At 69.9% G+C, this 57,671-nt stretch carries 45 protein-coding genes, 2 tRNA genes and 3 pseudogenes (2 of these 50 cut by a window edge); 19 read left to right on the plus strand and 31 right to left on the minus strand.

Annotation, left to right across the window (positions count from 1 at the left end):
- Positions 1 to 1,939 carry the 3' portion of a Stk1 family PASTA domain-containing Ser/Thr kinase gene (pknB, locus tag C1729_RS09685; RefSeq protein ID WP_129590722.1) on the plus strand. Its footprint begins 173 nt before the window's first position, so only the last 1,939 of its 2,112 coding nucleotides appear in the window; its start codon lies off the left edge, out of view; it ends in the stop codon at positions 1,937 to 1,939.
- 71 nt (positions 1,940 to 2,010) lie between these two features.
- Here pknB and C1729_RS09690 read toward each other — a convergent pair whose 3' ends face one another.
- Both C1729_RS09690 and C1729_RS09695 read right to left on the minus strand, forming a co-directional pair.
- Positions 2,011 to 2,634: an aminodeoxychorismate/anthranilate synthase component II gene (locus C1729_RS09690; protein ID WP_102509760.1), complete on the minus strand. Its 624-nt coding sequence runs from the start codon at positions 2,632 to 2,634 to the stop codon at positions 2,011 to 2,013.
- A gap of 84 nt (positions 2,635 to 2,718) precedes the next feature.
- The gene (locus C1729_RS09695; protein WP_102509761.1) at positions 2,719 to 3,456 is read right to left on the minus strand and encodes a DUF881 domain-containing protein; all 738 of its coding nucleotides are present in this window, start codon (positions 3,454 to 3,456) and stop codon (positions 2,719 to 2,721) included.
- Between the two features lie 112 nt (positions 3,457 to 3,568).
- Between C1729_RS09695 and C1729_RS09700 the strand changes: the two genes are divergently transcribed.
- Complete coding sequence (locus C1729_RS09700) at positions 3,569 to 3,913, plus strand: cell division protein CrgA (protein WP_242493779.1); 345 nt, start codon at positions 3,569 to 3,571, stop codon at positions 3,911 to 3,913.
- Positions 3,914 to 4,107: 194 nt separating this feature from the next.
- On the opposite strand, the gene C1729_RS09705 is transcribed toward C1729_RS09700, so the two are convergent.
- Together C1729_RS09705 and C1729_RS09710 are read right to left on the minus strand one after the other, a co-directional pair.
- Positions 4,108 to 5,121, minus strand: coding sequence for a rhomboid family intramembrane serine protease (locus tag C1729_RS09705; RefSeq protein WP_102509763.1), 1,014 nt, complete (start codon positions 5,119 to 5,121; stop codon positions 4,108 to 4,110).
- 47 nt (positions 5,122 to 5,168) lie between these two features.
- The gene (locus C1729_RS09710; protein ID WP_102509764.1) at positions 5,169 to 5,708 is read right to left on the minus strand and encodes a peptidylprolyl isomerase; all 540 of its coding nucleotides are present in this window, start codon (positions 5,706 to 5,708) and stop codon (positions 5,169 to 5,171) included.
- 116 nt (positions 5,709 to 5,824) lie between these two features.
- Here C1729_RS09710 and C1729_RS14630 point away from each other — a divergent pair, with 116 nt between their 5' ends.
- On the plus strand, positions 5,825 to 6,856 hold the full coding sequence (locus tag C1729_RS14630; protein WP_165375474.1) for a hypothetical protein: 1,032 nt from the start codon (positions 5,825 to 5,827) through the stop codon (positions 6,854 to 6,856).
- Positions 6,857 to 6,924: 68 nt separating this feature from the next.
- On the opposite strand, the gene C1729_RS09720 is transcribed toward C1729_RS14630, so the two are convergent.
- The 15 genes and pseudogenes from C1729_RS09720 to dnaA all read right to left on the minus strand — a co-directional run bounded on the left by C1729_RS09720 (position 6,925) and on the right by dnaA (position 22,418).
- Positions 6,925 to 7,746 carry an ABC-2 family transporter protein gene (locus C1729_RS09720; RefSeq protein WP_165375475.1) on the minus strand — a complete coding sequence of 274 codons (822 nt, stop codon included), beginning with the start codon at positions 7,744 to 7,746 and terminating at the stop codon, positions 6,925 to 6,927.
- The gene (locus C1729_RS09725; protein ID WP_102509766.1) at positions 7,743 to 8,585 is read right to left on the minus strand and encodes an ABC-2 family transporter protein; all 843 of its coding nucleotides are present in this window, start codon (positions 8,583 to 8,585) and stop codon (positions 7,743 to 7,745) included. Before C1729_RS09725 ends, C1729_RS09720 begins: the two co-directional genes overlap by 4 nt.
- 362 nt (positions 8,586 to 8,947) lie before the next feature.
- Positions 8,948 to 9,574: pseudogene (locus C1729_RS15385) on the minus strand (ATP-binding cassette domain-containing protein); the annotation flags it as partial.
- A gap of 173 nt (positions 9,575 to 9,747) precedes the next feature.
- Positions 9,748 to 10,656 carry a carbohydrate kinase family protein gene (locus tag C1729_RS09735; RefSeq protein WP_165375476.1) on the minus strand — a complete coding sequence of 303 codons (909 nt, stop codon included), beginning with the start codon at positions 10,654 to 10,656 and terminating at the stop codon, positions 9,748 to 9,750.
- A gap of 18 nt (positions 10,657 to 10,674) precedes the next feature.
- Entirely contained in the window at positions 10,675 to 11,430 is a 756-nt protein-coding gene (locus tag C1729_RS09740; RefSeq protein ID WP_165375477.1) for an HAD-IIB family hydrolase, read from the minus strand.
- A gap of 118 nt (positions 11,431 to 11,548) precedes the next feature.
- Positions 11,549 to 11,624, minus strand: a tRNA-Ala gene (locus C1729_RS09745).
- 16 nt (positions 11,625 to 11,640) lie between these two features.
- Positions 11,641 to 11,760, minus strand: coding sequence for a DLW-39 family protein (locus tag C1729_RS15065; protein ID WP_242493780.1), 120 nt, complete (start codon positions 11,758 to 11,760; stop codon positions 11,641 to 11,643).
- A gap of 28 nt (positions 11,761 to 11,788) precedes the next feature.
- Positions 11,789 to 11,862: transfer RNA gene (locus C1729_RS09750), tRNA-Ile, on the minus strand.
- Positions 11,863 to 11,966: 104 nt separating this feature from the next.
- Positions 11,967 to 12,488, minus strand: coding sequence for a DUF3566 domain-containing protein (locus tag C1729_RS09755; protein WP_207204598.1), 522 nt, complete (start codon positions 12,486 to 12,488; stop codon positions 11,967 to 11,969).
- Entirely contained in the window at positions 12,485 to 15,157 is a 2,673-nt protein-coding gene (gene gyrA, locus C1729_RS09760) for a DNA gyrase subunit A (protein WP_422917646.1), read from the minus strand. The genes C1729_RS09755 and gyrA overlap by 4 nt, the downstream gene beginning before the upstream one ends.
- Before the next feature lie 70 nt (positions 15,158 to 15,227).
- Positions 15,228 to 17,255 (minus strand): DNA topoisomerase (ATP-hydrolyzing) subunit B, encoded by a 2,028-nt coding sequence (gene gyrB / locus C1729_RS09765; RefSeq protein WP_102509770.1) that lies wholly within the window; start codon positions 17,253 to 17,255, stop codon positions 15,228 to 15,230.
- 328 nt (positions 17,256 to 17,583) lie between these two features.
- Complete coding sequence (locus tag C1729_RS09770) at positions 17,584 to 18,168, minus strand: DciA family protein (RefSeq protein ID WP_242493781.1); 585 nt, start codon at positions 18,166 to 18,168, stop codon at positions 17,584 to 17,586.
- Positions 18,155 to 19,372 carry a DNA replication/repair protein RecF gene (recF, locus tag C1729_RS09775; protein WP_102509771.1) on the minus strand — a complete coding sequence of 406 codons (1,218 nt, stop codon included), beginning with the start codon at positions 19,370 to 19,372 and terminating at the stop codon, positions 18,155 to 18,157. Before recF ends, C1729_RS09770 begins: the two co-directional genes overlap by 14 nt.
- Positions 19,373 to 19,386: 14 nt before the next feature.
- A complete protein-coding gene (gene dnaN / locus C1729_RS09780) occupies positions 19,387 to 20,517 on the minus strand; it encodes a DNA polymerase III subunit beta (RefSeq protein WP_102509772.1) in 1,131 nt (376 codons plus the stop codon).
- A 458-nt stretch (positions 20,518 to 20,975) separates the two neighbouring features.
- On the minus strand, positions 20,976 to 22,418 hold the full coding sequence (gene dnaA, locus C1729_RS09785; protein ID WP_102510628.1) for a chromosomal replication initiator protein DnaA: 1,443 nt from the start codon (positions 22,416 to 22,418) through the stop codon (positions 20,976 to 20,978).
- A gap of 412 nt (positions 22,419 to 22,830) precedes the next feature.
- Between dnaA and rpmH the strand changes: the two genes are divergently transcribed.
- From rpmH to C1729_RS09825, 8 genes are all read left to right on the plus strand, one after another.
- Positions 22,831 to 22,968 (plus strand): 50S ribosomal protein L34, encoded by a 138-nt coding sequence (rpmH, locus tag C1729_RS09790; protein ID WP_206188174.1) that lies wholly within the window; start codon positions 22,831 to 22,833, stop codon positions 22,966 to 22,968.
- A 3-nt stretch (positions 22,969 to 22,971) separates the two neighbouring features.
- A complete protein-coding gene (gene rnpA, locus C1729_RS09795) occupies positions 22,972 to 23,331 on the plus strand; it encodes a ribonuclease P protein component (RefSeq protein ID WP_102509773.1) in 360 nt (119 codons plus the stop codon).
- Positions 23,328 to 23,702, plus strand: coding sequence for a membrane protein insertion efficiency factor YidD (gene yidD, locus C1729_RS09800; protein WP_102509774.1), 375 nt, complete (start codon positions 23,328 to 23,330; stop codon positions 23,700 to 23,702). The genes rnpA and yidD overlap by 4 nt, the downstream gene beginning before the upstream one ends.
- An 8-nt stretch (positions 23,703 to 23,710) precedes the next feature.
- Positions 23,711 to 24,652, plus strand: coding sequence for a membrane protein insertase YidC (yidC, locus tag C1729_RS09805; RefSeq protein WP_340637946.1), 942 nt, complete (start codon positions 23,711 to 23,713; stop codon positions 24,650 to 24,652).
- 46 nt (positions 24,653 to 24,698) lie between these two features.
- Positions 24,699 to 25,199 (plus strand): Jag family protein, encoded by a 501-nt coding sequence (locus C1729_RS09810; protein WP_242493782.1) that lies wholly within the window; start codon positions 24,699 to 24,701, stop codon positions 25,197 to 25,199.
- A 2,494-nt stretch (positions 25,200 to 27,693) separates the two neighbouring features.
- Positions 27,694 to 28,392, plus strand: a complete 699-nt coding sequence (gene rsmG, locus C1729_RS09815) for a 16S rRNA (guanine(527)-N(7))-methyltransferase RsmG (protein ID WP_422917647.1) — start codon at positions 27,694 to 27,696, stop codon at positions 28,390 to 28,392.
- 157 nt (positions 28,393 to 28,549) lie between these two features.
- Positions 28,550 to 29,482 (plus strand): ParA family protein, encoded by a 933-nt coding sequence (locus C1729_RS09820; RefSeq protein WP_102509776.1) that lies wholly within the window; start codon positions 28,550 to 28,552, stop codon positions 29,480 to 29,482.
- The gene (locus tag C1729_RS09825) at positions 29,479 to 30,477 is read left to right on the plus strand and encodes a ParB/RepB/Spo0J family partition protein (RefSeq protein ID WP_102509777.1); all 999 of its coding nucleotides are present in this window, start codon (positions 29,479 to 29,481) and stop codon (positions 30,475 to 30,477) included. Before C1729_RS09820 ends, C1729_RS09825 begins: the two co-directional genes overlap by 4 nt.
- An 87-nt stretch (positions 30,478 to 30,564) precedes the next feature.
- Here C1729_RS09825 and trxA read toward each other — a convergent pair whose 3' ends face one another.
- The 3 genes from trxA to C1729_RS09840 all read right to left on the minus strand — a co-directional run bounded on the left by trxA (position 30,565) and on the right by C1729_RS09840 (position 33,999).
- Positions 30,565 to 30,891: a thioredoxin gene (trxA, locus tag C1729_RS09830; RefSeq protein ID WP_242493783.1), complete on the minus strand. Its 327-nt coding sequence runs from the start codon at positions 30,889 to 30,891 to the stop codon at positions 30,565 to 30,567.
- Positions 30,891 to 31,868: a thioredoxin-disulfide reductase gene (gene trxB / locus C1729_RS09835; protein ID WP_242493784.1), complete on the minus strand. Its 978-nt coding sequence runs from the start codon at positions 31,866 to 31,868 to the stop codon at positions 30,891 to 30,893. Before trxB ends, trxA begins: the two co-directional genes overlap by 1 nt.
- A 67-nt stretch (positions 31,869 to 31,935) precedes the next feature.
- Entirely contained in the window at positions 31,936 to 33,999 is a 2,064-nt protein-coding gene (locus C1729_RS09840) for a protein kinase family protein (RefSeq protein WP_102509780.1), read from the minus strand.
- A 106-nt stretch (positions 34,000 to 34,105) separates the two neighbouring features.
- Here C1729_RS09840 and C1729_RS09845 point away from each other — a divergent pair, with 106 nt between their 5' ends.
- Entirely contained in the window at positions 34,106 to 34,492 is a 387-nt protein-coding gene (locus tag C1729_RS09845) for a YchJ family protein (protein WP_102509781.1), read from the plus strand.
- 9 nt (positions 34,493 to 34,501) lie between these two features.
- Here the strand turns inward: C1729_RS09845 and murJ are convergent, their stop codons facing one another.
- Genes murJ through C1729_RS09860 form a run of 3 tightly spaced genes read right to left on the minus strand, consistent with a single transcriptional unit; the run spans position 34,502 to position 38,948 of the window.
- Positions 34,502 to 36,169 carry a murein biosynthesis integral membrane protein MurJ gene (murJ, locus tag C1729_RS09850; protein ID WP_102509782.1) on the minus strand — a complete coding sequence of 556 codons (1,668 nt, stop codon included), beginning with the start codon at positions 36,167 to 36,169 and terminating at the stop codon, positions 34,502 to 34,504.
- Positions 36,166 to 38,364: a DUF6049 family protein gene (locus tag C1729_RS09855; protein WP_129590723.1), complete on the minus strand. Its 2,199-nt coding sequence runs from the start codon at positions 38,362 to 38,364 to the stop codon at positions 36,166 to 36,168. Before C1729_RS09855 ends, murJ begins: the two co-directional genes overlap by 4 nt.
- Positions 38,364 to 38,948 carry an NUDIX hydrolase gene (locus tag C1729_RS09860; protein WP_102509784.1) on the minus strand — a complete coding sequence of 195 codons (585 nt, stop codon included), beginning with the start codon at positions 38,946 to 38,948 and terminating at the stop codon, positions 38,364 to 38,366. Before C1729_RS09860 ends, C1729_RS09855 begins: the two co-directional genes overlap by 1 nt.
- 92 nt (positions 38,949 to 39,040) lie before the next feature.
- Here C1729_RS09860 and C1729_RS09865 point away from each other — a divergent pair, with 92 nt between their 5' ends.
- On the plus strand, positions 39,041 to 40,540 hold the full coding sequence (locus C1729_RS09865) for a CCA tRNA nucleotidyltransferase (protein ID WP_207204599.1): 1,500 nt from the start codon (positions 39,041 to 39,043) through the stop codon (positions 40,538 to 40,540).
- 201 nt (positions 40,541 to 40,741) lie between these two features.
- On the opposite strand, the gene C1729_RS09870 is transcribed toward C1729_RS09865, so the two are convergent.
- The 3 genes from C1729_RS09870 to C1729_RS09880 form a co-directional block, all read right to left on the minus strand.
- A complete protein-coding gene (locus tag C1729_RS09870; RefSeq protein ID WP_102509786.1) occupies positions 40,742 to 42,040 on the minus strand; it encodes an MFS transporter in 1,299 nt (432 codons plus the stop codon).
- 92 nt (positions 42,041 to 42,132) lie between these two features.
- Positions 42,133 to 43,227: an inositol-3-phosphate synthase gene (locus tag C1729_RS09875; RefSeq protein ID WP_102509787.1), complete on the minus strand. Its 1,095-nt coding sequence runs from the start codon at positions 43,225 to 43,227 to the stop codon at positions 42,133 to 42,135.
- Positions 43,224 to 43,880, minus strand: a complete 657-nt coding sequence (locus tag C1729_RS09880) for a PadR family transcriptional regulator (RefSeq protein ID WP_102509788.1) — start codon at positions 43,878 to 43,880, stop codon at positions 43,224 to 43,226. The genes C1729_RS09875 and C1729_RS09880 overlap by 4 nt, the downstream gene beginning before the upstream one ends.
- Before the next feature lie 537 nt (positions 43,881 to 44,417).
- Here C1729_RS09880 and C1729_RS09885 point away from each other — a divergent pair.
- Positions 44,418 to 46,322 (plus strand): annotated as a pseudogene (locus C1729_RS09885) (penicillin-binding protein); the annotation flags it as partial.
- Positions 46,323 to 46,482: 160 nt separating this feature from the next.
- On the opposite strand, the pseudogene C1729_RS15070 reads toward C1729_RS09885, so the two are convergent.
- Positions 46,483 to 47,481, minus strand: a pseudogene (locus tag C1729_RS15070) (MATE family efflux transporter); the annotation flags it as partial.
- Positions 47,482 to 47,787: 306 nt separating this feature from the next.
- On the opposite strand from C1729_RS15070, the gene dnaB reads away from it, so the two are divergent.
- Together dnaB and C1729_RS09900 are read left to right on the plus strand one after the other, a co-directional pair.
- On the plus strand, positions 47,788 to 50,376 hold the full coding sequence (gene dnaB / locus C1729_RS09895; RefSeq protein WP_102509791.1) for a replicative DNA helicase: 2,589 nt from the start codon (positions 47,788 to 47,790) through the stop codon (positions 50,374 to 50,376).
- Positions 50,373 to 50,846, plus strand: coding sequence for an NUDIX hydrolase (locus tag C1729_RS09900; RefSeq protein ID WP_102509792.1), 474 nt, complete (start codon positions 50,373 to 50,375; stop codon positions 50,844 to 50,846). Before dnaB ends, C1729_RS09900 begins: the two co-directional genes overlap by 4 nt.
- Before the next feature lie 332 nt (positions 50,847 to 51,178).
- On the opposite strand, the gene C1729_RS09905 is transcribed toward C1729_RS09900, so the two are convergent.
- Together C1729_RS09905 and C1729_RS09910 are read right to left on the minus strand one after the other, a co-directional pair.
- A complete protein-coding gene (locus C1729_RS09905; protein ID WP_102509793.1) occupies positions 51,179 to 52,039 on the minus strand; it encodes a LysR family transcriptional regulator in 861 nt (286 codons plus the stop codon).
- 208 nt (positions 52,040 to 52,247) lie between these two features.
- Positions 52,248 to 53,336: a magnesium and cobalt transport protein CorA gene (locus C1729_RS09910; protein WP_102509794.1), complete on the minus strand. Its 1,089-nt coding sequence runs from the start codon at positions 53,334 to 53,336 to the stop codon at positions 52,248 to 52,250.
- Positions 53,337 to 53,515: 179 nt separating this feature from the next.
- On the opposite strand from C1729_RS09910, the gene C1729_RS09915 reads away from it, so the two are divergent.
- The 3 genes from C1729_RS09915 to C1729_RS09925 all read left to right on the plus strand — a co-directional run.
- Positions 53,516 to 54,160 (plus strand): helix-turn-helix transcriptional regulator, encoded by a 645-nt coding sequence (locus C1729_RS09915; RefSeq protein WP_102509795.1) that lies wholly within the window; start codon positions 53,516 to 53,518, stop codon positions 54,158 to 54,160.
- 174 nt (positions 54,161 to 54,334) lie between these two features.
- A complete protein-coding gene (locus C1729_RS09920; RefSeq protein WP_102509796.1) occupies positions 54,335 to 55,648 on the plus strand; it encodes an MFS transporter in 1,314 nt (437 codons plus the stop codon).
- Between the two features lie 84 nt (positions 55,649 to 55,732).
- Positions 55,733 to 57,671: the 5' portion of a nitrate reductase subunit alpha gene (locus C1729_RS09925; protein ID WP_422917648.1), read on the plus strand. It continues 1,847 nt past the right edge of the window; only the first 1,939 of its 3,786 coding nucleotides appear in the window; its start codon is at positions 55,733 to 55,735; its stop codon lies beyond the right edge, outside the window.

Raw genomic sequence — 57,671 nt, forward strand, 5'->3', positions numbered from 1 at the left:
CCGCCGTGAGGCACAGTCGGCCGCGGCGCTCAACCACCCGGCGATCGTCGCGGTGTATGACACGGGCGAGGAGACGTACACGGAGGCCTCCGGCACCGTCCAGCACGTCCCGTTCATCGTCATGGAGTACGTCGAGGGCCACACGGTTCGTGACATCCTCCGCACGGGGCACGCCGTGCCGATCGACGAGGCCGTGGAGATCGCGTCGGGCGTCCTCTCCGCGCTCGAGTACAGCCACCAGGCGGGCATCGTCCACCGCGACATCAAGCCGGCGAACGTCATGCTCACGCCGACGGGTGCCGTCAAGGTCATGGATTTCGGCATCGCGCGAGCGGTCGCGGACTCGGCGGCGACGATGACGCAGACGCAGGCTGTCATCGGCACTGCGCAGTACCTCTCCCCCGAGCAGGCGCGCGGCGAGTCGGTCGACGCACGTTCCGACCTCTACTCGGCCGGATGCCTGCTCTTCGAGCTCCTCACGGGACGCCCGCCGTTCCAGGGCGACTCCCCCGTCGCAGTCGCTTACCAGCACGTGCAGGAGGCTCCGCCGCGTCCGTCGAGCCTCGCGAGCGACATCCCGGAGACCCTCGACCGCGTCGTGCTGAAGTCCCTCGCGAAGTCGCGCGTCGACCGGTACGGCTCGGCCGCAGAGTTCCGCGCGGACCTCGAGTCCGCGATCCGCGGCGGTCATGTCGAGGCGGCGGGGATCGCGACGGTCGCCGCGGCGGCCGCGGCAGCGGCCGTGCCCGCGGTCGACGAGTCGGCGACGCAGGTATTCGGTGCGGCGACGACGCAGGCGTTCCCGCAGCCCGTCCAGCCGGCTGCGCAGGGCGGCGGCTGGGCACCCACCGGTGCGGGCGCGTCCGGGTTCCCGCCGGTGGTGACGTCCCCGGCGACCGCGACACAGGCGGTGACCGAGGCCGAGCCGGACACGAAGCGTCGTCGCACGCTCGTGTGGTCGCTCATCGCAGTCGCGGTCGCGGCGGTCGTCGCGCTCGTCCTCATCCTCGTGCTCAACAACAACAAGACTCCCGAGGTCAAGAACGTCACGGTGCCGACCGTCGTCGGCAAGACGCGGGCCGAGGTCAAGGAGGAGTTCGACGCGCTCAAACTCGTGCTCGTCCAAGAGCTCGAGGAGTCGACCGCGGAGCGCGACACGGCCGTGCGCTCCAACCCGCCCGAGGGACAGTCGGTTCCCGAAAACACGTCGGTGACGGTGTGGTTCTCCCAGGGCCCATCCGCGACGAAGATCCCTGACGTCGCGGGTCTCGACCAGGCGCGCGCCTCGCAGGTGCTCACGGAGGCCGGTCTCGTCATCGAGACGACACGCACGGAGCCGAGCGGCACGGTCGAGCTCGACCGCGTGACGCGCACGGAGCCCGAGGTGAACAAGGACGTCAAGAAGGGCGACAAGGTCGTGCTCTTCATCTCGAACGGCAACACGGACGTCCCTGACTTCGAGAAGATGGAACGCAAGAAGGTCGAGGAGTTCTTCGCGGCGAACCCGCGCGTGAGTGCGTCGTACGACTTCGAGGAGTCGGCGGACGCGAAGCCGGGCACGGTCCTGCGTCAGGCGCCGACGGCCGGTCAGGTCAAGCACAGCACGGTCATCCAGATCATCATCGCGCGTGAGCCCGAGCCGGAGACGGTCGTCGTGCCGGCGAACCTCGTGGGCCTCACGCAGGCGCAGGCCGAGGAGGCGCTGCGTGCGCGGAACCTCGTGCCGAAGGTCATCACGGAGCAGTCGTTCGACCAGGTGGCCGGCATCGTCTTCGACGTGCCGACGGGTGGTACGGCGGCTCAGGAGGGCGACGAGGTCGTCATCTACGTGTCGACCGGGCCGGGCCCGCAGGCGCCGACGGTTGACCCGACGACGGATCCGACGTCCGACCCGGGTGACGGTAACGGTGACGGTGACGGCCAGGGTGACGACGGCTGATCTCCGTCCGTTGACGCCACGAGCCCCCGACCGCTGGTCGGGGGCTCGTGGCGTTCCTGGACGCGTGGGGCTCAGCGCCGCACGAGCGGCGCGAGTCCGGCGGACCGCTCGACCGCGTCCGTGAGGCCGGTGAGCGCGAGCCAGTTCGCGAAGAGCCTGTGACCGCCCTCGCTGAGGACAGACTCCGGATGGAACTGGACGCCGTGGAGCGGCAGCTCGCGGTGCTGGAGCCCCATGATGATGCCGCCGGACGTGCGTGCGGTGACCTCGAGTTCGTCGGGCACCGTCGCGGGGACGACGGCGAGCGAGTGGTAGCGCGTCGCGGTGAAGGGGTGGGGAAGACCGTCGAGGACGCCGCGGTCCTCGTGCTCGACGCGGCTCGTGCGGCCGTGCATGAGCTCGGGGGCGTGTGTGACGGTGGCTCCGAAGGCCTCGCCGAGAGCCTGGTGGCCGAGGCAGACGCCGAGCATCGGCAGTGACCGTGCGGCGCACTCCCGGATGACGTCGAGGCTCGCTCCGGCCTCGGCGGGGGTCCCGGGCCCGGGCGACACGAGGACACCGTCGTACTCCCAGGTCGCGGGGTCGGGGACGGCGTCGTTGCGGACGACGGTCGTCACGGCCCCGAGCTGGTCGAGGTAGCCGACGATCGTGTAGACGAACGAGTCGTAGTTGTCGACGACGAGGATGCGCGTCACGGCGTCTCCCGGGTGGCGTGGATGGGTCGTGGTGCCATCATGCCGCGCCGGGGTGCACGGCCGCGCGGTCGTCCACGTCGTCGGTCAGGGAAGCGGGTCGACGCCGTCGGGGAGGCGGGTGTGCGCGAGGTTTGCGACCGTGCGGGCGGGCATCTCAAGGCTGTCCTGCGTGCTGACGTCCCAGCCGAGCCCGACGGCGTCGACCCATTCGCGGTACGTCGCGATCGCGTCGGACGCGTCGAGAGCCGCGGCGAGTGCGGCAGGGTCCCCGATGGCCTCGACGACGTAGGGCGGGGAGTAGACGCGGCCGTGGAGCGAGAGGACGTTGCCGACGCAGCGGAACGCGGTCGTTGTGAGGACGCGCTGGCCCTGGAGCGTCATGGCTTCCGCTCCCCCGGCCCAGAGGGCGTTGATGACGGCTTCGAGGTCCTGCTGGTGGACGACGAGGGTGTCGGCAGGGATCGTCGAGCCGACGGGCTGGGGCGGTGCGTCGTCGAGTGCGACGCGCAGCCCGGGTCCGGTGACGGGGACGGCGCCGGCGGCGACGGCGTCGCGCAGGTAGGCGTCCTCGTCGACGTCGGGGCCGACGGCGGGTGCGGCGCGCGAGATCTGTTCGTCGAGGTCCTCGAGCGTCTCCTCGACCTCTTCGACGCGGCGTTCCTCGACCTCGATGAGCTGGGCGAGGTTCTCGGGGTGGCGTTCACCCTGGCTCCGGGCGAGCCGGGCGGAGGACGTGAAGAGGAGGCCGGCGAGGGCGAGGACGAGCATGACGACGACGGGTGCTCGCTGGACCCGCCGTGCAGGGGTGTCCGCGGTCCTCATCCGGCTCGCCTCCATGTCTGCGCGGGGCGTGGTGCCGCCCGGGCACTAGGCTATGCGTTGTCACGGGACTGTGCGGTCCCGATCCCGCCGTCCCAGACAGGAGCCTCGCGCCGTGTCCGATCCGAAGCCGTCCGAGAACGAGTCGTCCCCCGCTGCCACCGTGAAGAAGCCGGTCGTGCCGCCTGCGGCGAAGAAGAAGGCCGCGTCGCTCGACAAGCAGCTCAAGCGTGAGGCTCGTGAGAAGGCGCGTGAGGCCGGGGTGAACCCGCGCTGGCTCGTGCCGACGATGCTCGGTCTCATGATCTTCGGCCTCGTGTACGTCGTCGTCGCGTACCTCTCGAACATGCAGTGGCCGATTCCGTTCCAGAAGGCCTTCAACCTCAACGGCAACTGGAACCTCGCGGTCGGTTTCACGTTCCTCATCGCCGGCTTTGGCCTGACGACGCGTTGGCGCTGAGCGTCGGCCGTTGACGCCGGGCTCGCCCAGGGTACGCGCGAGGCCCCCTGCATCGATGATGCAGGGGGCCTCGCGCGTACCCGCACGCCCCCGTTCCCAGGAATCCGAGCGGATGGCTACTGGTAGTGGCCATCCGCTCGGATTCCTGGGGCGGTGGACAGTCTGTCCCCATCGGTGGACAGGGCTGTGGATAACTACACGCTTGTAGTTCCACAGCTGTGAGTAACGCTGTGGAGAACTGTGGACAGCTTCGCGGAGGCAAGGTTGTCCACAGGCGTGCGCTCCGGCTCGACCGCGTGCACGGCCGACGTGAAGCCGTCGGGCGGCAGGAACGAGTCCTCGCCGACACGCGTCCACTCCGGCACCGTCGCGAACCGGACCGACGCCGCTGCCACGAGCACGACGAGCCCCACGACCGGCACGACGAACGCCCACAGGTGGCGCCGATCGCGCGGCGCGTACGCGAACGCCGCGCCGACAGCTGCACCCACGACGAACCCGCCGACGTGCGCCTCCCACGAGATCCCCGGCACGACGAAGCCGATGACGAGGTTGATGCCGAGGATCCCGTACACCTGCGTTCCGTCTCGGTCGAAGCGCCGGAGGATGACGACGAACGCCCCGAAGAGCCCGAACACCGCGCCCGACGCGCCGCGCACGGGCGTGAGCCACTCCATCGTCAACGGGTTCGCGAGCCACACGACCGCGACAGACCCGCCGAGCGCCGAGAGCAGATAGAGCGCAAGGAACCGACCTCGGCCGAGCAGCTGCTCGAGGAGCGGGCCGACCGACCACAGGGCGATCATGTTGAAGGCGATGTGGGTGGGGTTGTCGGCGTGGAGGAACGCCGCCGTGAGCAGCCGCCACGGCTCGAGCGCCCCGAGGACGGGCGCCATCTCGAGGTGCGCGGTCCAGACCTCGCGCGCCGTGAGCTGGAGGACGTAGCTGACGACGCACATCCCGATGAGCGTGAGCGTCACGACGGGTCGGCCCTCGCGCAGCCGCGCGCCGAGCGCCGTCCGGGCTGCGGGAGCGTTGCGGGCATGCTCGTTGACGCAGTCGACGCAGTGCACGCCGACGGCAGCAGGGCGCTGGCATTCGGTGCACGCGGGCCGACCGCACCGCTGGCAGCTGATGTAGGAGACTCGGTCGGGGTGCCGCGGACAGACGGGAGCCGCCGCACCCCCCGTCGGGACGTTGTCGCTCATGCGGGCATCCAGGGGTGTGCGGCGGCTCTCGGGACGTGCAGGAGAGGTCAGTCCTCGATCGTCACGCTGTTGATGACGATGTCCTCGACGGGGCGGTCGCCCGGACGGGTCTTCGCGGCAGCGATCGCGTCGACGACCTGGCGGGACGCGTCGTCGGCCACCTCGCCGAAGATCGTGTGCTTGCCGGTGAGCCACGGCGTCGCGTCGACGGAGATGAAGAACTGCGAGCCGTTCGTGCCCTCGGCCTTGCCAGTGAGCGGGTTGCGGCGCGTGCCGGCGTTCGCCATGGCGAGGAGGTAGGGCTTCGTGAAGCCGAGCTCGGGGTGGATCTCGTCGTCGAACTTGAAGCCGGGGCCACCCGTGCCGGTGCCGAGCGGGCAGCCGCCTTGGATCATGAAGCCGGAGATGACACGGTGGAAGATGAGGCCGTCGTAGAAGGGCTCGTTCGACGAGGCGCCCGTCGACGGGTTCGTCCAGGCCTTGGTGCCCGTCGCGAGACCCGTGAAGTTCTCGACGGTCTTCGGCGCGTGGTTCGGGAACAGCTCGACGCGGATGTCGCCCGCGGAGGTGTGCAGGGTTGCGAACATGACCTCATCCTCCCACGGAACGTCCACAGGACGGGAGTCGCGTCCCGTCGCGGCGGGACCCCAGTCGGTGGCAGAGTAGGGGGATACCTTCGTCACCGCGACCAGCAGGAGGCATCATGCTCGACGGCATTCGCAACCAGGCCAGGGAGACCCTCGACGGGATCGATTCCGAGAAGGTCAAGGACCAGGCCGCGACGGCCGCCGCCGCGGTGGGTGACGCTGCCGAGCAGGCGGCCCACGTCGCCGCGGTCCTCGCTGAGCGCGCCAAGGTCGCGGCGCAGGACGCGGTCGAGTGGAGCGCCCCGAGGCTCGAAGCGTTCAAGGAGTGGCTCGCCCCGCGGATCGAGAAGGTCTGGGACGAGACGGTCCAGGCCGCGGCACCGCGGGTTGAGGCGGCGGCCGAGAAGGCGCGGCCCGCGATCGACACGGCGCACGACAAGGTCGTCGACGAGTACCTGCCGCGCCTCGTGCACGCGTTCAACGCGGCAGCTGCGACGGCTGCGGAGAAGTCCGGGGCCGCAGCGTCGTCGACGGCAGAGCTCCTGGCGCGCGTCGCGGACGACGCCGCGGACGGCGGCGTCGTCGAGAAGGTTGCGACGAAGGCGCAGGACACCGTCGCGCACGGATCGGACTCGCTCGCGGGCGCGGCCGAGGTCCTCGCGAAGAAGGCTGAGAAGTCCTCGGGCAAGGGCAAGGCGTTCTGGTGGGTCGCGGGTACGGCGGCCGCCGCGGGTGGCGCGTATGTCGTCTGGAAGAAGTCCCAGCCCGAGGTCGACCCGTGGGCCGAGCCGTGGGAGAAGGTCGATACGTCGAGTTTCGAGGACGTCCTCGAGGACGCCTCGGACGAGGCGGAGAAGGCCGGAGACGCGGCCGCCGAGGTCGGGGGAGAGGTCGCGGCCGAGGTGGCTGACGCCGCCGCCGAGGCGCAGGAGGCGGGCACCGACGCCGTCGAGGCCGTCGCCGAGAAGGTCGAGGACGTCGCGGACACGGCGTCGAGCACGGTCGCCGACGCCGCCGATGCCGCGACCGATGCCGCCAAGGATGCCGCGGTCACGGTCGAGGAGAAGGTCGAGGAGGTCGCGGAGAAGCCCGTCCCGAAGCCGCGCGCCCCGCGCCGGACGACGCCCAAGCCCCCGAGCGAGGCCTGAGCAGCGACACCCGACAGTTGTCTGAGGGCCGCCTCCCCACGGGGGATGCGGCCCTCAGACGTCTGTGTTCAGCTCATCGCACCCGCGTACCGTCGGAGCTCCGACCGCCATGCGAGGACGGCGAGTCCGACAGCCGCCGCGGCGAGCGCGACGCCGGCAAGCACGACCCACGGCGTGACCATGCCGAACATCACCTGCGCAGGGACCGTCGCGACGAACGCGACCGGGACGACCCAGGTGAGCAGCACCGTGACGACACCGCCGTAGAGCGGCACGGGGACCCGGGCAAGGTTGAGCCCTGCGTGGACGAGGAACGAGGCGTCGAACTGGACCTGGCTGAGGGTCCGGACGCACGCGAGGACGGCCGCAGCCCACATGAGGACCATCCCGCACAGCACGCAGACCACGCTGCCGAGCACCGCCCACGCCCCCTGTGGGCCGCCACCTGCGGCGACCGAGGCGACACCCAGGCCGATCGCCAGCAGGATCTTCGGGGCGTCCTGCACGCCGAAGGTCCTCAGGGACGCGAGCAGGAGGCTGTCGACGGGCCGGAGCAGGATCGCGTCGAGGGACCCCGTCCGCACCATCTCTCCCCACGCGGAGATGTTCGGCATGACGACGATCCACATGACGGCGTCCATGAGGTACCAGACCGCGAGCAGGTACATGAGGCGCGGGAGGGTCCAGCCGCCTGCACCGTCGGTGTGGAGACTGACGACGAGGGACGGCACGGCGGAGATCGCGAGCCACAGGACCGAGACGAGGGTCCCGGTGACGAGGTCGGTCCGGTACTCGGCGGCCCCTTGGAGCGTCGCCCGCCACTCCCACGCCAGGACGCGCAGGGTGTGGCGCGTCCCGCCGACGGCCGTCGGTCCCGTCGTCGTGCTCACGACCCCACCGCCTCGAAGCGTCGCATGCCTCGTCGCCAGACGGCACGGCACAGCAGGTGCAGGCCGAGGACCCAGGCGGCACACTCCGCGACGAGCCACCAGGAGTGCTCGCCCATTCCGGCGACGATCTCGGGTGCCGCGCCCCCCGCGTACCAAAAGGGCTGGTGGACGAGGAGCTCCGGGAGGATCCCGGGGAGCAGGGCGACGGGAGCGACCATCCCGCCGACGACCCACTCGAGACCGAAGACGAGTCCCTGGACCCCCTCGGCCTTCGTGAGCCACAGCGCCACCGTGGCGACCATCGCGGCGACGTAGGCCACCGAGACGATTCCGAGCGTCCCGACGACGAGCGCGAGCACCCAGCGTCCCGGGTCGCGGGTGACTGTGCCACCACCGAGACCGATGACGAGCGGGACGCCGACGAGGACGACCGGGACCCTGTAGGCGTTCGATGCCAGTCCTGCGAGCGCCGAGGGAAGTACGGGAGGCACGGGACGCAGCAGGAGCGCTGCGAGCCGTCCGTCGTGGATCTGCGAGGACACCCCGAAGATGATGTCGCCGCTGATCCACAGGTTGGAGACGACGAGCATCATCGCGAAGTACGTCGTCAGCTGTGCCTGCGTGATGCCGCCGAGGGCGCCGTCGGCTGCAGCGCCGCGCCACAGCGCCATGAAGGCGAGCGGCACCACCCAGCCGAGCGCCCCGATCGCGAGCTGGGCACGATAGGCGGTTCGCGCCTGGAGCTCCGCGCGCAGCGTCGCCGCAGCGACCCGCAGCACGTGGCGGGAGCCGCTCACAGGGCGCCGTTCGTCGAGCAGCTCCGCGGCGACGCCCGTCACCGGGACTCGCCCGTCCTGTAGAGCGCAGCGAGCGTATCCTCGAGCGGAGGGTCGGTCATCGAGAGGTCCCACACCGCCTCGAGGGGTTCGAGCCGGGCGACGAGGGCGCCGGCGCTCCCGCGCCGCACCGCGAGCACGAGCTCGGTCGGGGAGTGCTCGACGATCGTCACGTCGTCGTCGACGCCGGCACGGACGAGGTCGGCGTCCGTGAGCGGTGTAGAGAGCTGGGCGCGGACCCGCTTGGTGTCGGCAGCCATCGACTGGAGCTCGCGCAGCGAGCCGTCGAAGGTGAGTCGACCTCCCGAGATCGTCATGACCCTTTCGGCGAGCGCCTCGATGTCGGCGAGATAGTGCGAGGTGAGCAGGACGCAGGCGCCGGTGCGGCGGACGTACTCACCGACGAAATCCCTGATCTGCACCTGTGCCTCGAAGTCGAGGCCGAGCGTGGGCTCGTCGAGGAGGACGATGTCGGGCCGGTGGAGGAGCGATGCCGCAAACTCGCACCGCATGCGCTGACCGAGCGAGAGCTTGCGGGCCTGCTGGTCGATGAAGGGCTCGAGCCCGAGGAGGTCGACGAGCTCGTCCCGGGTCTGCCGGAACTCACGCAGGCCGAGTCCGTAGGTGACGCGGTGAAGGTCGAAGGACTCCTCGACGGGCAGGTCGATGTGGAGCTGCCAGCGCTGTCCCATGACGAAGCCGATGCGCCGCAGGAGCTCGGGGTCCCGCCGCGACGGTACGTGACCGAGGACCTCGACGCGACCCGACGTCGGTGTGAGCAGGCCCGCGAGGCACTTGAGCGTCGTCGTCTTCCCGGCGCCGTTCGGGCCGAGGAACCCGACGACCTCGCCGCCCCGCGCGGTGAAGCCCACGTCCCGGACCGCAGTGACGGTCCGCACCTTGCGGTCGACGACTGAACGGAGCGCGCCGCGCAGCCCTGGATCCCTCACCGTGACGGAGAACTCCCGGACGAGATCCTCGACGACGATCATGCTGCTCCTCCGTGCGTACCCACGCGTTCTACCCGGCGCACTCTACGCCGACCCGGGCCCCAGCATCCTCCTCCGTACGCTTCACGTCGAGGAGATTTGAGGACTCTGTCACCCTGCATGGTTCTGGTCCGGCGCGTGGTTCTGCCTCGCACCCACGCCGCGCGCTGGGCCCGTCAGGTGCGTGACGCGACGAGCTCCGCGAGCTCGTCGACCCTCGGGTGCCCGACGGACGCTCCGGCGCGACCGATGGTCCAGCCGGCGACGGTCGTGGCGAGACGCAGCGCAGCTTGGGGATCCTCACCCGTGAGCAGGCCGTGGAGATAGCCGGCCAGGAGCGCATCGCCGGCCCCGACGGTCGAGACGACTCCTCGTCCGGCCCAGGCCTCGTCGTCGACGAGGGTCACGTCGTCACCGCGCCTGACGCGGACGCTCGCGCCTTTGGCCCCGCGGCCGAGCAGCACGTGCGTCGCGGGATAGCGGTCCCCGAGCGCATCGAGGAAGCATGCGTCCTCTCCCGCCGCCCCCTCGTCGCTCAGCGCGAGGATGTCGGCGGCCTCGAGGAAGTCGACGTCGTACTGCGGTGCGAGCTCGCGGAGCACGTGGACGTCGCACGCGACCGAGATCCCCGCTTCCCGCAGCCGTGGGAGCAGCGGTCGGTTCACGTCAAGGCCACCGACGACCGCGAGGTCGACACCGTCGAGGGCCTGTTCCACGACGTCGTCGGGGAACGAGACGGCGCCACCCTGCGCGTCCTTGAGATCGGTGTGCACCTGTCGGCGCCCGTCCCCGTCGACGAGAACGACGGTCTGGCACGTCGCCGCGAGCCCGTCGACGACACCGAGGTCGTCGACGCCGCGCGCACGGACCTCACGTCGCGCCCACCGGCCGGGCTCGTCGTCGCCGACGAGTGCAAGGAGCCGCACCTCGTGCCCGAGACCCGCGAGGGCCGCTGCGACGTTCCAGCCGGAGCCGGACACGCACGTCGTGACGCCGTGGAACGGATACGTCACCGGGAAGTAGTCGAGCGGGAACCTCTCGACGCGGAGGCTCGTCTCAAGGTTGAGCATGCCTGCAACGAGCACGCGCGCCATGGTGTCCTCTCAGAGGGTCGGGACGAGCATCGCGAGGTAGTCGGCTGTGTCCTCCCAGCCCTCGACCGCGTGGCAGCGCACTCCCATGTCGAGGACGGGCCGGTCGTTGCCGCCCTCGTCGAGGCGGTCGCCGACGAAGAGCATCTCGTCGAGAGGGACGTCCGCGAGCTTCTCGAGTCGCGCCATGCCGTAGGCCTTGTCGATGCCCTTGCGGGTGATGTCGACGGACGTCGAGCCGCCCGAGCGCACCTCGAGGTCGGGGACGAGCACGGCGACGGCATCACGCAGTGCCGCCTTCCGTGAGCCGTCGGGGTCCCACGCGGCCTTCGCGGCGACGGGCGCGGCCTGGCCGAGCGCGGAGAACGTGATCTGCGACTCGCGGTCCTCGAGGATCGGGCCCCAGGTCTCGGACTCCCAGAGGCCCAGGCGACGCGCCTCGCCCTCGACCGCGGCCAACGCGCGCTGCTTCTCGTCGTCCGTGAGGTTTTCGGCGTACTCCTGGTGCCACGCACCCTCGTGGTGACGCCAGTACTGCGTCCCGCACGTGGGCATGAGGTGGAGCCGCGCGAGGAGCGCGGGGTCGACGTCGCCGAGCCGTTCGATGACCTGCGCGCGGAACTGTGCGATCTGCCCACCCGAGATGATGCACACGGGGACGCGCTCGAGAAGAGCGAGGAGAAGCTCGACCATGCGGCCGTCGAGCGGGGACTTCGACGGGGCGAGGGTGTCGTCGAGGTCGAACGCGACGAGACGGGGGGTGGGCACGGATCTTCTCCTGGGTGACGGCGTCGGGATCGCGCCTAGCCTAGCGAGGTTTTCCCTGCCCTCGGATCGACCCGGACGACGAACGGCCTGCATCTCATGTGGAGATGCAGGCCGTCTGTGGTGGAGCCAGGGGGACTCGAACCCCCAACCCCCTGCTTGCAAAGCAGGTGCGCTACCAATTGCGCCATGGCCCCGTGGGTTTTCTGTGCCTCACTCGAAGGTGTCGGCGACCTCTGCCCAGAGGTCCTTGCCGGCGGACTCCTCGGTGTACTGCCGCCAGGCGTAGTACCCGACAGCGGCGACAGCCGCGACGAGAAGGAGCTTCTTCATGGGACAACCTCCTTGTGGGGTACTTCCGTGGGCCCAGGAGGACTTGAACCTCCGACCTCTTCGTTATCAGCGAAGCGCTCTAACCGCCTGAGCTATGGGCCCGTCGCCGCTCGCTGCAGGTTTCCCTGCGACGGCAGCGCACCGAGACTACCCCAGCATCGGCCCTCGCTCCAAAACGAGGTGCCGGGGAGCCCCGGAGCTCGTCGTCAGTCGTCCGTGAGCGTCATGTGCACGCCGCCCACGAGGGCTGCGACGACGTTGTAGAGGAACGCTCCGATCGTCGAGAGCGCCGTCATGAGGACGACATCGACGACAGCGATGATCATCGCGAGGGAGACGACGCGATCGCGTTCAACGTACTGGAGGATGTCGAGCTCGGACTCGGTCCCGACGATCTTCCGGATCGTCTCGTCGATCGACGTGAACACCCCGAGGTCGTTGAGCGCGTACCAAAACACGAAGGCCGCGACGACGATCATGATGCCGATCGCGATCGACAGGAGGAACGCCATCTTCATGACGGACCACGGGTCGATGCGCGAGAGCGTGAGACGGACCTTGCGCGGCGCGTAGTCCTCCTCGTCGAGGTGCTCGTCGTCGTGCTCGTCCACGGGCCTCGGGGCGCTGGTCGGCGCGGGCACCGGACCTGACCCGGCGGGCGCGTCAGGACGCGGTGCCGGGGTCTTCGGGGTGATCGCCGGCGGTGCGGCGTCCTGCTTCTCGGTCACGCTCGCTCCTCCTCGGTGCCCGTCACGTCGATGTCAGCGACGTCGGTCGTCCCAGTCTGCCCCGCCTCGGCGGTGTCGGCCTCCTCCTGCAGGGGGACCGTCCCGTCCGTGGACGCGGCGTCGGCGACGAGACCCTCGCCGTCGGTGGCCTCGTCGTCGTCCGCGGACTCCTCGTTGCGGGCGACGGCGATGATCCGGTCGTTCTTGTCGGGCTTGGCGAAGATCACGCCCTGCGAGGTGCGCCGGGTCGGGTTGACCTCACGCACCGCGGACCGCACGATCTTGCCGCGTTCCATGATGACGAGCACCTCGTCGTCCTCGTCGACGACGAGGGCGCCGACGAGGTCACCGTTCCGCTCGGGCAGGTTCGCGACGCGGATGCCGAGCCCGCCTCGGCCCTGGAGCCGGTAGTTGTCAACCGTGAGCTGCGTGCGCTTCGCGATGCCGCCCTCGGTCACGGTGAAGAGGAACGCGTCGTCACGGACGACGTCCATCGCGAGCAAGTCGTCGCCGTCGCGGAACTTCATGCCCGTGACGCCCGACGTCGAACGTCCCATGGGCCGTACCTGCTCGTCGTTCGCCGTGAAGCGGATCGACTGGCCCTTGCGGCTCACGAGGATGACGTCATCGACCGGGTCGACGATCCGCGCCGAGACGAGCTCGTCGGCCGTGCCCTCGTCGTCCTCGCGGAGGTTGATCGCGATGAGGCCGGCGGTGCGGTTCGTGTCGTACTCGGTCAGGCGCGTCTTCTTGACGAGGCCTCGCTTCGTCGCGAGAAGGAGGTACCCCGCGTCCTCGTACGTCCGCAGCGCGAGTACCTGGGCGATCCGCTCGTCAGGCTGGAACGCGAGAAGGTTCGCGACGTGCTGCCCCTTGGCATCGCGGCCGCCCTCGGGCAGCTCGTACGCCTTGGCACGGTAGACGCGGCCGAAGTTCGTGAAGAACAGCAGCCAGTTGTGGGTCGAGGTGACGAAGAAGTGGTCGACGATGTCGTCCTCGCGCAGCTGTGCGCCGCGGACGCCCTTGCCACCACGCTTCTGCGCCCGGTAGTTGTCGGTGCGGGTGCGCTTGACGTAACCGCCGCGGGTGATGGTGACGACCATCTCCTCCTCAGCGATGAGGTCCTCGATCGAGACCTCGCCGTCGAACGGGAGGATTGTCGTGCGGCGCTCGTCGCCGTAGCGGCCGACGGTCTCGTCGAGCTCGTCGCCGACGATCTCGCGCTGGCGGTCCTCGCTCGCGAGGATCGCGTTGTAGTCGGCGATGCGCGCCATGAGCTCGGCGTGCTCGTCGGCGATCTTCTGACGCTCCATCGCGGCGAGCGCGCGCAGCTGGAGGGCGAGGATCGCACGGGCCTGGATCTCGTCGACGTCGAGGAGGCGCATGAGGCCTTCGCGGGCATCGTCGACGGTCGCGGACGCGCGGATGAGCGCAATGACCTCGTCGAGCATGTCGAGGGCCTTGAGGTAGCCCGTGAGGATGTGGGCGCGCTCCTCGGCCTCGCGGAGCATGAAGCGGGTCCGGCGGACAATGACGTCCATCTGGTGCGTCGTCCAGTGGCGGATGAACGCGTCGAGCGACAGGGTGCGTGGCACGCCGTCGACGAGGGCGATCATGTTCGCGCCGAACGTGTCCTGGAGCTGCGTGTGCTTGTAGAGGTTGTTGAGGACGACCTTCGCGACAGCGTCGCGCTTGAGGACGATGACGAGCCGCTGACCGGTGCGGCCCGAGGTCTCGTCACGCAGGTCGGCGATGCCGCCGAGACGGCCGTCCTTGACGAGGTCGGCGATCTTCGCGGCGAGGTTGTCGGGGTTGACCTGGTACGGCAGCTCGGTGACGACGAGGCACGTGCGGCCCTGGATCTCCTCGACGTTGACGACGGCACGCATCGTGATCGAGCCGCGACCCGTGCGGTACATGTCCTCGATCCCGCGGCGGCCGAGCACCGAGGCGCCCGTCGGGAAGTCCGGACCTTTGATCTCACCGATGAGGGCCTCGAGGAGCTCCTCGCGGCTCGCACCCGGGTGGGCGAGGTGCCACCGGACGCCAGCGGCGACCTCGCGCATGTTGTGCGGCGGGATGTTCGTCGCCATGCCGACGGCGATGCCGGCGGAGCCGTTGACGAGGAGGTTGGGGAACCGCGCCGGCAGGACGACGGGCTCCTGGGTGCGACCGTCGTAGTTGTCCTGGAAGTCGACGGTCTCCTTGTCGATGTCCCGGACCATCTCCATGGCGAGCGGCGCCATGCGGCACTCGGTGTACCGGGGTGCTGCGGCGGGGTCGTTGCCGGGGGAGCCGAAGTTCCCCTGCCCGGCGATGAGCGGGTAGCGCAACGACCAGTCCTGGACGAGGCGCACCATCGCGTCGTAGATCGCGGTGTCACCGTGCGGGTGGTACTTGCCCATGACGTCGCCGACGACGCGCGTGCACTTGGAGAAGGCGCGGTCGGGGCGGTAGCCGCCGTCGTACATCGCGTAGAGCACGCGTCGGTGGACGGGCTTGAGGCCGTCGCGGACGTCGGGCAGCGCGCGCGAGACGATGACGCTCATCGCGTAGTCGAGGAACGACTTCTGCATCTCCTGCTGGAGGTCGACCTGGTCGATCCGTCCGTGGTTGACGACGTCGTACGCGTCGCCGGTCGTCCCGTTCTCGGGGGTGTTCTCGCTCACCGTCTCGTTCCTTCGCTCGGCGCTGGGCCGGGTCGTGCGTGGGGTTCCTGTCACTGGGGCCGGGCGGCCGTCAGATGTCGAGGAACCTCACGTCCTTGGCGTTGCGCTGGATGAAAGAGCGTCGCTGCTCGACGTCCTCACCCATGAGCACGGAGAAGACCTCGTCAGCCGTCGCCGCGTCGTCGAGGGTCACCTGGAGGAGGGTCCGGTGCTCCGGGTCCATCGTCGTGTCCCAGAGCTCGGAGTAGTCCATCTCGCCGAGACCCTTGTAGCGCTGGATCCCGTTGTCCTTGGGGATGCGCCGGCCAGCGGCGAGGCCGGCCGCAAGGGCCTGGTCGCGCTCGGCGTCCGAGTAGACGTAGTCGTGCGGAGCGTTCGACCACTTGAGACGGTAGAGCGGCGGCTGCGCGAGGTAGACGTGGCCGTGCTCGATGAGCGGTCGCATGAAGCGGAACAGCAGCGTGAGCAGAAGCGTCGCGATGTGCTTGCCGTCGACGTCGGCGTCGGCCATGAGGACGATCTTGTGGTACCGGAGCTTGTCGATGTCGAAGTCTTCGGAGATGCCCGTACCGAAGGCGGTGATGAGCCCCTGGACCTCGAGGTTGCTGAGCGCGCGGTCGAGGCGTGCCCGCTCGACGTTGAGGATCTTGCCTCGGATGGGCATGATCGCCTGGTTGTAGGGGTTGCGGCCGCGGACGGCGGAGCCGCCGGCGGAGTCGCCCTCGACGACGAAGATCTCGGACTCTTCGGGCTTGTTGGACTGGCAGTCCTTGAGCTTGCCCGGCATCGACGAGGTGCCGAGGAGGCTCTTGCGCGTCGCCTCGCGCGCCTTGCGCGCCGCGAGCCGCGCCTGAGCGGCCTGGACGGCCTTGCGGATGATGTCCTTGGCCTCGTTGGGGTGGGACTCGAGCCAGTCGCCGAGGCGGTCGTTGACGACGCTCTGGACGAAGGTCTTCGCCTCGGTGTTGCCGAGTTTCGTTTTCGTCTGGCCCTCGAACTGCGGCTCGCCGAGCTTCACCGAGACGACGGCGGTGAGCCCCTCGCGGACGTCGTCGCCCGTGAGGTTCTCGTCCTTGTCCTTGAGGAGACCCTTGGCGCGCGCGTAGCGATTGACGAGGGACGTCATCGCCGCACGGAAGCCCTCCTCGTGGGTACCGCCCTCGGTCGTCGAGATCGTGTTCGCGTACGTGTGCACCGATTCGGAGTAGGCACCCGTCCACTGCATCGCGATCTCGAGGGAGATGCGACGGTCGGTGTCCTCCGCCTCGAAGTCGATGATCTCGGGGTGGACGAGCTCGACCTTCTTCATCGAGTTGAGGTGACGGACGTAGTCCGTGAGTCCTTCGTCGTAGCGGTACGTCACGGTGCGGTGCCGAGGCGCGTCGTCGTCGGTGTCGCTCGCCAACTCGTCCTCGTCGACCTCCAGGGCGCGCTCGTCGGTGAGCGTGATCTGGAGGCCCTTGTTGAGGAACGCCATCTGCTGGAAGCGGGCGCGGAGCGTCTCGTAGTCGAAGGTCGTCGACTCGAAGATGGTGTCGTCGGCCCAGAAGGTCTGCGTCGTGCCGGTCTCGTCGGTCGGGGCGCCCTGACGGAGCGTTCCCACGGGCTTGCCCCCGTCGGCGAAGGACTGGTTCCACGTGAAACCATCGCGCTTGATCTCGGTCTCGACCCGCGTTGAGAGCGCGTTGACGACGGAGATGCCGACGCCGTGGAGGCCTCCCGAGACGGCGTACCCGCCGCCGCCGAACTTGCCGCCCGCATGGAGGATCGTCATGACGACCTCGACCGTGGGGCGACCTTCGGTCGGGTGAAGCGCGACGGGGATGCCGCGGCCGTTGTCGACGACCCTGACACCACCATCGTCGAGGAGCGTGACCTCGATGTGGTCGCAGTAGCCTGCGAGCGCTTCATCCACAGCGTTGTCCACAACCTCGTAGACGAGGTGGTGGAGCCCACGCTCACCGGTCGAGCCGATGTACATCCCGGGACGCTTGCGGACCGCTTCGAGGCCCTCGAGGACCGTGATCGAGGAGGCGTCGTAGCTGGGAGCGGAGGCCGTCGGGGATCCCGCGTCCGTGGTGCTCGGCTGGTCAGTCACTGGAAGAGGTGCTCCTCGGCTCGACGCTTGAAGTTCCGTGCTCTGCGGCGCCGCGCGCGAGCCCCGACCGCGGTCGGAGCATCGTCGCGACCGCGGGCCGTCGGACGGTCCGCAGCACTGTTCGCCCCAGACGAGGGGAGTCGAGCGAGCGCCGGTCGGGGGGCTCGTGACGTCCCCGTCGACGGGGTGTTGCCACGGGCCTGGCCCAACCTGTCCAGTCTACCTGCGACGGGCGGAATATCGGGCCTCAAACCCGTTATCCACAGTGATTTTCACAGCCATGACACGTCTTCCGCTGGTTCATGCACAGACGCCTGTGGATAACCTGTCAGCCCCACGTGTCCCGCGGTCCCCGACCCTTGACCCGCCGCGGTCCCCGACCGAAGGACCGCACGGTCGGACCGACGATCTTCAGCTCCTCGACCACCCCCTGGCCAAGTTCCTGCGCGAGCCTCCCGAGGAGCGACGGGCGGAGGAACTCGAGCTGCGTCGCCCACGCGGTCGAGCCGGCCTGGACGACGAGGACACCCGCGTCGAACGTCAGCGGAGTCGCATGCTCAGCGATCTCGTCGCCCACGACCTCCCGCCAGCGACCGATGACGCCACCGACCGAGACGTCCTTCGTCCAGCCACGCTCCGCGAGCAGACGCCCGACGACATCGCCGAAGAGCTGCGGATCCCGGCCCCCGGGCCGCGGCCCGGACCGCTGCTCGGCGAGCGGCGACGGTGACGTCACACCCGGCCGTGCGCCTCGCTCGCGCGCCGCTGCGCGAGCCCGGTTGAACGCTTCCTTGGCTACCTGCTGCGGCGACGGCAGCTCGACGAGGTCACGCACGTCCGGCGCAGGGCCGTCCGGATCGATCGCCGGCACACCTCGAGGCCGGGGGAGCTCGACAGGATCATCGGGCGACACGGGTGACCTCGCCGCCGTGCACGTCGAAACGCACCCCGACGAGAGACTCCGGGACGTCACCCGGCACCGCCGCCGTGATGAGCACCTGACGCGCCGGCGCGACGAGATCCGCGAGCCGCTGCCTACGCCGGACGTCGAGCTCCGCGAACACGTCGTCGAGGACGAGCACAGGTTCCCCGTCCTCGCGCGAGTCTGCGACCCAGAGGTCGTCGTCGGAGTCCCCGACGCCCTCCGTGAGGAGGCTGTACGACGCGAGCCGGAGCGCGAGCGCGAACGACCACGACTCACCGTGACTCGCATAGCCCTTCGCAGGCAGGCCGCCGAGAGTGAGCACGAGATCGTCGCGGTGCGGACCGACGAGGCACACGCCCCGCTCGATCTCCTTGGGTCGAAGCCGTGACATCGCCTCGAGCAGCTGAGCCTCGATCTCGGCGACCGTCGGCACGTGATCGGTCTCCGGGAGGTCGAGCGCAGCCACGAGGCTCGAGCGATAGGCGATCTCCGCCCGTCCCTGCCCCGCGCTCACACGGTCGTACGCGTCGTCGACGAAGGGCGCGAGCCCGACGACGAGACGCTGCCGGACCGCGATGATCTCGGCGCCCAGCACTGCGAGCTTCGCGTCCCAGACGTCGAGCGTGCGCAGGTCCGGGGAGCCTGCTGCGTCGTCGCTCGTGCTCCGACCCCGACGTCGCGGGCCGCCGGCCGTCTTGAGGAGCGCGGAACGCTGGCGCAGCACACGCTCGTAGTCCGCGAGCACGGACGCGAGCCGAGGGCTCACGAGGATCATGAGGTCATCGAGAAACCGACGACGCGCGTCCGGGTCACCCTTGACGAGCACGAGGTCCTCGGGCGCGAAGAGGACGGTGCGGAGGATCCCGACGACGTCCCGGACGCGTGGGACGGGTGAGCGGTTGAGGCGTGCCCTGTTCGCGCGACCGACGTTGATCTCGAGATCGATCGTCGAGGCTCGGTCTCCCCGGACGACCCGGGTCCGGACGACCGCCCTCTGCTCGCCCGCGCGGACGAGGGCGGCGTCGTTCGCGACCCGGTGGGAGCCGAGGGTCGCGACGTAACCGATCGCCTCGACGAGGTTCGTCTTGCCCTGACCGTTGGGCCCGACGAACGCGTTGACGCCCGGTTCGAGCTCGAGGTCGACCTGCGTGTAGGAGCGAAAGTCCTGCAGCGAGAGGTGAGAGACGTGCACCCGGACCCCGGGTGTCAGCTCGCGAAGCGGATGGGCACGAGCAGGTAGCGGTAGTGCGTCTGCGACTCACCCTCGAGGGAGTCTTGCCCGGTGAACTCGACCGGCTTGTTGGGGTGCGTGAAGCTCAGCCGGACGAAGTCCGTGCCGAGAGCCCCCAGCCCGTCGAGCAGGAAGGTCGGGTTGAACGCGACCGAGATGTCCTCGCCGACGAGGAGCGCCTCGAGGGCTTCCGACGCCTGGGCGTCGTCGCCCTGCCCTGCGTTGAGGACGACCTGACCGTCGGAGAAGGACAGCCGGATCGGGGTGTTGCGCTCGGCGACGAGCGAGACACGCTTGCTCGCCTCGATGAGTGCCGAGGTCGCCACGACCGCGTGGATCGGGGTCTCGTCGGGGAAGAGCCTGCGGACAGGCGGGTAGTCACCGTCGGTGAGCTGCGACGTCGTGTGGCGTCCGCCTGCTTCGAACCCGATGAGGTCGACGCCTGCACCGGTCGAGAGCGCGACGGAGACGTCGCCCGACGAGCCGAGCGACTTGGCGACCTCGGAGAGCGTGCGGGCCCGGACGAGCGCGACCTCGGAGATGTCGGTCTGTGCCGGCCGCCACGGCAGTTCGCGGAGCGCGAGACGGTAGCGGTCAGTCGCCAGGAGGGTGATCGTCGAACCCTCGAGCTCGGCACGCACTCCCGTGAGCAGCGGCAGGGTGTCGTCCTTGCTCGCCGCGACAGACACCTGGGCGACCGCCTCGGTGAGCTCGTCGCCCGAGATGACACCGACGACCTGCGGCATCGTCGGGAGAGCGGGGTAGTCCTCGACGGGCATCGTGAGGAGCGAAAAGCGGCTCGAACCGCACGTGACGTTGACCTTCGTGCCCTCGAGGACGACGTCGACCGGCCGGTTGGGGAGCGCACGCGAGATCTCGGCGAGAAGGCGTCCGGAAACGAGCACCTCGCCGGCCTCGGCGACCTCGGCGGGGATCTCGGAGCGGGCCGAGACCTCGTAGTCGAACGTAGACAGGCGGAGCACACCGACGGGGTCGGCCTCGATCCGTACTCCGGCGAGGACGGGCGCCGGCGGACGGGCGGGCAGTGTCCGGGCCGCCCAGGTGACGGCCTCGGCCAGGACGTCGCGCTCGACGCGGAACTTCATCTGCTCGCACTCCTTCTCGGTTCGGCACCCGTGAGCTCGCACCGAGACACAGGTCGGGAAGAAGACTACGCGACCTCGACGGTTGGGGTCATCTCTGAGCAGATGGTCCGGGAAGACCATCGATCTCGTGCTGCGGGTGTCGGGCGGTGAGGCTCATGAAGGTGATGTGGATTCCCTCATGAGAGAACTGTCATCGTCGTCGTAGGGCTTGTGGATCCTGGGGAAAGCACATGTTCTTGCAGGTCAGCCTTCGAAAGTTGTGGTTCGACGTACTCGTGGAGGACATGTGGACAACGGCGAACCGCTGTGGACGGAGGGATGTTGCCTCAGGACTGTCCCCTGTTCTGCACCGACGTGTCCACAGATCCATGGGTGTCGTCCACCGTTGTCCACAGGCCTGTGCACAGGTGTGGAAAGACATCCCACGTGACTCTCGATGCCATGTCGAGAGTTGGGCCCTAGGACCTGTGCTCGTGCTTGATCCGGCTCGTCAGCTCCGTCACCTGGTTGTAGATCGAGCGCCGCTCTGCCATCTGTGCACCGATCTTCCGGTTCGCATGCATGACCGTCGTGTGATCACGTCCTCCGAACTCCTGACCGATCTTCGGCAATGAGAGGTCCGTGAGCTCTCGGCACAGGTACATGGCGATCTGCCGGGCCGTGACGAGGACCCGCGACCGCGAGTTGCCGCAGAGATCGTCGATCGAGAGGCCGAAGTACGCCGCGGTTTGGGCGATGATGCTGCCCGCGGTGATCTGTGAGGTGTCCTCGTCGGTGATGAGGTCCTTGAGGACGATCTCGGCGAGCCCGATGTCGACCTGCTGACGGTTGAGGTTCGCGAACGCCGTGACACGGATGAGAGCGCCCTCGAGCTCACGGATGTTCGTCGAGATCTTCGACGCGATGTACTCGAGGACATCGTCCGGGGCTGCGAGACGTTCGCCGGCGGCCTTCTTGCGGAGGATCGCGATGCGGGTCTCGAGGTCCGGCGGCTGGACGTCCGTGATGAGACCCCACTCGAACCGGGAGCGCAGGCGGTCCTCGAAGCCGTTGAGCTGCTTCGGCGGGACGTCCGACGTGATGACGACCTGCTTGTTCGCGTTGTGCAGGGTGTTGAACGTGTGGAAGAACTCCTCCATCGTCTGTTCCTTGCCCTGGAGGAACTGGATGTCGTCGATGAGGAGGACGTCGACCTCGCGGTAGCGACGCTGGAACGCGCCAGCGCGACCTTCACCGATCGAGTTGATGAAGTCGTTCGTGAACTCCTCGGAGTTGACGTACCGCACGCGGACGCCGGGGTAGAGGCTCTTCGCGTAGTGACCGATCGCGTGGAGGAGGTGCGTCTTGCCGAGGCCCGACCCGCCGTAGATGAAGAGCGGGTTGTACGCCTTCGCGGGAGCCTCGGCGACGGCGACCGCTGCTGCGTGGGCGAAGCGGTTGGACGCGCCGATGACGAACGTTTCGAAGACGTAGTGGGCGTTGAGGCTCGTCGGCTCAAACGCCTGGGGCGAGGAGCTCGCTCCAGAGGGGTTGAACACCTCGGAGTGCGAGATCCGCTGGGGGGGAGCCGGCGCGGCCTCGGCAGGCTCGTCGACCGACGGACGCGTGAGGGCCTGCTCGGTCTGCTCATCGGCGAGTGACGCGTCGACGGTGATGACGAAGCGGGCGTCGCGCCCGAGTGCGTGCGTGAGTGCGTCGGTGAGTTCCGCCCGGACCCTGTTCTCGAGGTACTCCCGGGTCCACTCGTTGGCGACGGCGACAATGATCGTGCCCTCGGCGATGGCGAGGGGGGTGCCGAGCTTGATGAAGGCGATCTGCCGTGGGGTCATGTCGGGGCTTGCCTCGAGCTCCGTGATCGCCCTGGACCAGACCTCGGTGACGTCGACGTCTGCTGCAGACATCGTTCTCCTTCGCTCGGGGGACGGGACGGCGAGCGTCGCACGCCCGTCGATGTCCACATAGTTTTCCACAGGTTGTGCATGGCGTCGTCCGTCGTCGGCTCCCGACCCCAGGAACTGCCCGTGCGCACCGGTGAGGCGCGATGTTCCGCGGCAGCCACCACGTCACCTGTGACGCGACGTGCAGTGCTGTGGCATGCTGAATGACAACGTTGTGACTTACGGACGACATCGTCGTCGTCCACATCCTGTGATCTTCGCCCAGACGAAGGTCACAGTGGTCCGGCTTGACCGGAGACGGCCTCTCGGCATAGCGTCAGACAGCCGTTCGGCACCTTCGTCGTGCCCGCGTGCCCTGATCCCCGGACCCGGCCATCCCTGGCAGGGACCCCATGTCAACGTTCTGGAGTTACTCGTGAGCAAGCGGACCTACCAGCCGAACAACCGGCGTCGTGCGAAGACCCACGGCTTCCGCGCCCGCATGGCCACCCGTGCCGGCCGCGCCATCCTCGCCGCCCGCCGTCGCAAGGGCCGCGTCGAGCTCTCCGCCTGACCGGTGCTTCCTGCGGCGCACCGCCTTCGGCGTTCCACCGATTTCGGTCGGACGGTACGCGAGGGCGTGCGCGCCGGACGATCGACCATGGTCGTCCACCACCTCGCCCCTGGCGACGGTGATGGACCGGCCATGGTCGGTTTTGTCGTTTCCAAGGCTGTGGGCAACGCCGTGACACGCAACCTCGTCAAGCGCCGGATGCGAGCCCTCATGGCCCAGCAGATGGAGCAGCTCCCCGAGGGAACCGTGACCGTCGTGCGAGCCCTGCCCGCGTCCGCACGCAGTACCTACGCGGGGCTCGAACGGGACCTTCATCGCTGTCTGGCCCGGCTGCCGCTGCACGTCACGGAGATGCGGCCATGACGACGACGAGTGCCGAGTTGCCCGTCTGCGCCGCGTGGCGATGGATCGTCAGGCTCCCAGCCAGGCTGCTTCTCCTGCTGCTTCGTGGATATCAGCTCGTCATCTCGCCGATGACACCGCCGTCCTGCAGGTTCTACCCGAGCTGCTCCGAGTACGCCGTGCGTGCCGTGCGGATCCACGGGGTTCTCCGGGGTGGCCGGCTCGCAGCGTGGCGGGTGCTGCGCTGCAATCCCTGGAACTACGGGGGCGTCGACGACGTTCCTGGTGACGTGAGACGCCCTGCGGTGCAGGAGAACGAATCGCGCAAGCCCGAGGCTCCGGAGCACACGTGCTCCCGGACCGAAGACCCTGCCTGCATGGAGCTGTCCTGATGGAGTGGATGTATAGCCTGCTTTTCCCGATCCAGTGGGTCGTAGCCTGGATCATGTACGGGTGGCACTGGCTGCTCGAACTCGTCGGCATCTCGGGCGAGAGCGGACTCTCGTGGGTGCTCGCGATCGTCGGCCTCACGCTGACGATCCGTACCGTGCTCATCCCGCTGTTCTTCAAGCAGATCCACGCATCGCGTGGCATGCAGGTCGTGGCTCCGGAGATGAAGAAGCTCCAGGCCAAGTACGCGAACAAGAAGGATCAGGCATCGCGCGAGGCGATGGCGCGCGAGATGCAGGAGCTATACAAGAAGCACCAGACGTCGCCGTTCGCGTCGTGCATGCCGCTCCTGCTGCAGATGCCGATCTTCTTCGCGCTCTTCCGGGTGCTCAACACGCTTCCGCAGATCGCGTCCGGTGACAATGACCCCATCGGACCGATCAACAAGGTCGTGGCTGGCCAGATCGAAAGCTCGACGTTCTTCGGTGCCCCGCTCTCCGAGACGTTCCTCAACACGGACGTCACGCAGGTGAAGGTCGTCACCGCGATTCTCATCCTCATCATGTCGGCGACGCAGTTCTTCACACAGCGTCAGCTAACGATGAAGAACATGCCGCCGTCGGCCCTCGAGGGACCGACCGCCGCGATGCAGAAGAACATGATGTACATCTTCCCGGTGATCTTCGCCGTCTCGGGTGTGAACTTTCCCATCGGTGTGCTCGTCTACTGGACGGTCTCGAATGTGTGGTCAATGGGCCAGCAGTTCTACACGATCCGGAAGATCCCCACGCCCGGATCCGAGGCTGCTCGGCAGCTCGAGGCGCGACGTCGCGCCAAGGGCATCGTCGAGGTGACGTCGGCCGACGGCACGACGACGACGGTCGCGCCGCCGAGCGGTCAGCGCCAGCAGCCGATGTCGGCGCAGCGACAGAAACGCAAGAAGAAGAAGTGACCTGGCGCCGCCAGGATCCCGGACACGAATGCCCTAGGAGCATCAGGTGACGACGCAGAACACCGAGCCCACGTCGACGACGAGCCGCCTCGAGGAGGAGGGTGAGATCGCCGCGGACTACCTCGAGGAGCTTCTCGACATCGCGGATCTCGATGGCGAGATCGACATGGACATCGACCACGGCCGGGCAACTGTCGAGGTCATCACCGACGACCCTGCCCAGCTCGCCGAGCTCGTCGGGGCCGACGGTGAGGTGCTCGACGCACTTCAGGAGCTCACGCGGCTTGCCGTTCAGGCACGGACGGGGGAGCGAAGCCGGCTCATGCTCGACATCGCGGGCTACCGCGCGACGCGTCGTAGCGAACTGACGGTCCTCGCCGAGAAGACGATCGCCGACGTGCGGGAGTCCGGTGTTGCGGTCGCCCTCGCTCCGATGAACGCGTTCGAGCGCAAGGTCGTTCACGACGTCGTCACCGCCGCTGGGCTCACGAGCGAGTCGCACGGAGTGGACCCCGCGCGCCACATCACGATCAGCCCCTCGGCCTGATCGACGTACGTACGACGGCCTGTCGCCCTGTTCGCAGGGCGGCGGGCCGTCGGCGCCTGTGGATGACGTCCACCGTCGGCGTGTAGGGGTGGGCATTCGGGACACGAGTGGGGTCCCGCGCGCATGTGGGCGTCATCTGGGCGGCTCGGGTCTCGCTGTTTCACGTGAAACATCTGCGTACGGTGGCGTCGGTTGCCCTTGCGGCATCACGGTTGAGTCGCTGCTTCGGGACGAAGGCGTCCCGACCGTGTGGGGTCTGCGGTGCACGAATGGTGCCGCGCGCCCTGACGGAGTTCGGGGAGCGCCCCGCGAGGCGGCCTAGTCGCAGTAAGCGTGGAGCCGTGATGGCTGAATCGGTTGGGTACCCAGTGTGGCCGCGGGTGTGGATGGCACCGTGAAGGTTCGGTCGTACCGGGGCTGTGCCGTCCCGTCGAGAGCGTCCCCTCTGCTAGATGAGATGCACGTGGGGATCCTTGGCCGGCGTCGACGCTCCCGCAGGACTCTGCGCTCAGTAGCCCGGAGAACTAGCTCGACATACGAGAGATCCTCAGGGCGTGCGAGTGCTTCCTAGCCGCCGGTGTCTCCATGGGAGCGCACGCGGTCGTGGAAGTCGCCTCCGCAAGGTTTCACGTGAAACAGTGAGGTGGGCGCAGAGATAGGCGGGATGTTCGTGCACGTCCGAAGGTGGAGGGCCGGGACCGGGCCATGACCCCATGGGACGCAGCGCGCGTAGCGGCGGGGCATGGACCCAGCGGCGCGGGGCGCGGCGCCGCGCAGGCCAGCGTGACGCGGCTCGCCGCGGGCGGAGTGGACCGCCTGGGGCCGTAAACGCGTTCCTCGCTGAGCCGTGTTCCGAGATGCCCCACAGTGCGCCGAGGCAGCGCCGTGGCTCCCACCCGTGCTGAGAAGAGAACGCATGTCGGAGCGCACACGCAGTGGTTCTCGAGCACTATCCAGCGATGATGATCGACGGCACGGGAATGCGATGGCCTCGGGAGATGCCGCCCCCACCGACCCACGTGACGCGTGCGAGGTCCGCCCGTTCGGCGGGGGCACTAGATGGTCGGTCGCGCCGGTGTGCGTGGGCGTTGTTGTGCACCGCGGGGAAGTGGAGTGTGGTGGCGTCGCGTCCAGGAACCATCTCATGGTCAATGCCTGGGTCAATGACCGGCGCAAGCTCGAGAGTGCAGAACGCGAGGGGGAGGCCGCTCTCAGGTGCGCGCCCTGCGGCGACCTGTGGTGGTCCGTTGTCACCGGGTCCGCTCCGAGACAGTGGTCCTGAGGGAGCTGCAGGGACGACGCCTGCGATACGCGACGACCACTAACGGTAGAGCTCACACAGTCGACCACGCGGTGGCGCAGGAGGCGCGGCTGCGAATCCCGAGCGACCGACCCTGGTGTCGGGTCGTCCACCGCGCGTCTTGTCCAAGGTGCGGTGCTGGACCATGTTCGCCCAGTGTGGATTGCGGAATAGTCGCTGACACAAGTGGCCGTCACTGGCCGGCCAGGGGTTCAGGCGCGGCATCGAACGGTCGAGAATGTCGTGCCCAGCGACATAGTCCGTGCCATCTCCAGACGAGGTAGTCCGCGCGCAGGGCAGTGGAGGGCCAGCATGTGTTTCACGTGAAACATGGAGATGCCGTCGCTCGAGGGCCGTGAGTACAGTGCGCCCCGCCGTGTTGCTAGGGGCCTGGACGGCGACGCTGGAGTACGGCGGGTTCTTCCCTGGGTGGACGGGCGCCGGGACTCGCGACCGGGGCTGCCGCGCACTGAGACTCGCGCGCCCAGCCACTGCAGTTGCGCCCGTCGTCTGCGCGGAGGTGGTGACGCACGTGCGCGTCAGCGCGACGTCCGGATAGGGCCCCTCGAAGAGCGGGCGTGCTTGCCTCCGCCCCACGGCGTCTGAGCCGCGCTGTTCCACGTGAAACACTCGGCAGCCCCCGGGTACAAGGGACTGCGCGGTCTTCGGTGCCCGCCCGCGCTACGCGGTCTCGCCGAACCTCGGCCCGCGAGGATGGGTATGACGCCGGCCCGTCCGCCGGCACGTCCGCTTGCAAGGCCGTGCTGAGGATCCACGGCGGCAGATGCGGGGGAGCGGTGAGCTGTTCCCACGCTCGGGCGGCATGAAGTCCGGATGCTCGAGCGGCGAGACTTCGTGGGCGGCACGGCGACGCCACCAGACGTCGCGTGTGACCCGGGAGAGCAAATCGGGGGAGCGCCTCCCGATGGGTGAGGGAGTCGTTCCGTGGCATCGCCCTCTCACCGGCGCCGTGGGTGGCACAGGCCATCCAGTCTCTTCGTTGTCACGACGCAGTCTGCGCGTCATCGACTTTGCACCCACGCCGTCCTCGGCAGCAAGACGAACTCTGACGGGAGATCAGCGGATTGAGCGGGATCCGTCCGTTGGCGACAGGCGCCACATCGTCTGTGGCGGGCTCGAGTGTCGGAGGCGAGGGGTAACCTAGGACCGAACCCCCAGGCGAAGGAGTGCCGCGTGCCCGTCAACACCCCGGACCGCAGCGATGTTTCACGTGAAACGGAGCACGTCGAGCCCGCGGGCGTCGATGAGCTGTCGTCGGAGGACCCGCGGCTCGCATCCTTCTTCGGCGATGCGTTTGCCAAGATCCGAGACTTCCATGATGCGCTCGTCCACCAGGGTGAGCTCCGAGGACTCATCGGTCCCCGGGAAGTGCCGCGACTCTGGTCGCGACATCTCCTCAACTCTGCGTCCGTCGTCCCGTTCCTTCCCGCCACGGGCATGATTGTCGATCTCGGATCCGGCGCCGGCCTCCCGGGAATCGTCATCGCGGCCATGCGACCTCAGGCGGAGGTCGTGCTCATCGAGCCGATGGAACGCAGGTGCGCATGGCTCACCGAGGTTGCTGCCGAGCTCGGGCTCGGTAACGTCGACGTGCGCCGAGGCCGTGCTGAGGAATTCCATGGAGCGTTCGAGGCAGACGCAGTCACGGCTCGCGCCGTCGCGGCGCTCGACAAACTGGGCCGCTGGGCGTTCCCCCTCCTGCGTCGGGGAGGAGAGCTGGTCGTCCTCAAGGGCCGGTCCGCTCAGGAGGAGATCGACGCTGCCACCAAGGTGCTTCGCAAGTTCGGAGCGACCGACGCCCAGGTGCACGATGCACCGACGATCGACGGGCTCACCGTCACCTCGGTTGTCACAGCGACCCGCACACGATGATCGACAGTGCCCTCAGGCCTCAGACTCTGCTCACACGACGAGAGGGAGAAGCGTGACCGACAGCGACACCACCGCAGCAAGAGCGGCGCGTGACGTTTCACGTGAAACATCGCCCTACGAGCTCCAGAGTCACGAAGAGCGACGGCGAGCACAGATCATGGAGAGTGTCCCGTCCTTCGAGGAGGACACCCCGCTCGCCGCGCAGCTCGCACTCGACGCACGCCGACGCATCAGGCTGCGCGGACGACGATTCCCCCGGCCGGAGCGCACCCGCATCATCACGGTGGCGAACCAGAAGGGTGGCGTGGGGAAGACGACCTCGACGGTCAACCTCGCAGCCGGCCTTGCCCAGTCCGGGCTCAACGTTCTCGTCATCGACAATGATCCGCAGGGCAACGCGTCGACCGCGCTTGGCGTAGATCACCGGGCCGGGACGCCGTCGGTGTATGACGTCCTCGTCAACGACACGCCGATGCGTGACGTCGTGCAGCGCTGCCCCAACGTCGAGAGTCTGTGGTGTGTTCCCGCGACGATCGACCTCTCGGGCGCTGAGATCGAGCTCGTCTCCCTCGTCTCCCGAGAAACAAGGCTGCGGCGTGCGCTCGACACGTTCCTCGCCGAGCGAGAGGCCGCGGGGGAGGAGCGCTTCGACTACGTCGTCGTCGACTGCCCCCCGTCCCTCGGACTCCTCACCGTCAACGCATTCGTCACTGGACGCGAGGTGCTCATCCCCATCCAGTGCGAGTACTACGCTCTCGAGGGGCTGAGCCAGCTTCTCAAGAGCATCAGCATGATTCAGTCGCACCTCAACCAGGAACTCCACCTCGCCACGATCCTCCTGACGATGTACGACGGACGGACGAACCTCGCCCAGCAGGTCGCTGCAGAGGTGCGCGAGCACTTCCCCGAGCAGACGCTCCTCACCGCGATCCCGCGGTCCGTGCGCGTCTCCGAAGCGCCGTCCTACGGCCAGACCGTCATGACATACGATCCCAACTCCACGGGAGCCCTCGCCTACCTCGAGGCCGCCCGAGAGATCGCCGAACGCGGCGCGACCGCGAACACCCAGGAGCAGAGGCAGGACGCATGAGTGAGAAGAGGCGGGGACTCGGCCGCGGCCTCGGGGCCCTCATCCCGACGGCGTCGACCGAGGAGCGACCGGTCGACGTCTTCTTCCCCGGCGGTGGCTCGACCGCGGCCTCGATCGCCACGACGACGACGCCCGCCGACATCGACGATTCCGTCGAGCTCGTGCCGGTGCCCGGCGCTCACTTCCAGGAGATCGTCCTCGACGACATTCGTCCGAACTCACGACAGCCGCGCACGGTTTTCGACGAGGACGACCTCAACGAGCTCGTCGGATCGATCGCCGAGATCGGCGTTCTCCAGCCGATCGTCGTGCGGCCCGACCCGACAGGCGAGGCCCGCTTCGAGCTCATCATGGGCGAGCGGCGCTGGCGTGCCTCCCGCGAAGCCGGCAAGGAGACGATCCCGGCGATTGTCCGCGAGACCGAGGACGACGACCTCCTCAGGGACGCGCTTCTCGAGAACCTCCACCGTGCGGCCCTCAACCCCCTCGAAGAAGCAGCGGCCTACCAGCAGCTGCTCGACGACTTCGGGTGCACGCACGAGGAACTCGCCACGAGGATCTCCCGGTCCCGCCCGCAGATCTCCAACACGCTACGCCTGCTCAAGCTCCCGGCGCTCGTGCAGCGGCGCGTCGCCGCCGGCGTGCTGAGCGCCGGCCACGCCCGAGCACTCCTCGGCCTCCAGGACGCCGCAGCGATCGAACGGCTCGCACAGCGGATCGTTGCCGAAGGCCTGTCCGTCCGCGCGACCGAAGAGATCGTCGCGCTCGGAGGCCTCGAACCCCGGCCTGCTCCGCGCAAGCCCCGCGCGGGCACCCGCAGCGCAGCCATCGACGAGCTGGCTACGCGCCTGTCCGACCGGTTCGAGACCCGCGTCAAGGTCGACGTAGGCCGCTCGCGCGGCAAGGTGACGATCGAGTTCGCGTCGGTCGAGGACCTCAACCGCATCCTTGACGTCATGGTGCCGGACGACCCCGGAGTCCTCCGTAAGCGCTGAGCGCCACGGCTCCGCACCCCGACGACGCGTGAGGCCCCCATCCAGCAGGATGGGGGCCTCACGCGTCGTCTGCAGTGGATCTGCGCCTCAGCCCGCGAGGACGTCCTCGAGCTCCTTCGCCAGCACCTGGCGGGGTCGTCCGCCGACGATCGAGCGGACGAGCTCGCCACCGGCATAGATGTTGATCGTCGGGATCGACACGATGCCGTACGCACCCGTCGTCGCGGGGTTGTCGTCCGTGTTGAGCTTCGCGACCTTGACTCGGCCTGCGAACTGGATCGCCAGCTCTTCGACGATCGGTGCGACCTGGCGGCAGGGGGCGCACCACGGTGCCCAGAAGTCGACGAGTACGGGAACATCTGCCCCGAGGACCTCCTCGGCCCACGTCGCGTCCGTGACGGTGAGGGCGGCCATCATGCCTCCACAGCGACGGCCGCAGGCGCGTCGTCGAGAGCCGCAAGGAAGTGCTGGGCATCGAGAGCCGCCGAGCACCCCGATCCTGCGGCCGTGATCGCCTGGCGGTACGTGTGGTCGACCGCGTCACCGCATGCGAACACACCCGGCAGGTTCGTCCGCGTCGAACGGCCCTCGACGACGATGTAGCCGTTCTCATCGAGGTCGACCTGACCCTTGACGAGGTCGGTGCGCGGCTCGTGACCGATCGCGACGAACAGCGCGGTCGCGTCGAGCTCACGCTCCTCGCCCGTGACGGTGTCACGGAGCGTGAGGGAGCGAACCTTCTGGTCACCCGAGATTCCGACGACCTCGGAGTTCCATGCAAACGTGATCTTCGGATCGTTCTTGGCGCGGTCGGCCATGATCTTCGAGGCGCGGAGCTCGTCGCGCCGGTGGATCATCGTGACCTTCGAACCGAACCTCGTGAGGAAGGTCGCCTCCTCGACCGCGGAGTCACCGCCGCCGACGACAGCGATGTGCTGGTCCTTGAAGAAGAACCCGTCGCACGTCGCGCACCACGAGACGCCGCGGCCCGAGAGCCGCTTCTCGTCGTCGAGACCCAGCTCGCGGTACGCCGAGCCCGTCGCGAGGATGACCGCGCGGGCCCGGAAGACCTTGCCCTCCGACGTCGTCACCACCTTGACGTCACCCGTGAGCTCGAGCTCCGTCGCGTCGTCCCACTCGATCTCGGCACCGAAGCGCTCCGCCTGCTTCTGCATGCCAGCCATAAGCTCGGGGCCCATGATGCCGTCGGGGAACCCGGGGAAGTTCTCGACGTCGGTCGTGTTCATGAGGGCACCGCCCGCAGTGAACGCCCCCGCGAGGACCAGGGGCGCCAGGCCGGCGCGCGCCGCATAGACGGCGGCCGTGTACCCGGCGGGACCCGAACCGACGATGATGACGTCGCGGACGTCGCCGCTCTGCTCGTTGCTCACGTGCTCTCCACTCTTGAGGTCTTCCGCCTGGTCAACGCCCGACGGCGCGCACTTTGTTCCATCCAGGTCACGACACGGAGATCTCTCGGATCTCGGCACGGTTCTGGCCCGAGGTCTGCGGCAGCTCGGTGAACCACAGGACGACATGCTCCGCCTCGACAGGCGTCGCTACCTCGATCTCCATGTCCTTGTCGACAGGGCCCTCGTAGAGGACGGTGCCCTCGTCGGGTTTCGACGGGTCGGTGACGCGCACCTGCATCCGACCGCCCGTGCTGTTCGACTGGATGTAGACGGTCGAGACGGGGGCGGGCTTCTCGAGGGACACCGCGATCCCGATGCCGCGCTTGCCCATGCCCGCGAACGTCGCGGACCGGTACGTGCGCGAGAACCAGTACGTCGTCGGGTCGAGGTCGATCGCCCGCGACGCAGCTTCCGGATGCTCGTTCTCGTCACCGTCCGGGTCGAGCTGCTGCACGGAGGCGATCGCCGGAAGGACCGGAGGCACGGTCGTCGTGGCCGTCGCCTGGGGTTCACCTGTGGAGTCCGTCGGGACGGGCCGCGCGTTCGAGCCCCACTGGAACGGTGACCGGAACCCGCTGAGATTCCCTGCAGCCCACACCACGCCGCCGAGAGCGACGACGAGCGCAAGCACGAGCGTCAGCGCCGTGGGATTGAACCGAACCGTTCGCAGGTCCTCCGCGCGGCCGCGCGCGCCACCGGCACCTGGGCTCGTGGGCCGCACTGCGGCCGCCGCACGCGCCGGCGCCGGGCGGCCGGTCGCACCGACGACCGCGTCCTCCGCGGGCGCCGCCGACGACCCGCCGGGGGTCCCTCCGCGAGGCACGCTGCCTGCCGCGGTGACCGCGGCGAACGTCGGGGCCGGAACCGGCGGCGGAACCGCGGCGGAGCTTGCGACCGAGGCCGTCGCCGCCATCCCGCCGAGGACGCTCGAGCGCTTGATGGGCGACGCCGCGGGCGGTGGCTGCGGCTTGCCCGGAATCGTCGGTACGGCGGGCGAGCCGTCGAACATCGTCCGCACGGAGGTGCGCGCGGGCGACTTACTCTCGGCTGCGGTCTCCACGGCGTCGGCCGCCATCACCGAGTCCTCGCGGAAGCTGCCGGGCTCGTCCTCGACCGCCGCGAGCTCGTCGGACGGCGTGTCGACGTCGTCGACCACACCCGCGTCGGACGGGGCTGCGAGCCCACCGGCCTCGCCCACGTCCGGCACGGCGCCGGGCGCCCCGTCGAGCCCCCCTGCGTCAGGCACATCGTCCGGCACGTCGGACGCGTCGTCCGACACGTCGGACGCGTCGTCCGACACGTCGTCGTCACCCTCCGCAGGAACGTCGACGTGCGTGACGAGAGGAACCGGCGCTGGCTTCTCGGGCTGCGGCACCGGAACCGAGACCTTGCCCCACGGCGCGAGCTCGTCCGCGACGGCGCTCGGCGCGCGCAGCGTCGGCGTGAGCGTCGTGAGGAGCGAATCCGCGATGCTCGCGAGCGCGACCGCCTCAACGTCGTCGTCCGACGGCTTGTCGAGCGCCCCGCGCGGGACCGGGACATCCCCGATGCGCTGACCCGTGAGCGCGAACTGCAGCAGCCGGCCGAGCCCGGCCGCATCCGCGGGCAGGCTCGCACGGGAACCGTGGAACCCACCGTCCCCGAGCGCGCCGTCGAGGCCGAGACCTTCGACGAGAACCTTGCCCGGGGCGACGTGCACGACCGACGGCCGGAGCGCCACGTGATGGACGCCGCGCCGCTCGGCGACGGCGAGCGCCTCCGCGACCTCCCCGACGACGGCCCGCGCCTCAACACCGGAGAGGGGCCCATGAGCGTCGACGATCTCCTCGAGGCTGCGTCCTCGGGGCCGCTCCGTGACGACGTACGGAGACTCGGGGACCTGACCGACGTCGAGCACCCGGGCGAGCCGGGGATCGGCGATGAGCGCCGCGCGGCGGGCCTCGTCGAGCGCGACCGTCGCCCGCGAGCCCGAGACGAGAGCGACGAGCACCTCCCGGCCGAGGATCTCGTCCTCCGCGGACCACCGCTCGGCGTCCTCGACGTCGGAATGAACACGCTCCCGCAGGCGGTACCTCTCGGCGATCAGGTCTCCGACCTGCGACTCGGTCACGGTGCCCCTTCCGACGGACGTCCCGGGGCACACGGCGTGCGCCGCGCCGCCCCGGAGCCAATCCTACGGTGGCCGTCCACCGGAACTGTGAGGCTAACGTGAAGGCATGCCCGACCTCTGCCCGTGCGGCTCCGGCTCGTCCCTCGGCACGTGCTGCCTCCCGCTCCTCCACGGGGAACGGTCCGCCACGACACCCGCCGAGCTCATGCGGTCGCGCTACACCGCCTATGTGCTCCACGACGCCGACCACGTGTGGCGGACATGGCACCCGCGCACCCGGCCCCAGCACCTCGACGTCCGGGATGGACCCGCATGGTCGGGACTGACGATCCACGGGACGACCGGCGGTGGGCCCGACGACCAGTGCGGCACAGTCGAGTTCACCGCGACGTGGGACGGCCCCGAGGGCGCCGGACACCTCCACGAGACGAGCCGGTTCGCGCGGCGGGCAGGACGCTGGTTCTACGTCGACGGTGACGTCGACGAGGGCTGAGACCCACCGTCAACGACGACGGCGGACGACCCTCTCGACCATGCCCCGGAGCGCCGCCGTCTCCTCGACCCGCATGAGCCGCAGCAAGCCCACGTAGACAAGCCCGATGACGAGCCCGACGACGACGCACGCGAGGACCGCCCACGGCCACGACGCCGACGCCCGCTCACCGAACAGCGAGAGCACCGCGAACCCCGCGACACCACCGACGAGCGCCGCAACACCCGCACGCACGTGCAGCCGCACGACGCGCGGCCCGTCGACGCCGTCGAGGCGCCTCGAGAGCGCCCGAGCCCGCAGCAGCACACCGACGAGGTTCGACAGCGCCATCGACGCCGCGATCCCCACGACCCAGAACCGGGGCGGCAGGACGACCGAGCCGAGCAGGGACCCGACGACGAGGGTCGCAGCGATCGGCAGCTGGATCGAGAAGATCGTGCGGCCGTCCTCGAACGCGAAGTACACCCACTTCATCGAGACCATCGCGCCGAGCGGCACGAGACCCAGGGCCATGACGCCGAGCACCTCGGCGATCGCCGCCTGGCTCGTGAGCGACATCGACGGGACGAGCACCCGCACGAGCGGCTCGCGCAGCACGACGAGCACCGCCGTCGCGACGAGCGTGAAGACACCGATCGTGCGCAGCCCGCGGGAGAGGTCCCGCCGCACGAGATCGTCGCGCCCCGCGTGCGCCGCCGCAGCCATCCCGGTGAAGAGCGCCGTCGCGACCGACACCGTGACGAGCGAGTGGGGGAGCAGGTAGATCATGAGGGCTTGCGTGTACGCGCTCGGGCCCGCGACACCGGCGACAGCCGCGGAGCCGTCGCCCGCGGCCCACGGCGCCGACGCCGCGATTCGCGTCGTCGCCGCGATCGCGACCTGGTCGACGAACGTCGCGCCGAGGGTCCACAGCGCGACCTTGCCCGCCGTGCGCAGACCTGCACCGCGCGGGTCGAAGTTCGGACGGATGCGGATCCCGGCGGAGCGCAGCGCCGGGACGAGGACCGCCACCTGCGCGAAGATCCCGAGCGTCGCGGTGCCAGCGAGGAGGAGGACCCGCGGCGACGTCCACCAGCTGACGTCGTCGAGCGCGGCACCGGGCTCGTACCAGCCATACATCGCGACGAACACACCGAAGCCGAGGATCGACACGACGTTGTTCATCGCGGGGGCCCACATGCCGGGGCCGAAGACCTTCCGCGCGTTGAGCACCTGCGAGAGGACCGCGTACATGCCGTAGAAAAACAGCTGCGGCGCGCACCACAGAGCCATGACGACGCCAAGCTCCAGCTGCGCGGCCGACCACTGGGACCCGCCGAGCGCGAGGACGATGACACCCATGCCGAGCATGACGACGGCCGTGAGGGCGAGGAGCGCGACGGCAGCCGTCGTGACGAGCTTGTCGACGGTGCGCGCGCCGTCACGCCGTGCGTACGCCTTGACGATCGCCGGGACGAGGACGACGTTGAGCATCCCACCGAGGACGACCGCATGGATCATCGACGGGATCTTGTTCGCGACGTCGAACGTGTCGGCGGCCACGCCCGTCGCGCCGATCGCCCCGACGAGGAGGATGTTGCGGACGAAGCCGAGGCCGCGCGAGGCAGCCGTGCCGGCCGCCATGACGAGGCTCGAACGACCCAGGCTGTCCCCGGACGTGGTGCTCGCGCTGCTCACGCGTCCTCCAAGGGGCGGATCGGAGCCGTCCGACGGGCCGAGCGGCCGCGCCGGATCGTGCGGACGACGCCGCCGAGGACGAGGAGCGCGAGCAGGCCGCCCATGACGCCCGTGCCGACGGTCTCCCACTCGGCCCGCACCCGCACGTCGAACGCGTAGGGCTCGGCGACGACCTCGCCGTCCGGGCCCGTGAGCCGCACGACAACCGAGACGTCGCCGGACCCGATCGCCCGGACGGGAACCTGGACGTTCTGCTCGGACCCGGGCTCGAGCGTCGCGCTCGGGACGTCGAGGACGCTGAGCCGTGGGTCGTCGGGCACGAGGGCGACACCGACCGACACGGCCACCCCGAGATCGTTGCGCACCCGGATCGGCAGGTTGCCACGGTCGGAGATGAGGTTGATGTCGCTCCCGGCGACGACCGAGATCCCGCCGAGGATCGCGGTGACCTGAGCCCGGGCATCGTCGAGGAGGCGCACGCGGTCGGTGGTTGCGGAGCCCCACGCGACCGAGAGTGCGGCGGACGTCGTCGCGACCGGGGCCGAGCCCAGCGAGGCCGGGTCCGCCGTGACGCCCGCGAACGCCCGCACCTCGGCGACGCGGTCCCAGGCGCGCGCGACGGTGGCGGTACGCAGGTTCGCGACCGGTGAGGTCGTCACCGGCAGGGGCGTGCGGTCACTGGACGGCTGGGGCGTGCCGGCGAGCGTCGAGACGGGTGCGAGGTCGATCCTGCGGTGGCTCTCCAGCGTGCCGAGCACGTGGCCGAGCGCGGTCGCGTCGGGCGTCCACGTGCGGGAGCCCGTGACGAGGAGGTGCCGCTGCGCCGCGACGGGCTCCTCGCCGACCGTCGCGATCTCTGCGAGGAGCAGCATGAGGTCGTGGTCGCGGTTCGCGGCGGCGAGGGCCGTGGGGAGATCCGGATCGAGGGGGGACGTCGCGGACCGGAAGAGCGCGTCGAGATGCGGATCGGGCACGAGCGCCGTGACGTCGCCCGATGACGTCGCCACCGCGGTGGACCCGGGCGCGGTCGTCGAGCCGACACCTTCGAGCCCGTCGTCGACGACGACGAGCCGTGGGCCGGCGGCCGCCGCCGCCGCGAGCACCTCGGTTGATGCCGTGCCCTCCGCGGGCAGCGCAAGATCCGTGCGCCACGAGGCAGCGGCGCGGCGCACGTCGTCGATGGGCGTCGCCGTCGCCGACGCGGCCGCGGTCGCTTCCGCGTCGGGCTCCTGGGGCGCCGCGACGGGAGACCGGTCGTCCGTGAGCGGTTCGACGCCAGCCGCGGCGAGCGCCGCGAGGTCGGGGTCGAAGGGGTCGGTCGCGAAGACGTCGCGGCCCGACGCGCCCGCGAGGAGCGCGCTCGCCCAGGCCACGGTTCCCGGGGTCCCGGCAGCGGCGCGCTCGACGAGCGCCGGATCGACGACCCACGAAACGCCGCGGTGCGCTGCCGTTCCCGCGACGATCGCACCGAGCCGCCCGCCCTCGGCCGTCTCGGAGTCGATGCGTGACGTCCATGCGGCCGGGTCGGTCGGATCAGGTGCAGGACCTGTCACGGGGACGACAACGGACAGCCGCACGGGCGCACCGTCCGCCGTCGGGTCCCAGACGAGGAAGCCACGGCCCTCGCCGAGGCGACCCTGCGCGTCGTCGGAGAACGTCACGACGATGCCTCGTGCGCCGCTCGTCTCCGGGTAGGGGAGGAGACGCAGGTCGGCGGCGGGGGCCGTGAACGTCACGGTGCGTGACGCGCCGGGCGCGAGCGGCTCGTCGAGATCGAGATCGAGGTCGGCGACGGGCGTCGGGTCGGCCGTCGTCACCTCGCCCGCCGCCCAGCCGCGCAGCGCCTGGCGCGACGACAGGCGGTAGCGGACGACGCCGAGGTAGGCGTGGACCTTCTCGAGGGGTGTGTCGGTCGTGTTCGTGAGGAGCGCCGAGACTGACACGGTGTCGTCAGGGCCCACGGACCGCGGGGTCACCTCCGTGACGACGACCGCCGGGACCGCCGCGGTCTCCTCGGTAACGACGCGCGGCCCCGCAGCCGTCGGCCCGGCCGTCGCCGCGGCGCTGGACGACGACGTCCCGAGGGACAGCGGGCCGAGCGCGAGCAGCGCGACGAACGTCGCGCCGAGAACCGCACGGCCGCGCATGCGAGCCCGGCCGCCCCGCGCGGGGCGACCTGTGCGACGCGCGGCCATCAGGTCGCCGCGCCGGGGACGGACCTGCCTCGCCCGAGAAGCGTGCGCACGTCGGCCGCGAGCCGGCGCTCGTTGGGATAGGAGAGCACCGAGTCGAGGTCCGCGAGCGGCACCCACGCGACGTCCTCGGCCTCGTGGTCGGGATCGCCATCGACCGTGAGGAAGCCGCCGACCGCGTCGAGCAGGAAGTGATGGACGACCTTGTGGACGCGCCGGCCCTCGCCCGAGAACCAGTAGTCGATCGCCCCGATCCGCTCGACGATCTCCCCGAGGATGCCCGTCTCCTCGTGGATCTCACGGACGGCCGCCTCCTCGGGCGTCTCCGTGCCCTCGAGGTGGCCCTTGGGCAGGCACCACTCGAGCCGGCCCGCCCGGTTGCGTCGGGCGATGACTGCGACGCTCGGTGTCCCGTTCTCGAGCCCCACGACGAGGCCGCCCGCGGACGTCTCCTCGACGACCGGAAGCTGGGAGGTCGGCTGCACGACGGCGCGGCGCACCGCCACGTGGTCGATGCGCAGCGCGTGCCCGCCGGGTGGCGCGGGGACGCCGGGACGTCCCTGGCCCTCGGCCGCGTGCTCCTCCATAACGCCACTGTAACGAAGGCCACGGGGTGGCCGGGCCACGAACCGCGGGACCGGTAGGCCGCCCGGCGCTCCATCTGGCACGCTTGGACGTCGTGGACGACGACCTTCTCACCCCGCCAGGACCCGCGACGCTCGAGCAGCTGCGGCGCCGTGCGCTGTCCGTCGTCGCCTCGCTCCCGCCGGAGGTTCTCGAGCTCGGAGACCTGTTCGCAGCGGCAGGTCACGAGCTTGCGCTCGTCGGCGGGCCCGTCCGCGACGCATTCCTCGGACGGTCGTCGAACGATCTCGACTTCACGACGTCCGCGACGCCCGACGAGACGCTCACGCTCCTCGCCCGGTGGGGCGACGCCCACTGGGACATCGGCAAGGAGTTCGGGACGATCGGCGCCCGTCGGTTCGCGCGTCTCGACCGGAGTGACGTCGTCGTCGAGGTAACGACGTACCGCAGCGACGAGTACGACCCCGAGTCCCGCAAGCCGGTCGTGACGTTCGGAGACACTCTCGAGGGTGACCTGTCGCGCCGGGACTTCACCGTCAACGCGATGGCGCTGCGGCTCCCGCAGCTCGCACTCGTCGATGTCCACGGAGGGCTCGAGGACCTCGCGTCGGGCGTCCTGCGGACGCCGATCGCACCCGAGCTGTCGTTCGACGACGACCCGCTCCGCATGATGCGGGCGGCACGCTTCGCCGCCCAGCTCGGCATGACCGTCGAACCCGCGACGTACGCGGCGATGACCGCGATGGCCGACCGGCTGACGATCGTCTCCGCCGAACGCGTCCGTGCCGAGCTCGACAAGCTCCTCGTCGCCCCGCACCCTCGCCGCGGCCTCGAGGTCCTCATGGACACGGGGCTCGCAGCGCACGTGCTCCCCGAGCTCGTGACGATGCGCGACACGGTCGACGAGCACGGCCGGCACAAGGACGTCTACCAGCACACGCTCACCGTCCTCGAGCAGGCGATCGACCTCGAGACGGGCCCCGACGGCGCCGTGCCCGGCCCCGACCTCGTTCTGCGCCTCGCGGCGCTCCTCCACGACTGCGGGAAGCCAGCGACGCGTCGCTTCGAGCCCGACGGCTCCGTGAGCTTCCACCACCACGAGGTCGTCGGCGCCAAGCTCACGACGAAGCGGCTGCGTGCGCTGCGGTACGACAAGGAGACGATCCAGCAGGTCGCCCGGCTCGTCGAGCTCCACCTGCGCTTCCACGGCTACGGCGACGGCGCGTGGACCGACTCCGCGGTCCGTCGCTACGTCACGGACGCCGGACCGCTCCTCGAACGACTCCACCGCCTGACGCGCGCCGACTGCACGACGCGCAACAAGCGCAAGGCCTCGCGGTTGCGCGCCGCCTACGACGATCTCGAGCAGCGCATCGCGACCCTTGCGGAGGCCGAGGAGATCGCCGCGATCCGTCCCGCGCTCGACGGCAGCCAGATCATGGCGACGCTCGGCGTACGGCCTGGCCCGCTCGTCGGCCGTGCCTACAAGCATCTGCTCGAGCTCCGCATGGACCGCGGCCCCATGAGCGAGGACGAGGGCCGTGAGGCCCTCCTCGCGTGGTGGGGGGAACAGCCCGAGGCCGCCGAGGCCTGACGCACGACGACCCCCGCACTACGCGGTGCGGGCGCCGTCACGCTGCCGTCCGGTGGCGTGTTGCCTGCTCAGTCGGCGAGCAGTGCGACGATGCGCGCACGCGCGGCGTCGTCGGCCGGAGCGTCGGACGATTATCCCCGGATTTTCGCCGTTGTGAGGCCGTGAACATTCCGCCACATGGAGCGAAGCAGTCCCACCGCTTCAGGGCGTCGGATGGGGAGCGCGAGCCCCTCGCAAGCCATAGACGGATGCGACGACGACGTACGTCACCGCGAGCACCGCGTAGAGAGGCCGCGAGTAGCCGTCGTCGGGAAGCGCGACCGCGGCGAGCGCCGCTGCACCCACGAGCCCCGTGTTGTAGAGGACGTCGTAGAGCGCGAACGCCCGCCCCCGAAAGTCGTCCGCCGTGTCCCGCTGGACAATCGTGTCGACCGCGATCTTCGCCCCCTGCGACGACAGCCCGAGCGCCGCCCCCGCGACGAGCATCATCGGCAACGACACGTGCACCGCAAGAGCCCCCTGCGCGAACGCGCCCAGTCCCAGGCACACGAGGATCCAGCGACGCTGACCGAGCTGCGCCCCCACCGTCGGCGAGAGGACGACGGCCGCCGCGAACCCCAGCCCCGTCGCCGCGCCGATCTGTGCGAACGCCGCAAGGCCGCCCGACGAGTCCGACGGCGGTGCGAGGTAGTTCTTCGCGAGGAGGATCCCGTAGACCATCGTCATGCCGAAGAGGAACCGGTGCAGCGACATGACGACGAGCGCCTGCCCCGGCGTACCGCGCCGCACAAGGTAGCGGGCGCCCGCGAGAAGGTCCCGTGCCATGACACCGAACGCTTCGCGCACGGGCGTCCGGTCCGGCTCCTCCGGACCCAGCCGGTCCCTCGCGAGCCGCAGCGCGAGCGCCGACGCGCCCGCCATGAGCAGCGCCGCGACGACGCCCGCCGCCGCATCCTTGACCCGCCCCGAGGGTGCGACGAGCCCGGGGAGCAGCCCGAGTCCCGCCCCCCCGCCCGCCGAAACCGCACCAAGCGTCGGCAGCAACGAGTTCGCCGTGAGCAGCAGGGGCCCGTCGACGATCCGCGGCAAGCCCGCCGACAACGCCGAGAGCAGGAAGCGGTTGATCGACAGGTTGACGAGCGCGAGCACGTAGATGCCCACGCCGAGGTCCTCACCGACCGGGGTCGCGAGCATAAGCCCGCCGATGACGAGCGAGAGCGCCGCCCGCACGAGGTTGCCGACGAGCAGCACCTGGCGGCGGCGCCACCGGTCGAGGAACACCCCGGCCCACGGGCCGACGATCGTGAACGGCGCGAGGAGCACCGCGAACGCGATCGCGACCTGGCCCGCGCTCGACGCGCGCTCGGGCGAGAAGAAGAAGAGCGTCGCGAGCCCCGCCTGGAACATGCCGTCGGCGGACTGGCTCACGACCCGGATCGTGAAGAGGCGCCGAAAGTCGCGGATCCGCAGGAGGATCCTGAGCTCGGCAAGAACGCGCACCGGTTCACGCTATCGCTCACCTGCGCGAACGGGAGAGCCCCCGCGCCGTACGGCGCGGGGGCTCTCCCGTCGGTGCTCGTCGCTGAGGGCGGTCAGCGCTCGATCTCGCCCGCGAGGAACGCCTCAAGACGGGCACGGCCGACGCCGTCCTCCATCTGCAGCGGCGGCGACTTCATGAAGTACGTCGACGCAGCGTGGATCGGGCCGCCGACGCCACGGTCCTTGGCGATCTTCGCCGCGCGGAGCGCGTCGATGATGATGCCGGCCGAGTTCGGGGAGTCCCAGACCTCGAGCTTGTACTCGAGGTTGAGGGGGACCTCTCCGAACGCGCGCCCCTCGAGGCGCACGTACGCCCACTTGCGGTCGTCGAGCCACGCGACGTAGTCCGACGGGCCGATGTGGACGTTGCGGTCCTCCTTCTTGCCGGACAGCGGGCCGTCCTCGAGGTTGGACGTCACTGCCTGCGTCTTGGAGATCTTCTTGGACTCCAGGCGCTCACGCTCGAGCATGTTCTTGAAGTCCATGTTGCCGCCGACGTTGAGCTGGTACGTCCGGTCGAGGATGACGCCGCGGTCCTCGAAGAGACGTGCGAGCACGCGGTGCGTGATGGTCGCGCCGACCTGCGACTTGATGTCGTCGCCGACGATCGGCACGCCGGCCTCCTCGAACTTCGCGGCCCACTCGGGGTCGGACGCGATGAAGACGGGGAGCGCGTTGACGAACGCGACGTTCGCGTCGATAGCGGCCTGCGCGTAGAACTTCGCAGCCTTCTCCGAGCCGACGGGGAGGTAGCAGATGAGGACGTCGACCTTGTTGTCCTTGAGCTGCTGGACGACGTCGATCGGCTCGGCGTCCGACTCCTCGATCGTCTCGGCGTAGTACTTGCCGATCCCGTCGAGGGTGTGGCCGCGCTGGACCGTCACGCCGAGCGGCGGGACGTCGGCGATCTTGATGGTGTTGTTCTCGGAGGCGAGGATCGCCTCCGAGAGGTCGAAGCCGACCTTCTTCGCGTCGACGTCGAGAGCCATGACGAACTCGATGTCCTTGACGTGGTAGTCGCCCATCTGGACGTGCATGAGGCCGGGGACCTTCTGGTCGGCCGGGGTGTCACGGTAGTAGTGGACGCCCTGGACGAGCGACGCGGCACAGTTGCCGACGCCGACGATGGCGACGCGGATGGAGGTCATCCTCGCTCCTTGATGGTCGTGCCGGGACGCGGGTCGCCCTCGGCTTCGTTCTGCGTGGTGCTGCCCGGAGCGCGTCGCGCCTCGGACCGCGGAGCACGGGCACGCCCGCGCTCGGTGTCGATGAGCTCGTCGAGCCAGGCGACCTCGTGCTCGACCTGTTCGAGGCCGTGCCGCTGAAGCTCGAGCGTGTACTCGTCGAGACGCTCGCGGGTCCGGTTCGCGCTCTCGCGCACCATCTCCAGGCGTTCGGCGAGCCGCGTGCGACGTCCCTCGAGGATGCGCAGGCGGGTCTCGGCGTCGGTCTTCCCGAAAAGGGCGAACCGTACGTCGAAGCTCTCGTCCTCCCAGGCAGCGGGGCCTGACGAGGCGAGAAGTTCCTGCAGGTGCTCCTTGCCGTGCGCGGTGAGCTCGTACACAATGCGCGAGCGGCGTCCGGAGAGCGCGTGCGGGGGAGGGGCGTCCTTGGTCTCGGTCCCGGCGATGAGCGTGCGCTGCTCGAGCGAGCGCAACGCCGGGTAGAGGGAGCCGTAGGAGAGTGCGCGGAACGATCCGAGCACCATGTTGAGCCGCTTGCGCAGCTCATACCCGTGGAGGGGAGAGTCCGCGAGGATGCCGAGGATCGCGGTCTCGAGGACCTCCGACCGTGCGCGCACCCTGCACCTCCTCCGTGGGTCGTCCCGTGACCCTGAGACTCAGGAGCACCTCGATGTATCGAGCCGATACATCGACGAGCCTAAGTCGCGATGGCCGACGCTGCAAGGCGCCGCGCGTGGCGCATGCCACGCCCCCTGTGAAGATCATGGGGAGCACGCGCGGCAGGCACGGGCAGACTCGGCGTCGGGAGGGCGGCGGACCACCACGCCTCCAGCGTCAGCGCATAGGGTGCCTACGGCCGAACCAACGAACAAGAAGGGGCCATCGTGACCGGGACGAGGAAGGCAGCGAGCGCGAGCCGCACCGCAGCACCGACGTCAGGCCGACGCCGCCTGTTCAACTACCCGCGCGCAGGACGAGGACGCATCCACCGCTGGGTGCCCTCGTGGCGCTTCGTGCTGACCTCCTTCCTCTTCGTCGGAGCCGTCGGCGTCGGCGCTCTCGTCACCGCCTACGCGCGCACCGAGATCCCCGAGGCCTCAGCGTTTGCCCTCGCCCAGACGACGACCGTCTACTACTCCGACGGCACGACGGAGATGGGCAAGTTCGTCGAGAACAACCGCGAGATCATCGGGTCCGACGAGATCCCCGACGTCGTCAAGGACGCCGTCGTCGCCGCCGAGGACCGCACCTTCTGGGACAACGCCGGGGTCGACCTCAAGGGCATGGCTCGCGCCCTGTGGATCAACGTCACGACCGGCAAGCGCCAGGGCGGCTCGACGATCACCCAGCAGTACGCCGAGCGCTACCTCGGGGACGAGACCGTCACCGACTACGTCGGCAAGCTCAAGGAAGCGCTCCTCTCCCTGAAGCTCGGCCAGGAGGCCGACAAGGAGGACATCCTCTCCGGCTACATCAACACCATCTACTTCGGGCGCGGCGCCTACGGCATCCAGACCGCCGCACAGGCCTACTTCGGCGTCGACGCCAAGGACCTCACCACCGCGCAGGCTGTCCTGCTCGCCGGCGTCATTCCGTCCCCCAGCAAGTGGGACCCCCGCGTGAGCATGGCCGACGCCGAGCGCCGCTTCGACTACGTCCGCGGCTCGATGGTGACGACCGGAGCCCTCACGCAGGCCGAGTCCGACAAGCTCAAGATGCCCGAGACCATCGAGGTCAAGCGGTCCAACACCCTCGCCGGACCCCGCGGCTACCTCCTCGACATGGTGCGGCGCGAGATCGTCGCCGCAGGCCTCACGACCGACGAGGAGATCGGCGCCGTCGGCCTGAAGATCGTCACGACGATCGACCGCAAGGACCAGGCCGCGCTCCAGGAGACCATCCAGAAGGATGGGCTCCTCGAGGGCTCGTCGAAGAACCTCCGCGCCGCGGCCGTCGCGCTCGACGCGAGCACCGGCGCGATCCGTGCCCTCTACGGCGGCGAGGACTACACGAAGGTCCAGCAGAACCGCGTCACCCAGGACCGGGCCCAGGCGGGTTCGACCTTCAAGCCGTTCACCCTCGTCGCCGCGCTCGAGGCCGGGCACACGCTCGACGACAGGTTCAACGGCAACAGCGGACGCAAGTTCGACGGCGTCAAGGAGCCGGTGCGGAACTTCGGCAACCAGAACTGGGGCAACATCACCCTGCTCCGCGCGACCGAGTTCTCCGTCAACACGCCCTTCGTCGAACTCAACCTCGAGCTCACCCCCAAGGTGACGAACGAGGTCGCCATCCGCGCCGGCATCCCGGCCGACACTCCCGACCTCAAGGATGTCCCGTCGTCCGTGCTCGGCGTCGCCGCCGTCCACCCCCTCGACATGGCCGAGGCCTACGGCACGCTCGCCTCCGGGGGCATGCACGCCAAGCCCTACATCGTCGAGTCCGTTCGACGCCTCGGCGGCGACACGGACGTCTACCGCGGCGCGCAGGCACCCGAGCGGGTCATCGAGCAGGAAGTCGTCACCGAGGCCACCTACGCGCTCACCCAGGTCGTCCAGCGTGGCTCCGGCGAGACGGCCAAGCAGCTCGGCCGCCCCGTCGCCGGCAAGACCGGCACGTCGAACGAGAACCGCTCCGCCTGGTTCGTCGGCTACACGCCCCAGGTCGTCACCGCCGTCGCCCTCTACCAGAGCGGCGAGAACGGTAGCCAGGAGACGATCACGCCCTTCCGCGGCTACCGCGAGATCACCGGCGGCAGCGCCCCCCTCGACATCTGGACCTCGTTCATGACGAAGGCCATGGACGGCGTCCCCGTCGTCGACTTCCCGGCGCGAGCCGTCCCCGAGCGCCCGACGACGACACCCTCCGAGACGCCGAGCGAGGAGCCGTCCGAGACCCCCACCGAGGAGACCACGACCCCGACGTCGGCCACCGTCCCCGGCGGGCTCGTCGGAGTCCAGGAGAAGACCGCACGCAAGCGTCTCTCGCGTGCGGGGCTCGAGGCCGTCGTCGTCTACCGCGAGGACGCCAACGTCCCCAAGGGGCTCGTCATCTCGACCCAGCCCGGCGAAGGGACCGAGGTGCCGCCCGGTTCGAGCATCACCATCGTCGTCTCGTCGGGACCTCCGCCCGAGCCCGAGCCGACCGACGAGCCGACGGACGCCCCCACGACCGAGCCGGCCCCGCCGGCGACGCCCACGCCGGACCCGACCNCGGCGACGCCGCCGCGACCACGACGCCGAGGACGGCGCCTGCGCCCAGCCCCCACCGCAGCGTGCGGCGGAGGACCGTCCGGACCTGAGCAGTGTCGCCCGCGCCGAGCCCGTGCCCGACGAGAGCCTGCGCCGCGATCGCGAGCGCGTCGAGCGCGAAGGCCGTGAGGCCCCACACGCTGTTGACGACCTGGTGGGAGGCGAGCGTCACCGCGCCCAGGCCCGTCGCGACCCACACCGTGAGGAGGATCGCGAGCCGCAGCGACAGGGTCCGCACGACGAGGGGGAGACCTTCGCGCGCCGACGCCCAGATCCCGCCGCGCTGCGGACGCAGGCTCACCCGTTCGCGCCGTGCGAAGCGGACGACGACGATGCCGAGCACGACCGCCATCGCGAGCTGCGCGACCGCCGTGCCCGCGCCGGAACCTGCGATACCGAGGCCGAGCCCCCACACGAGCGTGACGCTGAGGACCGTGTTGAGCGCCGCGCCGCCGACTGCGACGTAGAGCGGCGTGCGCGTGTCGAGCATGCCGCGCAGCACACCCGTCGACGCGAGGGCGACGAGCATGCCCGGCAGACCGGGAACCGACCAGCGCAGGTAGTCGGCGGCGTGGCGGGCGACGTCCGCGTCCGCGCCGAGGAGCCCGACGACGTGCGACGCCGCGAGGCCGAGCCCGACCGCGAGGGCGACGCCGAGCGCGAGCGCGAGCCACAGACCGTCGATGCCTGCCTGGAGCGCCTCGGCGCGATGCCCCGCGCCCGCACGTCGGGAGACGGCGGCGGTCGTTGCGTACGCGAGGAAGACGCACAGGCCGACGACGGTCATGAGGATCGTGCTCGCGAGGGAGAGCCCTGCGAGCTCGGCGGTGCCGAGGTGGCCGACGACGGCGGAGTCGATGAGGACGAAGAGGGGCTCGGCGACGAGCGCTCCCAGGGCGGGGACGGCGAGCGCGAGGATCGACCTGTCCAGCGCGTTATCACGTGCTCGTTCAGCTGGTGGACGCATGGCGGACAACTTTCTGTCCACAGGCGTGAACAACGGGATCTTGCGGATCTCGAGGGTGTGTGACAACGCGCTCCCATGTTATCCCCCGAACCATCCACAGGCTGTGGGTTGCCTGACGGGCGGTTTCCACACCCGTGGAGCCGCCTGTGGATAAGTCGGTGCACGACGACGTTGGCCCCCAGCCCGGACCCGCCGTAGGGTGCGGGTGTCCCGGGCCCGAGGCCCGGACACCCCCGAGCCAGGATGTCCGACGCTCGAGGGACGATGCGGTGGAGCGACCACCCGGTCGCACGAGAGGCAGGGCCCATGTCGGCGGAGCACAGCGAGGACTACGGCAGCCCCGAGGGGCGCACCTTCGACCGCACGCCGCCCCAGGACGTCGCCGCCGAGCAGTCCGTCCTCGGCGGCATGCTCATCTCGAAGGACGCCATCGCGGACGTCGTCGAGGAGCTCAAGGGCAACGACTTCTACCGCCCCGCGCACGAGCTCATCTACGACGCGATCATGGACCTCTACGGGCGCGGCGAGCCCGCCGACGCCATCACGGTCCTCGCGGAACTCACCAAGCGCGGCGAGGTCGGCCGCATCGGCGGCGCCCCCTACATCCACGAGCTCATCGCGATGGTCCCCACCGCCGCGAACGCCGGCTACTACGCGCGCATCGTGCGCGAGCGCGCGATCCTCCGACGCCTCGTCGAAGCCGGGACCCGCATCGTCCAGCTCGGCTACGCCGCCGACGGCGGCGACGTCGACGAGATCGTCAACAACGCCCAGGCCGAGGTCTACGCAGTCACCGAGACCCGCGCGACCGAGGACTACGTCATCCTCGGCGAGGTCCTCGGCTCGACCGTCGACGAGATCGAGGCCGCCGGAAGCCGCGGCGAGGGCATGGTCGGCGTGCCCACCGGATTCGCGGACCTCGACAAGCTGACGAACGGCCTGCACCCAGGTCAGATGATCGTCATCGCCGCGCGTCCGGCCATCGGGAAGGCGCTCGCGCTCGACACGCGCCTCGTCACCCCGACGGGCTGGACGACGATGGGCGAGGTCCAGCCCGGCGATCAGCTCGTCGCTGCCGACGGCACGCCGACGACCGTCGTCCGTGCGACCGAGATCCTCACGGACCGCACCTGCTACGAGGTCGTCTTCGACGACGGCACGACCGTCATCGCCGACGCCCAGCACGAGTGGGCCACCCAGACGCGCGCCGAGCGCCGTCGCGGCGACGTCCGCGGCAGCATCAGGACGACCGAGCAGATCGCCGCCACCGTCCGCTGCGAGACCGCCGACGCCCGCTTCAACCACTCCGTCGCGACGGCCTGGGAGCTCGAGCTGCCCGAGGTCGAGCTGCCGCTGCACCCGTACGCCCTCGGCGTCTGGCTCGGCGACGGCCACTCCGACTCGGCGCGCTTCACCTCGATCGACCCCGAGATCGCGATGCGGATCGAGGGCCTCGGTTACGTCGCCGAGGTACGCGCGTCAGGCTCGACGAGCGAGGCGAAGATCTACACGCTCCAGCTGCCGCCCGAACCTGAGGTGCTCGAGCGGACGTGCGCCGTCTGCGGGGCAGGCTTCGTGCCGCGCACGAGCCAGGTTCGCACCTGCGGACGCGTCTGTGGTGGCAAGGCTCCGACGGTCTCGGCGCCCCTCCCCGAGCCGACGTGCCCGGACTGCGGGGAACCCGCGACCTCCGGCCTGCGCCGCTGCCAGGCCTGCCGCGAGGACCACGGCAGCGTCGCCGCGATCCTCCGGAACCTCGGCGTGCTCGGTGACAAGCACATTCCCGAGCAGTACCTCCGTGCGGCCGTCGGGCAGCGCCGAGCGCTCCTGGCCGGGCTCCTCGACACGGACGGCACGGTCAACCCGACGGGCAGTCCCCAGTTCACCGTGACGAACCGGCGGCTGGCTCTCGGGTTCCGCGAGCTGGTCCACTCGCTCGGATACCGCAGCGGGCTCTCGACCCGCCGCGTCGCCGGTCGGACGGACGCGTCGTCGACTGCCTACACGATCACCTTCACGACGGATGCCGAGGTCTTCTGGCTCGAGCGGAAGAACCTTGTTCACAAGGAGCGACGTCGGACCTCGACGCCGCGGCTCTACTCGCGGTTCATCACGGACGTCCGCGAGGTTCCGTCGGTTCCGGTGCGCTGCGTCGAGATCGATCACCCGTCGCACCTCTACCTCGCGACCGACGCGATGATCCCCACGCACAACTCGACACTCGCCATCGATTTCGTGCGTGCCGCCGCGATCAAGAACAACCAGGCCGCCGTCGTCTTCAGTCTCGAGATGAGCAAGACCGAGATCACCATGCGACTCCTCTCCGCCGAGGCGCGCGTGCACCTGCAGAAGCTCCGCAACGGCTCGATGAGCGACGACGACTGGCAGAAGCTCGCCGGCACCATGGGCCGCATCTCCGAGGCCCCGCTCTTCATCGACGACTCCCCGAACATGTCGCTCATGGAGATCCGCGCCAAGTGCCGCCGCCTCAAGCAGCGCCACGACCTCAAGCTCGTCGTCATCGACTACCTCCAGCTCATGACGTCCGGCAAGCGCGTCGAGTCCCGTCAGCAAGAGGTCTCCGAGTTCTCCCGTGCGCTCAAGCTCCTCGCGAAGGAACTCGAGGTTCCTGTCATCGCGCTCTCCCAGCTCAACCGTGGCCCCGAGCAGCGCACCGACAAGAAGCCCGCGATGAGCGACCTGAGAGAGTCCGGCTCGATCGAGCAGGACGCCGACATGGTGATCCTCCTGCACCGTGAGGACGCCTACGAGAAGGAGTCGCCACGCGCGGGCGAGGCCGACCTCATTGTCGCCAAGCACCGTAACGGCCCCACCGACACCATCACCGTCGCGTTCCAGGGCCACTACTCGCGCTTCGTGGATATGCAGGCATGAGCGGGCGCACGGGCTACGCCCTCGTCCCCGCGTCGTACGTCTTCCTGCGCCGCGGCGACGAGGTGCTGCTCCAGCACCGCACCGGAACCGGCTACATGGACGGGCACTGGGCCGCGGGTGCGGCCGGGCACGTCGAGCCGGGGGAGACCGCGGCGCAGGCCGCGGTGCGCGAGGTCGCCGAGGAGCTCGGCGTCCGCGTCGACGTCGCTGACCTGACGCTCCTCACCGTCCTGCAGCGCACCGACGGCTCCGACGCGCCCATTGAGCAGCGCGTCGAGTGGTTCTGGAGCGTCGAGGTGTGGCAGGGCACGCCGCGCATCATGGAGCCCCGCAAGTGCGGCGGGCTCGAGTGGTGCGACCTCGCCGCGCTGCCCACGCCCGTCGTGCCCCACGAGCGCTTCGTGCTCGACGGGGTGCGCACCGGGACGCTCGCGGCCGCGAGCTCGTTCGGGTACTCGTCCCAGGCCTGAGCCGGGAGCGGCCCGGTCGCAGTCCTGCCGGCGGATGCGTCACGCGTCGTCCCGCGTCGTCCCGCCGCGCCTCGCGTGAGCTCGCGCCACCTCAATGTTCCGATAGCCGATCCGTGCGTCTGAAGCGTACGGATCGGCTATCAGCTATCGGTGCCAGCACCGTCAGGCTCCGCACGGTGCGCTCGATAGCGGATCGTCACAGGTAGGTCGTACGGATCGGCTATCCGGGAAGGCTCGGGGCTTACCGGGACCGACGGATAGCGGATCCGGACATGCGAGGTGGCCGGATCGGCTATCGGAACACAGAGGGCTGGCGGGGAGGGGGCAGGCGGTCAGGGGGTCGCGTAGAGCTCCGTCACCGTGTGGACGAGCTCGTCGAGGCCCGCGGGACGTGCGTCGCGCAGCCACACGAGGCGCACCGCGATGCGCGGGCCGTCCTTGATCGGGCGGTACGTGACGCCCGGGCGCGGATGGTGGTCGGCCGTCGCCTGCGCCGTCGTCCCGACGCCGCGACCCGCCGCGATCGCGTCGAGCCACGAGTCGACATCCGTCGACTCGACGAACGTCGGGAGCGTCGCCGCGCCCTGCCACAGGTCCGGGCCCGTCGTGCCCGTGCGCGGATCGATGACGACGGTCCGCCCCGCGATCCCCGCCATCGTCACCTGACGACGACGCGCCCACAGGACGTCGTCCGACGCGAACGCCACGAGCCGACGCTCGAGCCCGACGACGAACGAGCCGTACCGACGGTCGTCGACCGGACGACGCACGATCGCGACATCGCAGCGACCCTCCGCGAGACCCGACGTCGGCGAGTTGAACCGCACGAGCTCGAGCCCCACCTCCGGGTGCTCGCGCGCCCAGCGTCGCTGAAGCGGCGCCGTGTGCCGACCGAGCGCCGACCACGCGTAACCGAGACGCACGAGACCGTGCCGCGACCGCACGACCTCGCTGAACCGACTCGCCTCCGCGAGCACCCGACGCGCGTGCGGCAGCAGCTGGAGGCCGAACGCCGTGGGCTCGCAGCCGCGCGGCACGCGGCGCAGGAGATGGTCGCCGAGCGCTCGCTCGAGCGCCGCGACCGTGCGCGACACCGACGCCTGCGAGACGTGCAGCAGCAGGGCCGCGTCCGTGAACGATCCGGTGTCGACCGCGGCGACGAACACCTCGAGCTCCCGCACCGTCCAGTCCATGCATCAAGGCTATGGCAGGTATGCATCCTGCACTAGGAGATGGGACGCGACGCGCCTACCGTCGGCGGCATGAGCCTCCTCGCGGCGCGCACCACCCCGCCCGCACCCAGCCCGACGATCCCGGCACACCCCGCTGGCACGGGCCGGCCCACCCCCAAGAATCCGGGCAGATGGTTACCGGGAGCANGGACGGTGGGACGGGGGAGGCCTACATCCAGCGGTTGCGGCGGAAGAGGATCCACAGACCCACGCCCAGCGCCAGCATGAGGCCCAGCGCCATCGGGTACCCGAACGACCAGTGGAGCTCCGGCATGTCGTCGAAGTTCATGCCGTAGATCGCGCCGACGAGCGTCGGCGCGAAGAGGATCGCTGCCCACCCCGAGATCTTCTTCATGTTCTCGTTCTGCCGCTGGTTGACGAGCGTCGCGTTGACGTTGAGGATCTGCGCGAGCGCGTCCCGCAGCTCCGCGACCGCGCTCGTCACCCGCGTGAGGTGGTCCGCGACGTCCTGGAGGTACGCGCGCAGCTCGAGATGGATCTTGTGCTCGTCGAACCCCGCACGCAACGCCTCGACGACAGCGACGAGCGGCACCGCCGCGTGCTGAAGGTCGATGATTTCGCGCGACAGCCGGTAGATGCGCTCCGCCGCCGCCTCGTCACCGTCGAACACCTGCCGCTCGATCTCCTCGCGGTCCACCTCGAGGTCCGCGACGACGTGCGCGTACCCGTCGACTGCGACGTCAAGGAACGAGTGGACGACGGCCTCCGGGCCGAGCCGCAGCACCGCCGGGTCACGCGCGATCCGGTGGACGTCGCCCACCGTCTCGCCGCTGCGCGCCTGGCACACGATGACGACGACGTTCCCGCGCACGAGCAGGTGGAACTCCGTCACCTGCACGTCCTCCGTCGGATCGTCGTACGACGCGAGCCGCGCGACGACGAAGAGCACGTCGCCGTACCGCTCGAGCTTGGGCCGCTGCCCTGCCTTGAGGAGGTCCTCGACGAGGAGCGGGTGCAGGTCCCACCGGCTGCCGAGGTGCGCGACCTGCTCGACCGTGGGGACGTCGTAGCCGAGGATGACGAGCCCGTCCGGCTCGGCCTCCGCGAACGCGAGCGCGGCGTCCGCGGCGTCGTCGGATGCGTCGGCGCCGACGGTCTGCGACTCGAGGACCTCACCGTCCCGCAGCCGCGTCACCCGCAGGGTCGCCGGCACCGCGACGTCGTCAGCCCGTTCGCGCCGAGCGACGAGATCGAGGAGGCGACGCGGGCGATCGCGGCGGGCGGGGCTCGAGGACATGCACACTCCTAGGACGACGACGCTCCGAGCGTAACGACGCGCGGCGCCGCCGGCGCACGCGCCCCGTCCGGGGAGATGAGCCGGCGCCGGAGCGTGCGGTGGTGCGACGAGCCCGGAAGGAGGAAGCGGGTGGGACCTTGGTCCCGGGGGGATTTCTCACGGCGGGGTACAAACGGGTTATGACGACGAGCAGATCGGCGGTGGCGCGGGCGCTCGCGGCCGAGAGCCGCGTCGAGCTGCTCCACCTCCTCCAGGCCGACGGCCCCCTGCACATCGACGCCCTCGTCGCGCGGACCGGCCTCCACGCCAACACGGTCCGCGAGCACCTTGCCGTGCTCGTCGACGTCGGCCTCGTCCGGCGCGCTCCCGAGGTGCGCACTGTCCGTGGCCGCCCCCGCATGATCTACCGCGTGACGACCGCCGACGACCTCGCCGCCGACCCCGAGGCGCAGCAGCGTCTCGAGGCCGACATCGCGCAGGCACGTCGGGCCGCCGCACTCCTCGCCGACGCCTCGCAGGCCGACAGCGCGACCGGGCAGACTCCCGCGCCGGTCGAGTCGGAACGGGACGTCCTCGCGCTCGAGGCCCACCTCGACCGCATCGGCTTCGACCCGGTCTACGCGCCGGGCGACCTCACGTTCCACCTCTTCCGCTGCCCGTTCCTCGAGCTTGCCCGCGCCCGGCAGGACGTCGTGTGCCGCCTTCACACCGAGCTGGCGCAGTCCGTGCTCGAGCAGGCCGAGGGCGACCACGACGTCAAACGGCTCGAGCCGTTCGTCGGCGAGGAGCACTGCACGCTGAGCCTGCGCCGCCGCATCGCCTGACCGCGTCCAGCCGCACCAGGCGGGACGAGTTTCGCGTCAGGGGTGGCTCGGCCCGGGCCGTGCCGCTACGGTCGATTAAGCACGGCGTCGACGACGACATGCGCACACCCTTCCCGGGCATGCTCGCCTCGACGGCACCACCCGCCGTACTCGGACCGCACCCTGGGAGTGCAGATGGCGACGACAGCAGGACCCGACCTCGCCCGCGACCTGTCCAACTGGAACCCTGAGGACGAGCGCACCTGGGACAAGGGGCTCGCGTGGCGGACCCTGTGGGTGACGACGTACAACCTCACCCTCGCGTTTATGGTGTGGTACCTCGTCTCGGCGATCGCACCGCGCCTCAACAGCGTCGGTTTCGACCTCGACCCCGGCCAGCTCTACTGGCTCGCCGCGATCCCCGGCCTCGCCGGCGGCGCCATGCGGCTCATCTTCATGTTCCTGCCACCGATCGTCGGGACGCGCACCCTCGTGGGCGGCGCGACCACGCTCCTCCTGCTCCCCGTGCTCGGGTGGACGTTCGCGGTCCGTGACTCCTCGACGACGTACGAGACGCTCCTCGTCCTCTCGTTCATGACGGGCATCGGCGGCGGCGCGTTCGCCGGGTTCATGCCGTCGACGAGCTACTTCTTCCCCAAGAAGATGTCCGGCACCGCGCTCGGCCTCCAGGCCGGCATCGGGAACTTCGGCGTGAGCCTCGTCCAGCTGCTCGCACCGTGGGTCGTCGGCTTCGGCCTCTTCGGCACCGCCGTCCTCACGCCGCAGTCGACGACAGACGGCGGTGACTTGTGGCTCCACAACGTCGCGCTTGTCGTCGTGCCATGGATCGTCCTCGGTATCGTGCTCGCGGCCGTCGTGCTCAAGCGCGTGCCGATCCGCGCGAGCTTCCGCGACCAGCTCGACATCTTCGGCGTCAAGCAGACGTGGGTGATGACCGCGATCTACCTCATGACGTTCGGCGCGTTCTCCGGCTTCGCCGCGCAGCTCGGCCTCATCACGCTCGCCGAGTTCGGCAGCTTCGAGAACGCCCCCGACCCGCTGAAGTTCGCGTTCATCGGCCCGCTGCTCGGCTCGGCGACGCGCGCCGCCTGGGGGCCGCTGTGCGACCGGTTCGGCGGCGCGATCTGGACGTTCGTCGCGGGCATCGGCATGACGATCTCGACGGTGTTCACGGTCTTCTTCCTCAGCCCCACCGACGTCTCGCAGTTCACGTGGTTCCTCACGGGCATGCTCGCGATCTTCACGTTCGCGGGCATCGGCAACGCGGGCACGTTCAAGCAGATGCCGATGATCTTCGACAAGCGTCGCGCAGGTGGCGTCATCGGCTTCACGTCCGCGATCGCGGCGTTCGGGCCGTTCGTCGTCGGCATGGGCCTGTCCTTCGTCTCGCCGCGCTCGTTCTTCATCGGCGCCGCCGTCTTCTTCGCCTTCTGCACGTGGCTCACGTGGACGAACTACGTGCGCCCCTGCGCACCCCACCCGAGCTGACCTCTCGGGCGTCGTCCCCGCCGGGGACGACGCCCGACCTGCACGACGTCCACCCGACCCGGCGCCACCGCCGAGAGAACGAGGATGAGCATGACCGACGCAGCGACCCGCACCCCGGGCCTCGACAACAGCCTCGTCGACGCGCTCGTGCGCGTCGGCTCGAAGCTGCATAAGGGCAAGGTCTCCGAGGACCTGCGCTCCGTCTTCGTCGAGGGAGGTCGGACGGGCGACGCGTTCTACCGGGACCGCTGGTCGCACGACAAGATCGTCCGCTCGACGCACGGCGTCAACTGCACGGGCTCGTGCTCGTGGAAGGTCTACGTGAAGAACGGCATCATCACGTGGGAGACGCAGCAGACGGACTACCCGTCGGTCGGCCCGGGGTCGCCCGAGTACGAGCCGCGTGGCTGCCCGCGCGGAGCCGCGTTCTCCTGGTACACGTACTCGCCGACGCGCATCCGCTACCCGTACGTGCGCGGGACGCTGCTCCACGCGTACCGGGCGGCGAAGGCCCGCACCGGTGACCCGGTGCTCGCGTGGGCGGAGGTGACGGGCGACCCGGAGACGGCGCGTTCGTACAAGGCGGCGCGCGGCAAGGGCGGGCTCGTCCGCGCGACGTGGGAGGAGGCTGCGGAGATCGTCGCGGCCGCGCACGTCCACACGGCCAAGGAGTTCGGACCGGACCGCATCGCGGGCTTCAGCCCCATCCCTGCGATGTCGATGGTGTCGCACGGCGCGGGGGCGCGCTTCGTGCACCTGCTCGGCGGCACGATGCTCTCGTTCTACGACTGGTACGCGGACCTGCCCGTCGCCTCGCCGCAGGTGTTCGGCGACCAGACGGACGTCCCGGAGTCCGCGGACTGGTGGAACGCGTCCTACCTCATGATGTGGGGCTCGAACGTCCCCGTGACCCGCACCCCGGACGCGCACTTCATGACGGAGGCCCGCTACCGCGGGCAGAAGGTCGTCACGGTCTCCCCGGACTACGCGGACAACACGAAGTTCGCCGACGACTGGATGGCGCCGCACCCGGGCACGGACGGCGCCCTCGCGATGGCGATGGGCCACGTCATCCTCACCGAGTTCCACGTCGCGCGCCGCACCGAGCGGTTCATCGACTACATGCAGCGGTTCACCGACGCGCCCAACCTCGTGCGGCTGCGCCGTCGCGGCGACGCGTGGGTGCCCGGCAAGTTCCTCACGGCCGCGGACCTCCCGACGCCCGGGACCGACCGCGACGCCGCGTTCCAGACGGCCGTGCTCGACGCCGACGGCTCCGTGAAGATTCCCGGCGGCTCTCTCGGTCACCGCTTCGACCCGGCGAAGGCTGGCACGTGGAACCTCGAGCTCGGCGACCTCGACCCGCGCCTGTCCGTCATGGACCTCGCTAGCTGGGACGGCCAGGCCGTCGAGCTCGACCTGCCGCGCTTCGACGTCGCGCCGGGCGACCCCGAGAAGGACGGCGCCGTCCCCGGCACGACCGAGCAGGGCCGCCACACGGGCGGCGCCGGAGCCGTGCGGCGCGGCGTGCCCGTCGTCGCCGTCGGCGACGAGCTCGTCACGACGGTCTACGACCTCATGCTCGCCCAGTACGGCGTCGGCCGTGAGGGCCTTCCGGGCACGTGGCCGACGGGCTACGACGACCCGAGCACCCCCGGAACCCCGGCGTGGCAGGAGGAGATCACCTCCGTGCCCGCCGAGCTCGCCGCGCGCATCGGCCGGGAGTTCGCGCAGAACGCCGAGGACTCGGGCGGCCGCTCGATGATCCTCATGGGCGCGGGCACCAACCACTGGTTCCACTCCGACACGATCTACCGCACGTTCCTCGCGCTCACCGCGATGACCGGCTGCCAGGGCGTCAACGGTGGTGGCTGGGCGCACTACGTCGGCCAGGAGAAGGTCCGGCCGCTCACGGGCTACACGCAGTACGCGAACGCGCTCGACTGGCAGCGCCCGCCGCGCAACATGATCGGCACGGCGTTCTGGTACCTCGCGACCGACCAGTGGCGCTACGACGGCCTTC

Source organism: Sanguibacter massiliensis (assembly GCF_900240335.1).
GTDB lineage: Bacteria > Actinomycetota > Actinomycetes > Actinomycetales > Cellulomonadaceae > Flavimobilis > Flavimobilis massiliensis.

What these genes read in the sequence shown, in the direction of transcription:
- C1729_RS09695 (WP_102509761.1), bottom strand. Translation starts at nt 3,456, where the DNA reads ATGAGGACCGCGGACACCCCTGCACGGCGGGTCCAGCGAGCACCCGTC.
- C1729_RS09705 (WP_102509763.1), bottom strand. Translation starts at nt 5,121, where the DNA reads ATGAGCGACAACGTCCCGACGGGGGGTGCGGCGGCTCCCGTCTGTCCG.
- C1729_RS09710 (WP_102509764.1), bottom strand. Translation starts at nt 5,708, where the DNA reads ATGTTCGCAACCCTGCACACCTCCGCGGGCGACATCCGCGTCGAGCTG.
- C1729_RS14630 (WP_165375474.1), top strand. Translation starts at nt 5,825, where the DNA reads ATGCTCGACGGCATTCGCAACCAGGCCAGGGAGACCCTCGACGGGATC.
- C1729_RS15065 (WP_242493780.1), bottom strand. Translation starts at nt 11,760, where the DNA reads ATGAAGAAGCTCCTTCTCGTCGCGGCTGTCGCCGCTGTCGGGTACTAC.
- dnaN (WP_102509772.1), bottom strand. Translation starts at nt 20,517, where the DNA reads ATGAAGTTCCGCGTCGAGCGCGACGTCCTGGCCGAGGCCGTCACCTGG.
- dnaA (WP_102510628.1), bottom strand. Translation starts at nt 22,418, where the DNA reads ATGTCTGCAGCAGACGTCGACGTCACCGAGGTCTGGTCCAGGGCGATC.
- yidD (WP_102509774.1), top strand. Translation starts at nt 23,328, where the DNA reads ATGACGACGACGAGTGCCGAGTTGCCCGTCTGCGCCGCGTGGCGATGG.
- yidC (WP_340637946.1), top strand. Translation starts at nt 23,711, where the DNA reads ATGTATAGCCTGCTTTTCCCGATCCAGTGGGTCGTAGCCTGGATCATG.
- C1729_RS09820 (WP_102509776.1), top strand. Translation starts at nt 28,550, where the DNA reads ATGGAGAGTGTCCCGTCCTTCGAGGAGGACACCCCGCTCGCCGCGCAG.
- C1729_RS09825 (WP_102509777.1), top strand. Translation starts at nt 29,479, where the DNA reads ATGAGTGAGAAGAGGCGGGGACTCGGCCGCGGCCTCGGGGCCCTCATC.
- trxA (WP_242493783.1), bottom strand. Translation starts at nt 30,891, where the DNA reads ATGGCCGCCCTCACCGTCACGGACGCGACGTGGGCCGAGGAGGTCCTC.
- C1729_RS09845 (WP_102509781.1), top strand. Translation starts at nt 34,106, where the DNA reads ATGCCCGACCTCTGCCCGTGCGGCTCCGGCTCGTCCCTCGGCACGTGC.
- C1729_RS09855 (WP_129590723.1), bottom strand. Translation starts at nt 38,364, where the DNA reads ATGGCCGCGCGTCGCACAGGTCGCCCCGCGCGGGGCGGCCGGGCTCGC.
- C1729_RS09860 (WP_102509784.1), bottom strand. Translation starts at nt 38,948, where the DNA reads ATGGAGGAGCACGCGGCCGAGGGCCAGGGACGTCCCGGCGTCCCCGCG.
- C1729_RS09875 (WP_102509787.1), bottom strand. Translation starts at nt 43,227, where the DNA reads ATGACCTCCATCCGCGTCGCCATCGTCGGCGTCGGCAACTGTGCCGCG.
- dnaB (WP_102509791.1), top strand. Translation starts at nt 47,788, where the DNA reads ATGTCGGCGGAGCACAGCGAGGACTACGGCAGCCCCGAGGGGCGCACC.
- C1729_RS09900 (WP_102509792.1), top strand. Translation starts at nt 50,373, where the DNA reads ATGAGCGGGCGCACGGGCTACGCCCTCGTCCCCGCGTCGTACGTCTTC.
- C1729_RS09905 (WP_102509793.1), bottom strand. Translation starts at nt 52,039, where the DNA reads ATGGACTGGACGGTGCGGGAGCTCGAGGTGTTCGTCGCCGCGGTCGAC.
- C1729_RS09910 (WP_102509794.1), bottom strand. Translation starts at nt 53,336, where the DNA reads ATGTCCTCGAGCCCCGCCCGCCGCGATCGCCCGCGTCGCCTCCTCGAT.
- C1729_RS09915 (WP_102509795.1), top strand. Translation starts at nt 53,516, where the DNA reads ATGACGACGAGCAGATCGGCGGTGGCGCGGGCGCTCGCGGCCGAGAGC.
- C1729_RS09920 (WP_102509796.1), top strand. Translation starts at nt 54,335, where the DNA reads ATGGCGACGACAGCAGGACCCGACCTCGCCCGCGACCTGTCCAACTGG.